At 72.9% G+C, this 56,181-nt stretch carries 56 protein-coding genes (2 of these 56 only partly in view); 22 read left to right on the top strand and 34 right to left on the bottom strand.

The window, feature by feature from the left end; all coding sequences use genetic code 11:
- Both AC1DYZ_RS01580 and AC1DYZ_RS01575 read left to right on the top strand, forming a co-directional pair.
- The coding region annotated (locus AC1DYZ_RS01580; RefSeq protein ID WP_477063474.1) for an AAA domain-containing protein crosses the window boundary (this coding region is incomplete at its 5' end): on the top strand, positions 1–1,316 show 1,316 of its 2,500 nt. The annotated region extends 1,184 nt beyond the left edge of the window.
- Complete coding sequence (locus AC1DYZ_RS01575; RefSeq protein WP_477063473.1) at positions 1,309–1,947, top strand: SAM-dependent methyltransferase; 639 nt, start codon at positions 1,309–1,311, stop codon at positions 1,945–1,947. The genes AC1DYZ_RS01580 and AC1DYZ_RS01575, both read left to right, overlap by 8 nt.
- A 43-nt stretch (positions 1,948–1,990) precedes the next feature.
- Here the strand turns inward: AC1DYZ_RS01575 and AC1DYZ_RS01570 are convergent, their stop codons facing one another.
- Positions 1,991–3,568, bottom strand: coding sequence for an HNH endonuclease signature motif containing protein (locus AC1DYZ_RS01570; protein ID WP_477063472.1), 1,578 nt, complete (start codon positions 3,566–3,568; stop codon positions 1,991–1,993).
- Positions 3,569–3,829: 261 nt separating this feature from the next.
- A complete protein-coding gene (locus tag AC1DYZ_RS01565) occupies positions 3,830–4,423 on the bottom strand; it encodes a sugar O-acetyltransferase (RefSeq protein WP_477063471.1) in 594 nt (197 codons plus the stop codon).
- A gap of 64 nt (positions 4,424–4,487) precedes the next feature.
- Between AC1DYZ_RS01565 and AC1DYZ_RS01560 the strand changes: the two genes are divergently transcribed.
- The 3 genes from AC1DYZ_RS01560 to AC1DYZ_RS01550 are packed head-to-tail and all read left to right on the top strand — an operon-like array spanning position 4,488 to position 10,729.
- Complete coding sequence (locus AC1DYZ_RS01560; protein WP_477063470.1) at positions 4,488–6,725, top strand: exo-beta-d-1,3/1,6-glucosidase; 2,238 nt, start codon at positions 4,488–4,490, stop codon at positions 6,723–6,725.
- Positions 6,726–6,773: 48 nt separating this feature from the next.
- Complete coding sequence (locus tag AC1DYZ_RS01555; protein ID WP_477063469.1) at positions 6,774–9,803, top strand: alpha-mannosidase; 3,030 nt, start codon at positions 6,774–6,776, stop codon at positions 9,801–9,803.
- The gene (locus tag AC1DYZ_RS01550) at positions 9,800–10,729 is read left to right on the top strand and encodes an aldo/keto reductase (RefSeq protein WP_477063468.1); all 930 of its coding nucleotides are present in this window, start codon (positions 9,800–9,802) and stop codon (positions 10,727–10,729) included. The genes AC1DYZ_RS01555 and AC1DYZ_RS01550 overlap by 4 nt, the downstream gene beginning before the upstream one ends.
- Here the strand turns inward: AC1DYZ_RS01550 and AC1DYZ_RS01545 are convergent.
- From AC1DYZ_RS01545 to AC1DYZ_RS01510, 8 genes are all read right to left on the bottom strand, one after another.
- Positions 10,714–11,589, bottom strand: a complete 876-nt coding sequence (locus AC1DYZ_RS01545) for a sucrase ferredoxin (RefSeq protein ID WP_477063467.1) — start codon at positions 11,587–11,589, stop codon at positions 10,714–10,716. The two genes, AC1DYZ_RS01550 and AC1DYZ_RS01545, sit on opposite strands and share 16 nt — an antisense overlap.
- Complete coding sequence (locus AC1DYZ_RS01540; protein WP_477063466.1) at positions 11,586–12,827, bottom strand: cupin domain-containing protein; 1,242 nt, start codon at positions 12,825–12,827, stop codon at positions 11,586–11,588. Before AC1DYZ_RS01540 ends, AC1DYZ_RS01545 begins: the two co-directional genes overlap by 4 nt.
- On the bottom strand, positions 12,827–13,072 hold the full coding sequence (locus tag AC1DYZ_RS01535; RefSeq protein ID WP_477063465.1) for a BatC protein: 246 nt from the start codon (positions 13,070–13,072) through the stop codon (positions 12,827–12,829). The genes AC1DYZ_RS01540 and AC1DYZ_RS01535 overlap by 1 nt, the downstream gene beginning before the upstream one ends.
- 90 nt (positions 13,073–13,162) lie before the next feature.
- The gene (locus AC1DYZ_RS01530) at positions 13,163–13,507 is read right to left on the bottom strand and encodes an iron chaperone (RefSeq protein ID WP_477063464.1); all 345 of its coding nucleotides are present in this window, start codon (positions 13,505–13,507) and stop codon (positions 13,163–13,165) included.
- Positions 13,508–13,517: 10 nt separating this feature from the next.
- Entirely contained in the window at positions 13,518–13,784 is a 267-nt protein-coding gene (locus AC1DYZ_RS01525) for a DUF1905 domain-containing protein (protein ID WP_477063463.1), read from the bottom strand.
- A gap of 18 nt (positions 13,785–13,802) precedes the next feature.
- Positions 13,803–14,981 (bottom strand): low temperature requirement protein A, encoded by a 1,179-nt coding sequence (locus tag AC1DYZ_RS01520; protein ID WP_477063462.1) that lies wholly within the window; start codon positions 14,979–14,981, stop codon positions 13,803–13,805.
- Entirely contained in the window at positions 14,978–15,808 is an 831-nt protein-coding gene (locus AC1DYZ_RS01515) for an alpha/beta fold hydrolase (protein WP_477063461.1), read from the bottom strand. The genes AC1DYZ_RS01520 and AC1DYZ_RS01515 overlap by 4 nt, the downstream gene beginning before the upstream one ends.
- Positions 15,809–15,868: 60 nt before the next feature.
- Positions 15,869–16,585, bottom strand: a complete 717-nt coding sequence (locus AC1DYZ_RS01510) for an alpha/beta fold hydrolase (RefSeq protein ID WP_477063460.1) — start codon at positions 16,583–16,585, stop codon at positions 15,869–15,871.
- 155 nt (positions 16,586–16,740) lie between these two features.
- Between AC1DYZ_RS01510 and AC1DYZ_RS01505 the strand changes: the two genes are divergently transcribed.
- Together AC1DYZ_RS01505 and AC1DYZ_RS01500 are read left to right on the top strand one after the other, a co-directional pair.
- Positions 16,741–17,694, top strand: coding sequence for a helix-turn-helix domain-containing protein (locus tag AC1DYZ_RS01505; RefSeq protein WP_477063459.1), 954 nt, complete (start codon positions 16,741–16,743; stop codon positions 17,692–17,694).
- 54 nt (positions 17,695–17,748) lie between these two features.
- Complete coding sequence (locus tag AC1DYZ_RS01500; RefSeq protein ID WP_477063458.1) at positions 17,749–18,849, top strand: AI-2E family transporter; 1,101 nt, start codon at positions 17,749–17,751, stop codon at positions 18,847–18,849.
- A gap of 2 nt (positions 18,850–18,851) precedes the next feature.
- Here AC1DYZ_RS01500 and AC1DYZ_RS01495 read toward each other — a convergent pair whose 3' ends face one another.
- The gene (locus AC1DYZ_RS01495; RefSeq protein WP_477063457.1) at positions 18,852–19,838 is read right to left on the bottom strand and encodes an AraC family transcriptional regulator; all 987 of its coding nucleotides are present in this window, start codon (positions 19,836–19,838) and stop codon (positions 18,852–18,854) included.
- A 113-nt stretch (positions 19,839–19,951) separates the two neighbouring features.
- Here AC1DYZ_RS01495 and AC1DYZ_RS01490 point away from each other — a divergent pair, with 113 nt between their 5' ends.
- Positions 19,952–20,767 (top strand): NAD(P)H-binding protein, encoded by an 816-nt coding sequence (locus AC1DYZ_RS01490; RefSeq protein WP_477063456.1) that lies wholly within the window; start codon positions 19,952–19,954, stop codon positions 20,765–20,767.
- A 9-nt stretch (positions 20,768–20,776) separates the two neighbouring features.
- Positions 20,777–21,637, top strand: coding sequence for a DNA-3-methyladenine glycosylase family protein (locus tag AC1DYZ_RS01485; RefSeq protein ID WP_477063455.1), 861 nt, complete (start codon positions 20,777–20,779; stop codon positions 21,635–21,637).
- Positions 21,638–21,640: 3 nt separating this feature from the next.
- Here AC1DYZ_RS01485 and AC1DYZ_RS01480 read toward each other — a convergent pair whose 3' ends face one another.
- The 5 genes from AC1DYZ_RS01480 to AC1DYZ_RS01460 are packed head-to-tail and all read right to left on the bottom strand — an operon-like array spanning position 21,641 to position 25,346.
- Positions 21,641–22,828, bottom strand: coding sequence for an MFS transporter (locus AC1DYZ_RS01480; RefSeq protein WP_477063454.1), 1,188 nt, complete (start codon positions 22,826–22,828; stop codon positions 21,641–21,643).
- A 31-nt stretch (positions 22,829–22,859) separates the two neighbouring features.
- Complete coding sequence (locus AC1DYZ_RS01475) at positions 22,860–23,927, bottom strand: GNAT family N-acetyltransferase (RefSeq protein ID WP_477063453.1); 1,068 nt, start codon at positions 23,925–23,927, stop codon at positions 22,860–22,862.
- Positions 23,928–23,972: 45 nt separating this feature from the next.
- Positions 23,973–24,428 carry an SRPBCC family protein gene (locus AC1DYZ_RS01470; RefSeq protein ID WP_477063452.1) on the bottom strand — a complete coding sequence of 152 codons (456 nt, stop codon included), beginning with the start codon at positions 24,426–24,428 and terminating at the stop codon, positions 23,973–23,975.
- Positions 24,425–24,760, bottom strand: a complete 336-nt coding sequence (locus AC1DYZ_RS01465; protein ID WP_477063451.1) for an ArsR/SmtB family transcription factor — start codon at positions 24,758–24,760, stop codon at positions 24,425–24,427. The genes AC1DYZ_RS01470 and AC1DYZ_RS01465 overlap by 4 nt, the downstream gene beginning before the upstream one ends.
- Positions 24,761–24,806: 46 nt before the next feature.
- Positions 24,807–25,346 carry an NUDIX hydrolase gene (locus AC1DYZ_RS01460; RefSeq protein WP_477063450.1) on the bottom strand — a complete coding sequence of 180 codons (540 nt, stop codon included), beginning with the start codon at positions 25,344–25,346 and terminating at the stop codon, positions 24,807–24,809.
- A 22-nt stretch (positions 25,347–25,368) separates the two neighbouring features.
- Between AC1DYZ_RS01460 and AC1DYZ_RS01455 the strand changes: the two genes are divergently transcribed.
- Both AC1DYZ_RS01455 and AC1DYZ_RS01450 read left to right on the top strand, forming a co-directional pair.
- The gene (locus AC1DYZ_RS01455) at positions 25,369–25,959 is read left to right on the top strand and encodes a GNAT family N-acetyltransferase (RefSeq protein WP_477063449.1); all 591 of its coding nucleotides are present in this window, start codon (positions 25,369–25,371) and stop codon (positions 25,957–25,959) included.
- Positions 25,956–26,930, top strand: coding sequence for a diacylglycerol/lipid kinase family protein (locus AC1DYZ_RS01450; protein WP_477063448.1), 975 nt, complete (start codon positions 25,956–25,958; stop codon positions 26,928–26,930). The genes AC1DYZ_RS01455 and AC1DYZ_RS01450 overlap by 4 nt, the downstream gene beginning before the upstream one ends.
- Here the strand turns inward: AC1DYZ_RS01450 and AC1DYZ_RS01445 are convergent.
- Genes AC1DYZ_RS01445 through AC1DYZ_RS01435 form a run of 3 tightly spaced genes read right to left on the bottom strand, consistent with a single transcriptional unit; the run spans position 26,921 to position 30,162 of the window.
- A complete protein-coding gene (locus AC1DYZ_RS01445; protein WP_477063447.1) occupies positions 26,921–27,745 on the bottom strand; it encodes an SDR family oxidoreductase in 825 nt (274 codons plus the stop codon). The two genes, AC1DYZ_RS01450 and AC1DYZ_RS01445, sit on opposite strands and share 10 nt — an antisense overlap.
- A 39-nt stretch (positions 27,746–27,784) precedes the next feature.
- A complete protein-coding gene (locus AC1DYZ_RS01440) occupies positions 27,785–28,705 on the bottom strand; it encodes a universal stress protein (protein WP_477063446.1) in 921 nt (306 codons plus the stop codon).
- Positions 28,702–30,162 carry an APC family permease gene (locus AC1DYZ_RS01435; protein ID WP_477063445.1) on the bottom strand — a complete coding sequence of 487 codons (1,461 nt, stop codon included), beginning with the start codon at positions 30,160–30,162 and terminating at the stop codon, positions 28,702–28,704. Before AC1DYZ_RS01435 ends, AC1DYZ_RS01440 begins: the two co-directional genes overlap by 4 nt.
- 184 nt (positions 30,163–30,346) lie before the next feature.
- On the opposite strand from AC1DYZ_RS01435, the gene AC1DYZ_RS01430 reads away from it, so the two are divergent.
- The 4 genes from AC1DYZ_RS01430 to AC1DYZ_RS01415 all read left to right on the top strand — a co-directional run bounded on the left by AC1DYZ_RS01430 (position 30,347) and on the right by AC1DYZ_RS01415 (position 32,709).
- Complete coding sequence (locus tag AC1DYZ_RS01430) at positions 30,347–30,763, top strand: DUF5684 domain-containing protein (protein ID WP_477063444.1); 417 nt, start codon at positions 30,347–30,349, stop codon at positions 30,761–30,763.
- A 68-nt stretch (positions 30,764–30,831) separates the two neighbouring features.
- Positions 30,832–31,221, top strand: a complete 390-nt coding sequence (locus AC1DYZ_RS01425) for a PPOX class F420-dependent oxidoreductase (RefSeq protein WP_477063443.1) — start codon at positions 30,832–30,834, stop codon at positions 31,219–31,221.
- Between the two features lie 10 nt (positions 31,222–31,231).
- Entirely contained in the window at positions 31,232–31,996 is a 765-nt protein-coding gene (locus AC1DYZ_RS01420; RefSeq protein ID WP_477063442.1) for a putative protein N(5)-glutamine methyltransferase, read from the top strand.
- Complete coding sequence (locus tag AC1DYZ_RS01415; protein ID WP_477063441.1) at positions 31,993–32,709, top strand: DNA alkylation repair protein; 717 nt, start codon at positions 31,993–31,995, stop codon at positions 32,707–32,709. Before AC1DYZ_RS01420 ends, AC1DYZ_RS01415 begins: the two co-directional genes overlap by 4 nt.
- On the opposite strand, the gene AC1DYZ_RS01410 is transcribed toward AC1DYZ_RS01415, so the two are convergent.
- On the bottom strand, positions 32,695–33,102 hold the full coding sequence (locus AC1DYZ_RS01410; protein WP_477063440.1) for a VOC family protein: 408 nt from the start codon (positions 33,100–33,102) through the stop codon (positions 32,695–32,697). The two genes, AC1DYZ_RS01415 and AC1DYZ_RS01410, sit on opposite strands and share 15 nt — an antisense overlap.
- A gap of 79 nt (positions 33,103–33,181) precedes the next feature.
- Between AC1DYZ_RS01410 and AC1DYZ_RS01405 the strand changes: the two genes are divergently transcribed.
- The 3 genes from AC1DYZ_RS01405 (at position 33,182) to AC1DYZ_RS01395 (ending at position 36,572) form a co-directional block, all read left to right on the top strand.
- Positions 33,182–34,117, top strand: coding sequence for a helix-turn-helix transcriptional regulator (locus tag AC1DYZ_RS01405; RefSeq protein ID WP_477063439.1), 936 nt, complete (start codon positions 33,182–33,184; stop codon positions 34,115–34,117).
- Between the two features lie 351 nt (positions 34,118–34,468).
- Positions 34,469–35,875 (top strand): HNH endonuclease signature motif containing protein, encoded by a 1,407-nt coding sequence (locus AC1DYZ_RS01400; protein ID WP_477063438.1) that lies wholly within the window; start codon positions 34,469–34,471, stop codon positions 35,873–35,875.
- 346 nt (positions 35,876–36,221) lie between these two features.
- Positions 36,222–36,572, top strand: coding sequence for an MmcQ/YjbR family DNA-binding protein (locus AC1DYZ_RS01395; RefSeq protein WP_477063437.1), 351 nt, complete (start codon positions 36,222–36,224; stop codon positions 36,570–36,572).
- Between the two features lie 236 nt (positions 36,573–36,808).
- Here the strand turns inward: AC1DYZ_RS01395 and AC1DYZ_RS01390 are convergent, their stop codons facing one another.
- Together AC1DYZ_RS01390 and AC1DYZ_RS01385 are read right to left on the bottom strand one after the other, a co-directional pair.
- On the bottom strand, positions 36,809–37,147 hold the full coding sequence (locus AC1DYZ_RS01390; RefSeq protein WP_477063436.1) for a YnfA family protein: 339 nt from the start codon (positions 37,145–37,147) through the stop codon (positions 36,809–36,811).
- 33 nt (positions 37,148–37,180) lie between these two features.
- Positions 37,181–38,299: an LLM class flavin-dependent oxidoreductase gene (locus tag AC1DYZ_RS01385; RefSeq protein WP_477063435.1), complete on the bottom strand. Its 1,119-nt coding sequence runs from the start codon at positions 38,297–38,299 to the stop codon at positions 37,181–37,183.
- A 186-nt stretch (positions 38,300–38,485) separates the two neighbouring features.
- On the opposite strand from AC1DYZ_RS01385, the gene AC1DYZ_RS01380 reads away from it, so the two are divergent.
- On the top strand, positions 38,486–39,781 hold the full coding sequence (locus AC1DYZ_RS01380; RefSeq protein ID WP_477063434.1) for an alpha-amylase family glycosyl hydrolase: 1,296 nt from the start codon (positions 38,486–38,488) through the stop codon (positions 39,779–39,781).
- 7 nt (positions 39,782–39,788) lie between these two features.
- Here AC1DYZ_RS01380 and AC1DYZ_RS01375 read toward each other — a convergent pair whose 3' ends face one another.
- The 7 genes from AC1DYZ_RS01375 to AC1DYZ_RS01345 form a co-directional block, all read right to left on the bottom strand.
- Positions 39,789–40,247 (bottom strand): hypothetical protein, encoded by a 459-nt coding sequence (locus tag AC1DYZ_RS01375; protein ID WP_477063433.1) that lies wholly within the window; start codon positions 40,245–40,247, stop codon positions 39,789–39,791.
- Positions 40,248–40,347: 100 nt separating this feature from the next.
- On the bottom strand, positions 40,348–42,384 hold the full coding sequence (locus AC1DYZ_RS01370; RefSeq protein ID WP_477063432.1) for a glycosyl hydrolase family 28-related protein: 2,037 nt from the start codon (positions 42,382–42,384) through the stop codon (positions 40,348–40,350).
- Positions 42,385–42,607: 223 nt separating this feature from the next.
- Entirely contained in the window at positions 42,608–44,086 is a 1,479-nt protein-coding gene (locus tag AC1DYZ_RS01365) for a glycosyltransferase family 39 protein (protein ID WP_477063431.1), read from the bottom strand.
- Positions 44,087–44,107: 21 nt separating this feature from the next.
- The gene (locus AC1DYZ_RS01360; protein WP_477063430.1) at positions 44,108–45,580 is read right to left on the bottom strand and encodes an outer membrane protein assembly factor BamB family protein; all 1,473 of its coding nucleotides are present in this window, start codon (positions 45,578–45,580) and stop codon (positions 44,108–44,110) included.
- Between the two features lie 37 nt (positions 45,581–45,617).
- Positions 45,618–47,069 carry an outer membrane protein assembly factor BamB family protein gene (locus tag AC1DYZ_RS01355; RefSeq protein WP_477063429.1) on the bottom strand — a complete coding sequence of 484 codons (1,452 nt, stop codon included), beginning with the start codon at positions 47,067–47,069 and terminating at the stop codon, positions 45,618–45,620.
- A 64-nt stretch (positions 47,070–47,133) separates the two neighbouring features.
- Entirely contained in the window at positions 47,134–48,345 is a 1,212-nt protein-coding gene (locus AC1DYZ_RS01350; RefSeq protein WP_477063428.1) for an RNA polymerase sigma factor, read from the bottom strand.
- A complete protein-coding gene (locus AC1DYZ_RS01345; protein ID WP_477063427.1) occupies positions 48,342–48,680 on the bottom strand; it encodes a YciI family protein in 339 nt (112 codons plus the stop codon). The genes AC1DYZ_RS01350 and AC1DYZ_RS01345 overlap by 4 nt, the downstream gene beginning before the upstream one ends.
- A 122-nt stretch (positions 48,681–48,802) precedes the next feature.
- Between AC1DYZ_RS01345 and AC1DYZ_RS01340 the strand changes: the two genes are divergently transcribed.
- The gene (locus tag AC1DYZ_RS01340) at positions 48,803–49,579 is read left to right on the top strand and encodes an alpha/beta fold hydrolase (protein ID WP_477063426.1); all 777 of its coding nucleotides are present in this window, start codon (positions 48,803–48,805) and stop codon (positions 49,577–49,579) included.
- Here AC1DYZ_RS01340 and AC1DYZ_RS01335 read toward each other — a convergent pair whose 3' ends face one another.
- A complete protein-coding gene (locus AC1DYZ_RS01335; protein ID WP_477063425.1) occupies positions 49,580–50,119 on the bottom strand; it encodes an AMIN-like domain-containing (lipo)protein in 540 nt (179 codons plus the stop codon). It abuts the gene before it with no gap.
- A 224-nt stretch (positions 50,120–50,343) separates the two neighbouring features.
- Between AC1DYZ_RS01335 and AC1DYZ_RS01330 the strand changes: the two genes are divergently transcribed.
- Positions 50,344–50,577, top strand: coding sequence for a hypothetical protein (locus AC1DYZ_RS01330; protein ID WP_456823648.1), 234 nt, complete (start codon positions 50,344–50,346; stop codon positions 50,575–50,577).
- 50 nt (positions 50,578–50,627) lie between these two features.
- Positions 50,628–51,305, top strand: coding sequence for a rhomboid-like protein (locus tag AC1DYZ_RS01325; protein ID WP_477063424.1), 678 nt, complete (start codon positions 50,628–50,630; stop codon positions 51,303–51,305).
- Here the strand turns inward: AC1DYZ_RS01325 and AC1DYZ_RS01320 are convergent, their stop codons facing one another.
- The 4 genes in view from AC1DYZ_RS01320 to AC1DYZ_RS01305 are tightly spaced (at most 8 nt apart) and all read right to left on the bottom strand, a layout consistent with a single transcriptional unit that may run on beyond the window.
- On the bottom strand, positions 51,306–52,016 hold the full coding sequence (locus tag AC1DYZ_RS01320; RefSeq protein ID WP_477063423.1) for an FHA domain-containing protein: 711 nt from the start codon (positions 52,014–52,016) through the stop codon (positions 51,306–51,308).
- Complete coding sequence (locus AC1DYZ_RS01315) at positions 52,013–53,290, bottom strand: vWA domain-containing protein (RefSeq protein ID WP_477063422.1); 1,278 nt, start codon at positions 53,288–53,290, stop codon at positions 52,013–52,015. The genes AC1DYZ_RS01320 and AC1DYZ_RS01315 overlap by 4 nt, the downstream gene beginning before the upstream one ends.
- A gap of 8 nt (positions 53,291–53,298) precedes the next feature.
- A complete protein-coding gene (locus tag AC1DYZ_RS01310) occupies positions 53,299–54,330 on the bottom strand; it encodes a PP2C family protein-serine/threonine phosphatase (protein ID WP_477063421.1) in 1,032 nt (343 codons plus the stop codon).
- Positions 54,315–56,181: the 3' portion of a serine/threonine-protein kinase gene (locus tag AC1DYZ_RS01305; protein WP_477063420.1), read on the bottom strand. The gene runs 416 nt beyond the window's last position; 1,867 of the gene's 2,283 nt are visible here — the last part of the coding sequence; the start codon falls outside the window, past its right edge — the gene reads right to left on this strand; the stop codon is at positions 54,315–54,317. The genes AC1DYZ_RS01310 and AC1DYZ_RS01305 overlap by 16 nt, the downstream gene beginning before the upstream one ends.

The raw sequence follows: 56,181 nt of genomic DNA, 5'->3' as shown, positions 1-56,181 counted from the left end.
ACCGCATGCAGCTGCCGCCGACGAGGTACTTCCACGCCGGCGGACCCGCTGCGACGTCCGACGACGAACCGCTGGACGACGACGCCCCCGTCGGCTCCGTCCTCGACTCCGACAGCTTCCTGGGCGTCGGGTCCGTGCGTCTGCCGTCGACCATGCTCACCTGGCACTACCGCAGCCAGTACGAGGCGCTCATCCAGTTCAGCAACGCCGCGTTTTACGGGGGCCGGCTCACCACCATCCCTGACCGGACCCTCACCCACGTGCGCGCCCGTCCCCTGGAGCTGACGGTCGGGTCGACACCTGCGGCCGACGACGTCACGGCCGCCGTCGACGGCCTGCTCGAGCGCAGCATCAGCGCCATGCGCGTGCTCGACGGCGTCTACGTCCAGCGCACCAACCCGCAGGAAGCTGTCTGGATCGCGCACCTGGTCCGGGAGCTGCTGGCCCGCGAGACCGGCCAGACCCTCGGTATCGTGGCGTTCTCGGAGGCGCAGCAGTCGGAGATCGAGCGGGCGCTGGAGCGCCTGGCGCGCGACGACCCCGAGTTCGACCGGCGCTACGACGCCGAGGTGGCGCGCGAGGAGGACGGCCAGGTGGTCGGGCTGTTCGTGAAGAACCTGGAGAACGTCCAGGGCGACGAGCGCGACATCATCCTCATGAGCGTCTGCTACGCCGCCGGCCCCGACGGACGCATGCGCATGAACTTCGGCCCGATCAACAACGCGGGCGGCGAGAAGCGGCTCAACGTCATCTTCAGCCGCGCCCGCAGGCACATGGTGCTGGTCAGCAGCATCGACCATACGGCAATCACCAACGTCTACAACGACGGCGCCAACACGCTGCGCGGCTTCCTGCACTACGCCGACGCGGTGTCCAATGGCGACGCGGCCGCGGCGGACGGCGTGCTGGCGGGGCTGCGGGAGCGGACGGGGCGTTCCGCCACCCCGGACTCGAGCCCGATCGTGGAGCAGATTGCCGACGCCCTGCGCGCCGCAGGTGTCGAGGTCGTCGCCGGCGTCGGGCAGTCGGCGTTCCGCTGCGACCTCGCACTCCGCCCGCCGGGCTCACCGGTGCACACCGTCGGGGTGCTGGTCGACCAGTCCGCGCGGCTGGGGTCGCTGTCGCTCGACGAGCGCCGCATCACCCAGCCGACGGCCCTGCGCTCTGGCGGCTGGCGGGTGCTGCAGGTGCTCGGCGCCGAGTGGGAGTCGGACCCCGACGGGGTGGTGCGCAGGCTGGTCGCCGCGGTCGAGTCGCCGGATCAGCAACGAGGCTTGCCGTCCCCGGAGGCGGCGGCCGAGGGCGACCATGACTGAGCACACCCACCCCCACACCCACGGCGCGAACTACTGGGACGAGCACTACGCCACGGTCGACCCGTCCTGGGGCACGCGCCCGAACGCGGTGCTCGTCGACGTCGTCACCGCCCTGCTCCCGACCCCCGGCCGCGCGCTCGACCTCGGCTGCGGGCACGGCGGCGACGTGCTCTGGCTCGCGTCGCTCGGCTGGCAGGTCACGGGCGTCGACGCGTCATCCGTCGCGCTGGCCCGCGTCGAGCAGGCTGCCTCTGACGCCGGCCTGTCCGACCGCGTCACCCTCGAGCAGCACGAGCTGTCGGCGTCGATGCCGTCCGGGTCGTTCGACCTGGTGACCGCGAGCTACCTCCACGGCCCCGCGTCATTCCCGCGCGCGCGTGTGCTGCATAGCGCGGCCCAGCTCGTAGCGCCCGGCGGCCTGCTGCTCGTGGTCGAGCACGCGTCGGTTTCCCCGTGGGCGTGGGACAAAGACGCGACCTTCCCGACGCCGGCGGAGTCGCTGGCCTCGTTCGACCTCGGCGAGGGCTGGGACGTGGAGCGACTGGACGCGCCGCAGCGCACAGCGACCGGACCTGAGGGCCAGGTCGCGGAGGTCACCGACAACGTGATCGCGATCCGCCGATCTCGCTGACCTCCGAACGGTCGCCGAGGTCGGGCATGGGGCATCTGCCGGGTCAGAAGGGTGGGTCGCCGAGTGGCCGTGGTGGTGGTCGGTGTTCGAGCGCGCTTGGGGTGACGTAGACCGGCACGGGGTGTCGGGCATAGGTCAGCCCGTGCCGGTCGGTCCAGGTGGAGACTCCGGTGGCCGGGTTGTAGGTGACGTTCCACCAGCCTTCGGTCTTGGCTTGGTGGTGGTGTTTGCACAAGGCGTGCAGGTTCGCTTCGCAGGTTTGTGGGTCGTGCCCGTGGAGGCCGGTCTGAGGGTCGCGCCCGTGGAGGTCGGCGTGTGGTGCGCCCGGGGAGGGTGGCCGGTGGTGGTCGTAGGGGATGCGGTGGTCGATCTCGCAGCGGGTGGCGGGTTGGCGGCAGCCGGGGAACGTGCAGGTCACGTCCCGAGCCTGGATGGTGCGGGTCAGGTCCGCGCCGGGCCGGTACGCGTCGGTCCCCACGGAGCACACCTGCCCGGTGTTCGGGTCGGTGAGCACTCTGCGCCAGGTGGCGTCTTGGGCGAGCTCGCGGGCGACCTGCGCCGGGATCGGCCCGTACGAGCCCAGGAACCCGGGGGCGTCGTCCAGCCCGAGCAGGGTGGTCGCGGCGACGGAGAGTTGCAGGGCAACGCGTTGCCCGTGCCGGGTCGGCAGGGGGGTGCCGTCGGGGGTGGTCTGGCGGTCCAGGATGCCGGTGAACACGTCGCTGAACGCGTCCGCCCGCCGCTGGTCCACGGTGCGGCCATCGCCGTCGAGGGCGGCGTGCCCGGCCAGGGCGTCGATCGCGGTGAATGCCGCGGTGGCCTCGGCGGCGGGCAGGTAAGCGATCAGGCGGGCCATCGCATCCGGGGCGAGCACCAGCTCGACCCCGCGCCGGTCCCGTTCGGCGACCCGGCGCTTCTCCGCGATGCCGGGGTTCAGCGCGATCAGGGTGGCGCGTACGTGTCGGGTCAGCTGTGGGGCGGTCATCTCGCCCGCGCGTTGGATCGCGTCGTCGACGACTGCGGTGACGTCGCTGGTGGGTAGGTCCGCGCCTGCCTTGGAGACCTCGTCCAGGATCACGTCGACCTTGCGTGCCTCCACGGCGCCGGCCGCCCACGCGTCACCGAGGGCGGGGTGCTGGTCCGCGCCCCAGGCGCGCAGGAACAGGTTCTCCGCGGACCGCTTCGTGCACACCAGAGCGCACGCCAGCTCATCGGGGACGTGCCGCAACGCATCCGGCGTGCGCGCCCCCAGCTCGCGGGCGAACGACCCCTGCAGGGCCTGCAGCATGGTGATCGCCTGCTGGGTGGCCGCCACCGCGTTGACCAACGCCGCCCCGGAGACCTCCGCCACGGGTACCGAGCTCAGCATCGCCACCAGCTCCGCAACGTCGACACCGGGTATCGGGAACTGCTCCACCGCAGCCAGATCGATCAGTCGGGCGCCTGGCTCCGGGACGGGCGCGGCAAGGGGGCGAGCACCATGACCCGAGTCCGCCCACGCCAGCGTGGGACCGGCGGGCGTCGCGGCCACCACCGGAGCCGGCCCGGGAGCGGTGCCGGTGCGGTCGGATTGGTTCGCGCTGTGGTCAACGCGCGGGCGCTCGGCCAGCACTGCCGTCATCGTCGCCACCTCCCGCCGTACACCGTCCGCCCGATCCGGGACGATCGACCACTGACATTCGCCTCTGACCTGCACCAACGCAACGGTTCAGCGAGAAAAGGGGGCATGCCCTGCAATGCGAGGGCGAGGCGAGGAACCCAGCGAACCGAAGTACGGGTTGCGCCCGTCGACCCGACCTCGACCTCACGTCCGGCGACGGCACTCGCGGGCGGGTAGTCAGCCGTGGGCGAGGAGTGCGCAGGCTGCGACCAGGAGCAAGGCCTACTCCTCCCGCGGCTCGTCGACCGACCGCAGCACCCGGCACGGCACCCCGACGGCCACGACTCGCGGCGGGACGTCCTGCGTGACCACGCTGCCGGCACCGATGACGCTCCCGGCGCCGATGGTCACACCGGGCAGGATCACCACGTTCGACCCGATCCAGACGTCGTCCTCGATCCGCACGGGAAGGGAGAACTGCCACCCGCCGACACGCTCCTCGGGCACGGTCGGGTGGCCGGCGGTCGAGATGGTGACGTTCGGCGCGATCATGACGCGGTCGCCGATCACGATGTCGGCGTCGTCGACGAGCACCAGGTTGAAGTTCGCGTAGAACCCGTCGCCGACGTGCACGTGCGAGCCGTACGAGACGTGGAACGGCGGCTCGATCCACGCCCCCGCACCGACGGAGCCGAGCAGCTGCTGCAAGAGAGCGGTCCGTCGGGCCGCCTCCCCGGGCCGCGAGTGGTTGAAGTCGTAGGCCAGCTCCTTGCCGGCCACCCGCTCGGCCTCCAGCGCCTCGAGCCCGGGCCCGTAGTCGACGTACAGCGAACCGTCGTTCATCGCCGCTCGTACGACGTCGTACTCGTGGGCCACCGGGTGCTCCTCTAGGGTTGCGCGCAGACATTCGAATCGATCCGAGAATCCCACAGGACGCCACATGACTGCGCCGTACCAGGACCCAGCCCTCCCCGTCGCGCAGCGCGTCGCCGACCTTGTCGGGCGCATGACGCTCGAGGAGAAGGTCGGCCAGATGATGCAGCTCAACGCCAAGGACGGCGTCGAGGATCTCGTGTTCAACCTGCACGTCGGGTCGATCCTGCACACCTCGCCGGAGCGGGTCCGGCAGGCGCACGAGCTCACCGCGCAGACCCGGCTGCGGATCCCGCTGCTCATCGCCGAGGACTGCATCCACGGGCACTCGTTCTGGGAGGGCGCGACGATCTTCCCGACGCAGCTCGGCATGGCGGCCACCTGGGACGCCGACCTGCTGGAGCGCGCGGCCCGCGCGACCGCCGTCGAGGTGGCCGCGACCGGGATCCACTGGACGTTCTCGCCGGTGCTCTGCATCGCCCGCGACCTGCGCTGGGGCCGCGTGAGCGAGACGTTCGGCGAGGACCCGTTCCTCATCGGCGAGCTGTCGTCGGCCATGGTCCGCGGCTACCAGGGTGACGGCCTGTCCGACCCGACCGCGATCCTGGCCACCGCCAAGCACTTCGCCGGCTACTCCGAGACGCAGGGCGGTCGCGACGCAAGCGAGGCCGACCTGAGCCGCCGCAAGCTGCGCTCGTGGTTCCTGCCGCCGTTCGAGCGCGTCGCCCGCGAGGGCTGCCGCACGTTCATGCTCGGCTACCAGTCGATGGACGGCGTGCCGATCACCGTCAACGACTGGCTGCTCAACGAGGTGCTGCGCGGCGAGTGGGGCTATACCGGCACGCTCATCACGGACTGGGACAACGTCGGCCGCATGGTCTGGGAGCAGCACATCCAGCCCGACTACGCGCACGCGTCGGCCGCGGCGATCCGTGCCGGTAATGACATGGTCATGACGACCCCGGGGTTCTTCGAGGGCGCGCAGGAGGCCGTGCGCAGCGGGATGCTCGACGAGGCAGCGCTCGACGCGGCCGTCGGCCGCATCCTCACGCTGAAGTTCGAGCTCGGGCTGTTCGAGGACGCCCGGCACCCCTCTGTGGATCGCCAGCAGGAGGTCATCGGGTCGACGGAGCACGTCGAGCTCAACCTCGAGGTCGCCCGCCGTTCGCTGGTCCTGCTGACGAACGACGGCACGCTCCCCCTGAACGACAGCCCGAAGACGATCGCGGTCATCGGCCCCAACGCCGACGACCAGCACACGCAGCTCGGCGACTGGGCCGGCGCCTCGGGCCAGGCGGACTGGCTTCCCGACGGACACCCGCGCGAGATGACGCAGACGGTCCTGGACGGCTTCCGCGCACAGGCACCCGAAGGCTGGACCGTCACCCACGCGCGCGGCGCGGACATCCTCACGCTGGGCGCCGACCCCGAGGGCGAGTTCTTCCCCGACGGCCAGCCGCGCCCGCAGGTCGTCATCCCGGTCGCGCCGGACGCCGACCTCATCGCGGAGGCCGTCAGAGCGGCAGAGGCAGCAGACGTCGTCGTCGCGGTCGTCGGCGACCGCATCGAGCTCGTCGGCGAGGGACGCTCCACGGCCACGCTCGAGCTCGTCGGCGGGCAGGTCGCGCTGCTCGACGCCCTCGCGCAGACCGGCAAGCCGCTGGTCGTCGTCGTCATCGCGAGCAAGCCCCACGTCCTGCCGACGAGCGCCATGAACGCCGCGGCGATCATCTGGGCCGCGAACCCGGGCATGCGCGGCGGCCGCGCGATCGCCGAGCTGGTGCTGGGCCAGACCGAGCCGTCGGGGCGCCTGCCGATCACCTTCGCCGAGCACGTCGGCCAGCTGCCGATCTACTACAACCAGCTCCCGGCGCAGCACGGGACGCGGTACGCGGACCTCACGCAGCGCGTGCCGTTCGCGTTCGGCGAGGGCCTCTCCTACACGACCGTCACGTACGAGGACTTGCGGGTGGTCGAGCCGGTGCTCGGCGCCGGCGACACGGTCCGCGCGCAGGTCACGCTCCACAACACCGGCGACCGGCCGTCCCTCGAGACCATCCAGGTCTACGTGCGAGACACCGTCACCACGGTCACCTGGGCCGAGAAGGAGCTCAAGACGTACAAGCAGGTGCTCGTGAACCCCGGCGAGCGCGTGACGGTCGGCCTCCAGCTCCCGGTCGCGGACTGCACGATCGTCGACGCCGCCGGCCAGCGCATCGTCGAGCCCGGCCAGTTCGAGCTGCTGGTCGGCCCGTCGTCGCGCGACGAGGCGCTCCTGCGCGCGGGGTTCGTCGTCACGGGATGATCGACGCGACGGGCGGCTGACACCCACCCGTCCCGAAGAAGGAGCGCCATGCACGGCAACCCCCTGCTCGCCGAGGCTCGGATCGACAGGTTCGTGGCCGACCGGATCGCCCCGGCCGTCTACCGCGACCGCGTCCCGCTCGAGCTGACCGCGTGGACCGCACCCGGGGAGCCGGTGCCGTTCGCCGAGGCGGTCGGCCAGGACTTCGCGTCCGTGGCGCCGGGTCTCGCGTGGGGCGCGCCGTGGAGCACCACCTGGCTCCACGTGACCGGCCGGCTGCCCGACGGTTGGCCGCTCGAGGGCACGGCCGTCGAGCTGGTGATCGACCTGGGGTTCTCCCAGTCGAGCCCGGGATTCCAGGCCGAGGGGCTGGTCTGGCGACCGGACGGGACGACGATCAAGGGTGTCGCGCCGCTCAACCAGGCAGTGCCGTGGCCGGGCGGCGCGGACGTCGACGTGTTCGTCGAGGCGGCCGGCAACCCGAACATCGCGAGCAACTTCGGGTTCGTGCCTACCCCGTACGGCGACCTCGCCACGGCGGGCACCGACCCGCTCTACGTGCTGGGGCGCGTCGACGTCGCGCTGCGGGACGTCGCCGTCTGGGAGCTCCTGCAGGACCTGACCGCCCTGGTGGGCCTGATGAAGGCGCTGCCCGTGGACTCGACCCGGCGGGCGAGCATCCGCGTCGGCCTCGAGAACCTGCTCGACACGGTCGACCCCGACGACGTCGCGGGCTCCGCGGGCGCCGCCCGCGAGTCGCTGCGGCCGCTGCTCGACGCTCCCGCCTCGGCCAGTGCCCATCACGCCTACGCGGTTGGCCACGCGCACATCGACTCGGCGTGGCTGTGGCCGCTGCGGGAGACCGTGCGCAAGTGCGCCCGGACCTTCTCCAGCGTGATCGCGCTGATGGACGCCGACCCGGACTTCGTGTTCGCGTGCTCGTCGGCGCAGCAGTACGCCTGGATGAAGGAGTACTACCCCGCGCTGTTCGCGCGGATCCGGGAGAAGGTCGCGGCCGGGCAGTTCGTGCCGGTCGGCGGGATGTGGGTCGAGTCGGACACGAACATGCCGGGCGGCGAGGCGATGGCCCGGCAGATGGTGGCGGGCAAGCGGTTCTTCCTCGAGGAGCTCGGCGTCGAGACCCAGGACGTGTGGCTCCCCGACTCCTTCGGCTACTCCGGCGCCCTGCCGCAGATCGTGCGGTCGGCGGGCTCGCGCTGGTTCCTCTCGCAGAAGCTCTCGTGGAACGACACCGACCGGATGCCGCACCACACCTTCACGTGGGAGGGCATCGACGGCTCCCGCGTGCTCACGCACTTCCCTCCGGTCGACACGTACAACTCCGACCTGTCCGCGCGCGAGCTGCTGCACACCGAGGCGAACTTCGCGGAGAAGGGTGTCGCCGGCTCCTCGATCGTCCCGTTCGGCTGGGGCGACGGCGGCGGCGGCCCGACGCGGGAGATGCTCGCCTCGGCGCGCCGGTTCGCCTCGCTCGAGGGGGCGCCTACGGTCGAGCTGGGCAGCCCGAACACCTTCTTCGCCCGGACCGAGGACGAGCTCACGGAGCCGTCGGTGTGGACCGGGGAGATGTACCTCGAGTTCCACCGCGGCACGTACACGTCACAGGCGCGCACCAAGCAGGGCAACCGCCGCAGCGAGCACCTGCTGCGCGAGGCGGAGCTGTGGGCCGCGACCGCCGCCGTGCAGCGCGGGTCCGACTACCCCTACGACCGGCTCGAGCGGCTGTGGCGGACCACGCTGCTGCACCAGTTCCACGACATCCTGCCCGGCAGCTCGATCGGCTGGGTGCACCGGCAGGCGGAGCAGACCTACGCCGCGATCAGGGAAGAGCTGGAGGACGTGATCGCCGCCGCCGTGGCCGAGCTCGTCGGCGACGGTGACCTCTCCGTGCTGCTCAACGCCGCGCCGCACCCGCGGTCCGGCGTCGCGGCGCTCGGGGCCGGTCCGGTCGAGGCGGCCGACGGCGATGCCGTGACCCTCGTACGAGGCGAGGACGGCACCCTCCGGCTCCGCAACGGGCTGATCGACGTGCACCTGACCGCGGGCGGCCAGATCGACTCGCTGCGCGACCTGACCGCTGACCGCGAGGTGATCCCGGTCGGCGCCCTCGCGAACCTGCTCCAGCTGCACCGCGACACCCCGGCGCGATGGGACGCGTGGGACATCGACAGGGAGTACCGCCGGGTGGGCACCGACCTGCTCGACGCGGACAGCCTCGAGGTCGTGTCCGAGACCCTCGACGCCGTCATGGTGCGCACGACGCGTTCGTTCGGTGCGTCGCGCCTGGTCCAGGACGTCACGGTGCGCCGCGGCAGCGCTGCGATCGAGATCGTCACGGAGGTCGACTGGCACGAGCGGCAGAAGCTGCTCAAGCTCGCCTTTCCCGTCGACGTGCTGGCGGACCGGTCGGCGGCGGAGACCCAGTTCGGGCACGTGTTCCGGCCGACCCACGCCAACACGTCGTGGGACGCGGCCCGGTTCGAGATCTGCGCGCACCGCTGGGTGCACGTGGGCGAGCCGGGCTACGGCGTCGCGATCGCGAACGACGCCACCTACGGGCACGACGTCGCCCGCCGCCCGAACGGCGCCGGCACGACCGTGCGGCTGTCGTTGCTGCGGGCGCCGCTCTTCCCCGACCCGGAGGCCGACCAGGGCCACCACCGGCTCACGACGGTCCTGCACGCGGGTGCGACGATCGCGGACGCCGTCGAGGACGGCTACCGCACCAACCTGGCCGAGCGCGTGGTGCGGGGTGCCCGCCCTGCGGACCCGCTGGTCACCGTCTCGAACCCGGCCGTGGTGGTCGAGTCCGTCAAGCTGGCCGAGGACCGCAGCGGCGACGTCATCGTGCGCCTGTACGAGTCGCTGGGCGGGCGTGCGCGTGCGACGCTCGTGCCTGGCTTCCCGGTGTCGGGAGCCCGAGCGGTCGACCTGCTGGAGCGCGACGTCGACGCCCCCGGGGTCACGGCGACCGACGAGGCCGTCGAGCTCGCGCTGCGCCCTTTCCAGCTGGTCACGCTGCGCCTGCCGCTCGCCGTCGAGAGGAACCCGCTGTGAAGACCTTCACCCTGGCCGGCACCGACATCGTCGTCCCCAACGTCGTGCTCGGGCTCATGCGCATCACGGAGAAGACCGACGACGAGATCCGCGAGCTGGTCGCGGCCGGCCGCGACGCCGGGATCACGATGATCGACCACGCCGACATCTACGGCGGCGCGATGCACGTGTGCGAGCGCCGGTTCGCGGAGGCCATGCGGCTCACTCCCGCCGACCGCGCGGAGATCGTCATCCAGAGCAAGTGCGGCATCGTGCCGCCCGACGGGTTCGACTTCTCCTACGAGCACATCATCGAGTCGGTGAACGGCTCGCTCGACGCCCTCGACACGGACTACCTCGACATCCTGCTGCTGCACCGCCCCGACGCCCTGGTGGAGCCGGAGGAGGTGGCGCGCGCGTTCGACGAGCTCCAGGCCGCCGGGAAGGTGCGCGCGTTCGGCGTCTCCAACCACACGCCCGGCCAGATCGAGCTGCTGAAGAAGTTCGTGCGCCAGCCGCTGGTGGCCAACCAGCTGCAGCTGTCGATCACGCACTCGTCGATCGTCGCCCGCGGCGTCGCGGCGAACATGCAGGCCGAGGACCAGTCGATCGACCGCGACGGCGGCATCCTCGACTACTGCCGCCTGCACGACATCACCGTCCAGGCGTGGTCCCCGTTCCAGGCGGGGTTCTTCACCGGGGTCTTCCTCGACTCCCCGGAGTACCCGGATCTCAACGCGGTGATCGAGCGCTTGGCGACGAAGTACGACGTCCCGACGATCGCCATCGCCACCGCGTGGATCACCCGGCACCCCGCACAGATGCAGGTCGTCCTCGGCACCACGAGCCCGGACCGCGTGACGGGCGCGGCACAGGGCTCGGACATCCCGCTCACGCGCGCCGAGTGGTACGAGCTGTTCCGCGCCGCGGGCTACATCGTCCCGTAGACGATCTCGCCGAGGGCCCACTGCTTCACGGGCAGCGCCTGGGTCGCGGCGCACGTGGAGAGCAGGGGTGCCGACGAGGTCTCGACGAGCGTCACCGTCACCGGACCGTCGACGCCGGCGAGCACCACCGACCAGCCGTCATCGGTGCGGTCCTCCCGCAGCGGCGGGTAGGCCTCCAGCAGGTCGGACGTCCGCGCGAAGTGCTGCGCCGCCTGCACGGGGTGCGAGTACGAGCTGCGGCCGCGCAGCAGCTCCGGCACGACACGGCCGTCCAGGTACGCGTCGGCCACCGCGACCGCGTCGCCGTCGTCGACCCACCCGTAGTAGAGCCCGTGCGGCAGCAGCACCATCGTGCCGGCGAAGCGGTCGCCACCCAGGTGAGAGCACTCCCAGGTCTCCTCCGGGTACGCCTGCGCCAGGCGCGCGGCCACGGAACGCCCGCGCACCGCGCAGCACCGGTCGTGCCGGCCGTGCGCGCACACCGCGAAGACGGGCCGGTCCGACGGCACCCCCGCGGACCCGTCGAGGGGGACGTCGAGCAGCTCCTCGACCCGGTCGACCCGGCCCCAGCGGACGCTCTCCCGGCCGGGTCGCGAGTCGACGAGCGCCCACCGCGTGCCGTCCTGAGCGGACCGACGCCCGGGCCGGCGGATGGCGAGCGGTCGGATCCCCTCGCCCTCTACCCGGTGCACCAGCGCGCGGCCGAGCGCGGCGTCGAACGGCGGGTCGAGCAGCGCGTGCCGCCCCCAGCCCGCCTGGTTCTCGACGAGGAACCAGCGATCGCCGTGCGACCCGGTGCCGACCAGCGAGTCCTGGCGGGCGCGGGCACCGTCGCTGCAGGGCACCCATCCGTCGGTCACTCCGACGTCACCACCACGCCCTCGCGCAGCAGCCGGCGGACGACGACGAGCGCGCTCGCCAGGTCCAGCCCGGGCAACGACCCGACGGCGACCGGACGCCCGGTGCGCAGCGCGTGCAGGGCGGGCGCGGCCTCCGCTGGCAGCGACAGCACGGTGCCGCGGGCGGTGAGCCGGACCTTGTCACCCGCCTCGTCGATGCGGCCGCCGAACGCGTCGCGCCAGCGGACGGCGGTGTGCTCGGACAGCGCGGTGATCGCGTCCAGCGTGGCGAGCGGCGCCACGGGCTCCGGCCTGGTGTCCCGACCGAACCGGGCGCCGAGCCGTCGTGCGGCCAGCTCCGCGGGGTCGGCCGTCGCGGTCAGCGCACGGACGAGGTCGGCCACGGTCTCCTCGACGATCGGCCGCAGCTGCTCGGGGTCGCCCACGTCGATCCCGAACGGCAGCGACGCCCGCAGCGCCGGCGAGTCGCCGACCAGGCCGAGCAACGTGTCGACCACGTCGGCCCGCGTGTACGCGGCCATGCCGATGGTGAGGTGGATGGACGTCGCGCCCAGCGCGGTCGCGGAGTGGATCCAGCCGCGCGGCAGGTACAGGGCGTCACCGGGCCGCAGCACGCGGTCGATCACCGGCTCGCCCGCACCCGCCGCCGCGACGGCCGCGCGGTGGTCGGTCCACACCTGGTCCTTGAGCGGGTCGGGGTGCACGGGCGCGTGGATGACCCACCGCTTCTCGCCGGAGACCTGCAGCACGAACACGTCATGGGTGTCGTAGTGCGGCGAGAACCCCTGCGACGACGGCGGTGTGACGTACGCGTTGACCTGCGCCGGGTGCCCGATCTCGTCGACCAGCCGCCGCGTGAAGTCGACCAGCGGCGGCCATATCCGGTGCAGGCCCTGCAGCACGATCGTGGCGCCGGACGCGAACTCGGCGAGCACCTTGTCGCTCGACACCTGGTCGGAGACCTCGGCGCCGAACCCGCCGGACGCCGTGAACCGCCCCGGCGCGAGGACGTCACCCTCGTGGGCGAGCCGGATGAACGGCGTCCGCAGACCGCGCCGACCGATCAGCTCGTCAACGGCCGCGGGCGAGAACAGGTCCGTGTAGTCGTCGTTCGCCGGCGACAGCAGCGGCGCGCGGCCCCAGTGCTCGCGCGCGAACTGCTCGTCGGGAACGCTGATGCAGCGCGAGAGCGCGGACCGGAGGACCGGCCCGCGCTCCGTCAGGGTGCGTGAAGGCACTACGCCGAGCMGTCCGCCCCGCCGTCGTGGCCGCCCGCGTTCGCGCCGCCGTCGGCCGGGCCCTCGCCCGCCGAGCCGTCCGCTCCGCCGTCGTGCCCGCCGGCGTTCKCGCCGCCGTCCGCGGGTCCTTCGCCCGCCGAGCCGTCGGCCCCGCCGTCGTGCCCGCCGGGGTTCGCGCCGCCGTCGGCCACGCCTTCCCCTGCGGGTGCCGGCTCGCTCGTGATGTCGTCGTCGTTGATGCTCATGGGCACTCCCTCGTCGCGCTGCCGTGCAGCGGCGTCGCCGCCTTCGCGAGCGTATCCACGCCACGCGCTCCGCGCTGGCCGAATCGACGGCTATGCGTGGCGGCTGGCCAGTGCTCGCGCGACCCGCTCGACGAGCTCGGCCGGGAGCGGGTCGCGGTAGAAGAGCTTCACCGTGTCCTTCTGCGACCGGTACGGGCCGATCTCGGCCTCGAGGTCCGGGTCGAGGCGCCCGACGGGGTAGAGCCCGACGTGGTGCTTCCACCCCGCGAAGTGCAGCGCGTACCGGTCATTGAGCATGAACGCCGGCATCCCGTAGCGGATCCGCTCCTCGGCCCCCGGCAGCGCCCGACGCAGCGCCGCGGCCACCGCGGCCAGGATCGGGCGGACGTCGTCGGGAAACGAGGCGACGTACTCGTCGACGGTGCTCGCGGCCATCGTGACCTCCTCAGGTCGTCCGGCCGAGCAGGTGCACCTCGACCAGCTCGCCGGCCTCGCTCTTGCCGATCGTCGTGCAGAGCGCCTTGCGCAGCGGGAGCCAGTGCGGTCCGGTGCCCGACGGCATCAGCGTCGCCGCGAACTCGTGGCCGTCGAGCGTCCCGGTGACCTTGACGGCCTTCCGGGTGCCGAGCAGCTCGGCGGAGTCCAGCTCCAGGTACGTCGCGAAGGCGCCGTCCTTGCGGATGGGCACGGTGAAGGTGGCGTCGAGGTCCATGCGGCCATCATCGCGGTCTCATCGGCGCTCGTCGCGGTCCTCCGGCCGCTGCAGTGCGAGCCAGACCACCACGAGCACCAGCAGCCAGACCAGCGCGCCGACCGACAGCGACGACCCGACGAACAGCAGCACCACGGGGACGACGACGCTCGGGATGCCGCGCACGAGGAGCCACGCGCGGCCCTGGCCGACGAGCAGGGCGGTGACCACGCCGATCGCGCAGTAGGTGGCGACCGCCGCGCAGAGCAGGGTCCGGGCGTCGAAGGCGAGGGCGCCGTGCGTGTGGGCGACCGCGATGCCGAGCGCCGCGGCCAGCGCGGCGAGCGCGCCGGTGAGCAGGGCGTGCAGCAGCATGACGATCCGCGGCGCGACGAGGTGCGGCTTGAGCTGCGGGATACCGGCTGTGCCGTGCAGCAGACCGGCGGCCCAGACCGAGGCCAGGAGGGCGAAGGCGCCGAGCGCGACGACGGCCGTGCTGCGGTCCCAGTCCTCGGTGTCCGCGGCCGCGTCGATGATCTGGATGAGCCCCTCGCCCAGCACGATGATGACGAACAGCCCGAGCCGCTCCGCGAGGTGCTCCTCCTCGATGGGCGTCCCCTCGATGGTGACGAGCCCCGCCGCCGGCCCGCCMCGGCGGCGCGAGGCATTCACGCGCTCGAGGCGCTGCTCGGCCTCCTGCATCACGCGCTCGCCCGACGAGGTGAGCAGCACCACCAGGTCGATGACGATGCCGACGCCCCACAGCCAGTACCGGTACGGCGCGGCGACCCACAGCGAGATCAGCCAGGGGAGCGCGCCGAGGCCGAACTGCGCGAGCGGCCAGTCGACGATCACCTTGCCGCGCGCGACGACGGCACCGGCGTACCAGCGCAGGGCGACGTACGCGACGACGAACGAGACCGCACGCGAGCCGTGGATGCCGGGCACCGAGGCCGCCATGACGGCCAGCCCCAGCATGGCGACGATCAGGACGTAGGTCTTGGCACTGTCGCCGGCGATGTTCCCGTAGACCGCGAAGCCCGCCCACGAGATCCAGAACGCCAGGAAGAGGACCGCGTAGAGGCCGAGCGTCGTCGACCCCATGTCCTCGTGCAGCAGGTGGGCCAGCTGGCCGATGCCCGCGACGACGACGAGGTCGAAGAACAGCTCCTTCCACGAGGCGTGCCGCTCGATGGCTGCGACGGGCTCGGATGTCATGCGCGGGACAGCAACCAGTCGAGGACTGCGGGCGCGGCGCCCAGCACCGACACGTGCCCCTCGCCGGGCCGCAGCCACAGCTCGGCCGACGGGATCCGCGACGCCAGCCAGCGACCGTGGGCGGCCGGCACCACCCGGTCGTCCTCTCCGTGCAGCACGAGCACGGGCACGGTGATGTCGGCCGGGTCGAAGCCCCAGGGCGCGACGCAGGCGAGGTCGTCGTCGACCATCCCGCCGACGCCGTCCGCGAGCGCCTCGCCCGCGATCCGCGCGAGCCAGCCCCACGGCCCCGCGAGCGTCTCGTGGTCCGCCGCGGTGAACATCTCCGGGTCGTACTCGCTGCTGGTCAGCTCGCGCTCCAGGGCCTCCCGTCCGACGACCGCGGCGCGCAGCTCGGCGGTCCCGGTCGGGTTGATGCCTGCGAACCAGTCGAGGCCGTCGGCGCCGTACGGGGCCGTCCCGGCCCCCTCGACCGCGGCGATCACCCGGTCGCCCAGCAGGGCCGCGCAGGCCAGCGCGTGCGAGCCGCCGCCGGAGTGGCCCAGCACGGCGAACCGGTCGATGCCGAGCGCGTCGGCGATGGCGGCGACGTCGAGAGCCGCCGACGCCACGTCCCGGCCGGGGTGCGGGGTCGAGCCGCCGTAGCCGGGGCGGTCGTAGGAGACCCAGCGGATCTCTCGGCTCATGGGGAGCAGCGGCTCCGGCGGCGTGCCGACGTTCGGGCTCCCGTGGTGCCAGAACACGGTCAGCCGGGGCTCGTCGGCCGGGACGTCGTACGCCCGCAGGGTCCGGCCGTCGGGGAGCGGGACCAGAGTCGGGGTGGTCACCCCACGAGCCTAGAGACCCGGTGTTGCGCGCGACCAGGGCGTGATCCGGCTCGCCGCTGGTCAGCCGACCGCGTCGATCGCCTGCCGGATGAGCGCGGTGACCTCGTCCGGGTGGCTGATCATCGCGACGTGCGAGCTGTCGATCTCGACCACCGTCGCTCCGGCTCGGGCGGCCATGACCCGCTCGGCGGCGGGCGGGATGACCCGGTCTTCCGACGCGACCAGGTACCAGGACGGGACGGTCTTCCAGGCGGGCGGACCGGACGGCTCGACCAGGGTGGCCAGCGCGGCGGGGCGCTGGCCGGCCGCCATCGCMGCGGCGAGCTCGGCGGGAAGGTCCTGGCAGAACGTCTGGGGGAAGATCTCGACCTTGAGATACGCGTCGCCGTTGCCCTCGCCGGCGTCCGGGAACGGGCGGATGTCCACCACCTGCGTGAGGTCCGGCGGGGGGCCGTCGCTTCCGAGGGCGGTGGCGGCGGCCGCGTTCTCCCCCTCCTCGAGCGCGAACGCCGCGATGTAGACGAGCGCCTTGACGTTGTCGGCGCCGACGGCCGCGTTCGTGATGACCGCGCCGCCGTAGGAGTGGCCGACGAGCACGACGTCGCCCTCGATGGTCGACAGGAACGACCGGACGTACGCGGCGTCGCCGGAGACGCTGCGCAGCGGGTTGGCGGGGGCGTAGGAGGTGTAGCCCGCCGCGGCCAGGCGGGTGATGACACCGCCCCAGCCGGAGGCGTCGGCAAATGCTCCGTGGATCGGGACGACGGTGGGGCTCATGGTCGGTTCCCTTCGGGCGACGGCACTGTGGACCCAGTCTCGGGAGCGCCGGCGACGCCGGGATGGCCGCTGCGTGCACGGTTCTGGCCCCTTTGCGCACGATCTGTCGTCATATGACGGATGACGCGGGCCGGCGACGCGTCTAGCGTTCCGTCATGAGCCTGGTCCTGCGCTCGGACGACCTGCCGCCCGACGACCGCATCGAGCTCATCCGTGACGCCATCTGGGCGGGCGTGCTGCCGGTCGAGATCGAGTACGACCGTCCCGGCCCGCAGATCGAGGTGCTCTGTCGGGTCGCCGACGCCGGCCCGGTGAATCTGTCGTCCGCCCGGTCGACGCCCTCCATGCTCCGCCGGACCCCCGGGCTCGCCCGGCAGGACCACGAGCCGACGGTGTTCCTCGCAGTCCAGGTCTCGGGCACGACGATGGTGGCGCAGGGAGCGAACCAGGCCGTGCTCCGGGCGGGCGACATGGTGGTCTACGACAGCACGCGCCCGTACACGGTGCTCAACGCCGACCGCACCGAGCTGCACTACTTCCAGGTCCCCCGCAGCGCCCTCGCCCTGCCGCAGTCGTCGATCGACGCCGTCGCCGGTCTGCGGATCGGCCCGGACAACAACGCGCTCGCGGCCGTGGTCGCGCCGTTCTTCGACCGGCTGGGAAGCACCGACGTCCTCGATCGGCCGCACGCCGCGGACATGGTCGTCGGCCCGAGCATCGACCTCTTGCGCGCGCTCATCACCCTGCGACTCGCCGACGAAGAACGCGCGCGCGTGTCTCTCGCGGACTCCTTGGTGCTCCGCGTCCAGGAGTACGTCCGGACCCACCTCGCCGACCGCGACCTGTCGGCCACCACGATCGCCGCCGCGCACCACGTGTCGGTCCGCCACCTGTACGCGTCGCTCGCCCGCGCCGGGGTCGCGCTGCAGGCCACGATCCGGKACCAGCGCCTCGAGCAGTGCCGACGAGACCTGCGCGACCCCCGCTGTGCGCACCTCACCGCGGGGGCGGTCGGAGCTCGCTGGGGGTTCGCCGACGCCTCCCACTTCGGCCGCCTGTTCCGCGACGCGTACGGCACGACGCCGCGAGACTGGCGCTCCGCCGGCTGAGGCCCGCGCTATCTTGCGTGCACGGAACCCTCGTCGAAGGAGCACGTGCGCAGGATGGCCTCGCCCCAGGGACTCGCGCCCTCCACCCGCACGCTCCTGTTCTTCTCCGCCGCGATCATCACGCTCGCCGGGCTGCACGCCGCCCGGGACGTGCTCGCGCCCCTGTTCCTGGCGGCGGTGCTCGTCATCATCGTGCACCCCATCCGGCACCCGCTGGAGCGCCGGGGCTGGCACCGCGCGGCCGCCACCACGATGGTCATCGTCGTCGTCTACCTGATCCTGCTCGCGCTGATCGCCATGCTGGTGTTCGCCGGCATCCAGTTCGGCKGGCTGGTCCAGGACTACCTGACGGAGCTGCAGTCGTCGATCACCGACGCCACCGCGTGGCTCGCGTCCATCGGCGTGGACCAGGACGCGGTCAACTCCATCACGGACGCCCTGCAGCCGTCGCAGCTGCTGGGGGTCGCGACGAAGTTCGGCGGGGCCGTGGTCGGCGTCCTGACGACGCTGTTCGTCGTCGTGACCTACGTGATCTTCATGTCCGTCGACGCGGCCCGGTACGACGGCGCGCACGTGCAGTTCGGCGACACGCAGGCCGGCGTGCTGGGGCGGGCCACCACGTTCAACATCGGCGTCCGCCGCTACTTCGTCGTCAGCGCGTCCTTCGGTGCGGTCGTCGCGGTCGTCGACGGGCTCGCGCTCTGGGCGCTCGGTGTCCCCGCGCCGGCCGTGTGGGCGATCCTCGCGTTCGTCACCAACTTCATCCCGAACATCGGGTTCGTCATCGGCGTCATCCCGCCCACGCTGCTCGCCTTCGTGGTGGGCGGCTGGCCGCTGGCGCTCGCGGTGATCGCGATCTACAGCGCCGTCAACGTGACGCTGCAGGTGCTGATCCAGCCGAAGTTCGTGGCCGACGCCGTGAACATCACGCTGACCCTGAGCTTCGTGTCGGTCCTGTTCTGGACGTTCATCATCGGGCCCCTCGGCGCGATCCTCGCCGTGCCGCTCACGCTCCTGACCCGCGCGGTCCTGCTGCAGGGCGGCCCGCAGACCGCCTGGTACTCGTGGCTGTCCGGCGAGGACCTGCCGAAGGCGGCGCCGCCGCCTGCCATCGAGCCGGCACCGGAGCCCGAGCCCCAGACCGTCGCCGACTGACCTCAGGCAGCCGGCCCCCGCCGCGTCCGCCAGTCCACCTCGACCGCCTGCCGAACCGACCCCGGAGCGACGCCGAACGCCCGCTTGAACGCGCGCGAGAACGCGGCCTCCGACTGATAGCCGTACCGGTGCGCGACGGCCGACAGGGGTTCTGCGCTGCGGCTCAGGTGCGCGCGGGCCTGCTGCAGCCGCCAGTCGGCGACGTACCGCATGACCGAGTCGCCGACCAGGTCCGTGAACCGCGCGGAGAAGGCCGACCGCGACATGCCGACCTCGCGGGCCAGCGAGTCGACTCCCCAGTCGGCGCCCGGCGACCGGTGGATGGCCATGAGCGCGCGGCCCACCTGCTCGTCGCGCAGCGCGGCCAGCCAGCCCTGCCGGGCCTCCGGCGCCGAGTCCAGCCATGCCCGGATGGTCTGCACGACGAGCACGTCGGCCAGCCGGGTCATCACCATCTCGCCGCCGGCCTTCTTCGTCGCGGCCTCCCGGGTGACCAGGCGCAGCGTGCTGTGCAGCCAGCTGGCGTCGCCGTCGTCCCAGGCGTCGACGTGCAGCACGTCCGGCAGCTGCGCGATGAGCCGGCGAGCGCTCTCGTGGTCCGGCTCGACGACCCCGCAGGTCACCTGCGCGGGCTCGCCGCCACCGCCGTACCGCATGAGCTCCAGGCGGTCGCTGACCAGCTCGACCGGGATGTCGAACAACGGGTCCGCGGGCGTTCCCGGCTCGCTGCTCAGCCGGTGCGGCGTGCTGTGCGGCAGCAGCGTGAGGCTGCCTGGCTGCAGGAGCCGCGGCGCCTGACCCTCGATCTCCAGCCAGCAGCGGCCGGCGGTCACCACGTGGAACATCATCAGGCCGTCCAGCGCGGGCAGGTCGATGGCCCACGGCGCCGTGAGGTCGCACTGGCAGTACAGCGAGCCGGTGACCTGCAGCAGGTGCAGGGCCTCGCCGAGCTGGTCGCTCGGGGCGGGGAACGTGCGGGCATCGGGCACGGTCCCATCGTCTGCCTCAGGTGTTCGCACGTCCAGCGACCGTGGACGAATGGTCATGATTCCCGGACTCTCGATCGTTGTCCGTCCACCGGATGCTCCGCAGGCTGGATCCCATGAACACACCTACCTATCTCGTCATCGGAGCCACCGGCAAGACCGGTCGCCGCGTCACCGACCGCCTCCTCGGAGGCGGCCACACCGTCCGGGCGGTGTCCGGGAGCACGACCCCACGGTTCGACTGGGAGGACCCGTCGACCTGGCCGGCGGCGCTGGAGGGCGTCGACCGCGCCTACGTCACCTACATGCCGGATCTCGCGGCACCCGGTGCCGTCGAGGCCATCACCGCGTTCTCGTCGGCCGCCGCGCAAGCCGGGGTCCGCCGGATCGTCCTGCTGTCCGGTCGCGGGGAGCGCAGCGCCGAGGCGTCCGAGCGGGTCGTCGCGGCCTCCGGGCTCGAGCACACGGTGATCAGGTCCAGCTGGTTCACCGAGAACTTCACGGAGGGGCACCTGCTCGACTCGGTGCTGGAGGGCGTGATCGCGATGCCGGCGGGTGCCGTGCGCGAGCCGTTCGTCTCGGTCGACGACATCGCCGACATCGCGGTGGCGGCCCTCACCTCGGACGCCCACGTCGGGCGGCTCTACGAGGTCACCGGCCCGCGCCTCCTCTCGTTCGCGGAGGCGGCCGACATCCTCACCGTCGTGACCGGGCGGGACGTCGTCTACGTCCCGGTGACGTCCGACGAGTTCCGCTCGGCCCTCACCGAGATCGCCGGTCCGGAGTACGCCGCGATGCTCACCGATCTCTGCGACGAGGTGTTCGACGGGCGCAACGAGTCGGTCGGGCACGGCGTCGAGGAGGCCCTGGGCCGCGCGCCGCGGGACTTCGCCGACGTGATCGGCGCCGCGGATGTCGGTGTCCCGGCCTAGCGTTCGAGCATGGCCGTCGTCGAGATCCCCGTCCGTGGCCGGTTCGACCTCGCCCAGAGCATCGGGTTCGGGTTCGGGCAGCGCGACTCCGCCGACGGGTCGGTGATGCGGCTGGCGTTCTGCCTCGACGGGTATCGCACGCAGGTCGGGGCGGCGGTCACGCAGCCGTCACCCGACCTGCTGCGGTGCGAGGTGCAGGGGGACGCCGAGCCGGCCCTCGTCGCGGCGCAGGTCGCCCGGGTTCTCTCGGTGGACGTCGACGGCACGGGGTACGACGAGCTGGGCCGTCGTGATCCGCTGGTCGGCGCGGCGCAGTCCCGACTCCCGGGGCTGCGCCCGCCGCTGTTCTACTCCGCCTACGAGGCCCTGCTCTGGTCGGTGCTCTCCGCCCGGCGGCCGTGGCGGCAGATGGCCACCGTCCGGACCGCGCTGGCCCGCGCGCACGGCCKGGTGTTCGACGTCGCCGGCGCCGAGCAGGCGGCCGTGCCGCTGCCCGCCGACCTCCTCGCGATCACCGACTTCCCGGGCATCCCCGACGCCAAGTTCCCCCGGCTCCACGGCATCGCCCGGGCCGCGCTCGACGGCGCGCTCGACACCGCGACGCTGCGCGCCCTGGACCCAGCCGCGGCGGCGATCGAGCTGCAGCGCCTCGACGGGATCGGGCCGTTCTACTCGGAGCTGGTCACCGTCCGCGCCCTCGGGCACACCGATGTGCTCCCGGTGAACGAGCCCATGGTGCGGTCCGTGGTGGCCCATGCCCTCGGGGAGGACGAGCCGCTCGAGCCCGCGCGCCTGGCCGAGGTCGCGGAGGCCTGGCGGCCCTGGCGGACGTGGGTGGCGGTGGCCATGCGCGCCGGGGCGGCGGGCTGAGGGTCACGGCGTGTCCGGGAACGCGCGTCGGGCCACCACGATGACGAGGAGGCTGGCGAGAACCAGCCCGCCGCCGACGTACGGCAGCGCACCGAGGCCGGGCCCGACGAGCACCAGCGCCCCGAGGGCCGCGCCGCCGCCGATGCCGATGTTCGCGGTCGAGTTCACCAGCRCGCCGATGAGGTCGGGCGAGGCCCCGCGGGTGCGGATAGCGGCGGCCTGGAACACGGAGGCCATGGCCCCGAACCCGACGGACCAGACGGCGGCGGCGACGAGGACGGCGACCGTCGACGGGAAGCCCAGCCCGAGTCCCAGCAGCCCCAGTGCCATGAGCAGGTGCGTGACGACGGTGCCGCGGCGCGGGTGCCGGTCGAGCGTGGCGGCCGCGTATCCGGTGCCGAGCAGGCCGGCGATCCCCAGGCCCAGCAGGACCGGGCCGACAGACGCCTCGCTGAGCCCGCTCGCCAGCAAAATGACCGACACGTAGGTGCGGACGACGTACTGGGCGAGGTAGGTCACGGTGTTCGCGGTCGACACGATCGCGAGTCGCCGGCGCCGGTCGCGCTGGGTCTCGTCGGCCGGCGGCGCGTCGTCGGCACGGACGGGCGGCAGCAGCGCCGCGACGAGCACGGTGGCCACCGCGCAGAAGCCGGCCAGCACGAGGAACGTGGTGCGCCATCCGACCGCCGTGCCGAGCATCGTGGCCAGAGGCACGCCGACCACGGGGCCGGCCGACGCCCCGCCGGTGACCAGGGCGAGCGCCCGACCGGTGAACTGCGGCGCGACGAGCCGCGAGGCGTACCCGATGCTGACGGAGAAGAACAAGGCGTGCGAGATCCCGCCGACCGCGCGCCCGATGGCCACGACCCCGAAGGCGGGTGCCAGGCCGACCAGGACGTTGCTCGCGGTGTAGGCGACCAGGGTGCCCAGCAGGAGGCCCTTGCGAGGCAGTCGCCGTGTGCCCAGCGTCAGCGGGAGTGCGAGCGCCGCGACCATGAACGCGTAGACCGTGACCAGCAGGCCGGCGACCGACGCGGTGACCTCGAGGTCGGCGCTCAGCTGCGGCAGCAGACCGACGGGGACCAGCTCGGTCGTGAGGGCGACGAACGTCGCGAGCATCAGGGCGGTGATGCCGCCAGCGGCCGCGCGCACCGACCCGGGGTTCCAGGTCGACGCGTCGGTCCGGGTCACGACCGCATGCTTGCACGGACCGTCGACACGCTCAGAGCGGCCGCTGCCACTCGGCGTCGACGCTCGCCTGCCGGAACCCGAGCGCCACGTTGATGGCCAGCATCTGCGCGTTCTCCTGCGCGTTCCACGTGTGGATCCGTGCGGCGTCCGGTCGGACGTCACGCAGCGCGTCGAGGACGGCGATCTTCGCCAGCATGCCGAGCCCGCGCCCGCGGTGCTCCCGCAGGACGATGGTGTCGCCCTGGAACACGACCGCGGGCTTGTCCAGCGGGTACTCGACCCCCGAGTAGCCCGCGAGCGTGCCGGTGGGCACGTGCTCGACAACGGCCGTGAGGATGCCCTGCCCGCGACGACGCAGGTCGGCGGCGCGGGTCCGGACGCGGTCGGCGTCCCACGGGTCCTCGGCCAGCTCGAGGCCGCCGTGCGGGATGTCGGTGCTCATCCGGGTCTTGAGGACGGCCAGCTGGTCGAGCCACTCCTCGTCGTATCCGTCCTGCATCAGGTGGACGCGGTAGTCGGGCCCGGGGTCACGGCGCAGGGGGTCGAGCACCGCGCGAGGCACGGGGAGGTCGAGCACCGAGTGCCGGACCACCTGCTGGAGGGTGAAGCCGCGGGCCAGCGCGAACCGGGTGGCGTCGTCGTCCATCGGGATGCGACCGTCGCCGGTCGGCGACTCCAGGGCGCCCGGCCCGGCGGGCGGCTCGACCGCGAACGCCGAGTCCGAGTGCACGACCCGACGGCCCGCCGCGCGGGCGATCTGCAGGCCGGCGTCGAAGAGCGCCGTTCCGATGCCCTGCCGGCGCCGGTCGGGGCGCACCCCGACGTACACGACGGCGACGTGCTGGTTCCCGACCTGCGGCAGCCCGACCATCGCGCACCCGACGACGTCGGCGGGGTCCGACGAGCCGCGGGGGACGGCGACGAGCCGATGGATCTTGCGGTGCGGCTCCTGCAGGGTCGCGCGGACGGTCGGGACGTCGAGCGAGAAGTCGGTGCCGTGGGTCGGCAGGTCGATCGCCTCGCTGACCCGGGCCACACCCTCGACCGTCCAGGCGTCGGGGTGGTCCGGGTCGGCGGGGACGTGCACGAGGTCGATCACCGGGACAGCCTCGCGGCGCCCCCGGCGGGGGGCAACGTCAATCCGTCACGCGCGGACGAGGTACGCCTCGATGCGGTCGAACGCCCCGACCCACGCGTACTCGGTGAAGAAGTCGCGCACCTCGACGCTCGGGAACCCGCTCTGCAGGACGGTCACCAGGGTGCCCCCGTCGACGGCCTCGAACGTGACCTCGACCTGCGTCGTCATGGTCAGGCCGTCCGGGCTGCTGCCGGACGACTCGGTGACCAGCCGGTGCGGGCGGTCGATGACGAGGAACGTCTGCGTCTCGCGGAACAGGTTGTCGGCGTCCTTGCCCCACACCGCGGTCTGCTGCCCTCCGACGCGCAGGTGGACCTCGATCTCCACGATCCCCGGCGTCGTGTCGAGGATCGAGAACCAGGTCTTCTGCTTCTCCGCGTCCGTGTAGGCGTCGAACACCTCCTCCGGCGTGGCGGGGAGCATGCGGGTCATGCGCATCTCGAGCGTGTCGGTGCTGGTCATGAGTCGAGTCCTTTCTGGAGGGTGAAGTAGGCCTCGAGACCGTCGAGCCGACGCTCCCAGAGCCGCTGGTAGAAGGAGATCCACGCCATGGCGTCGTCCAGTCGCTCTTCCCCGAGTCGGCACTGCCGGGAGCGGCCGACCTTCTCGGTTCTGACCAGGCCGGCGTCCTCGAGGACCTGCACGTGCTTCTTCATGCCGGTGAGGCTCATCCCGTGCGGCTCGGCGAGCTCGCCGATGGTCGCCGGGCCCTCACCGAGACGGGTGAGGATGTCGCGCCGGGTCGCGTCGGCCAGGGCCGAGTAGATCCGGTCGAGAGTCTCATGCTGAACCATGTGGTTCACCATACAACACTGAACCGAATGGTGCAATAACGTCGGGTCAGCGGGAGCGGACCTCGTCGAGCACGGTCCGCATCCTCGCCGCGAAGTCCTCGGGCGTGCCGGGCGGGAGGGCGTCGACGTCGAACCACTCGACCCGCTCGCTCTCGTCGCTGACCAGGGGCACCGAGGACGCAGGTGCGTAGGCGACGAACCCGACGTCCCAGTGCACGCGGCAGCGGCCGAAGGCGGCCGCGAGCTCGTGGCGGTGCACGTCGGCGGGCAGCGTGCTCTCGAGCCGCAGGTCGGCGATACCGCCCTCCTCGCGCGCCTCGCGCAGGGCGGCGTCGGCCAGCGACGTGTCGCCCGGCTCCAGGTGCCCGCCCAGCTGCACCCAGAACTGGCCCTTGCGGTGGAAGCAGAGCAGCACGCGGGAGTGGTCGGGCGACAGGACGAAGCAGCTGGCGGTGAGGTGCTCGGCCGCCAGGGACCGGTCGACGGCGGCGGCGCCCTGGTCGGCGACGAAGGCCCGGTACTCGTCGAGGAGCCGAGCTTGGACCGGGCTGCGTGGCGACCAGGAGTCCAGCGCGTCGGAGATCACGGCGGCAGCGTACGGTGCCGTTGTGACGCTCGAACGCCGCACAGACCGCCTGCTCCTGCGCCGTTGGCGGGAGGCCGATCGGGAGCCCTTCGCGGAGCTCAACGCGGACCCCGAGGTGATGGAGTTCTTCCCGGCCACGCTCAGCCGGGCCGAGAGCGACGCGATGGTCACGCGCATCGAGCACCGGATGCGCGACAACGGCTGGGGGCTGTGGGCGCTGGAGGTCACCGTCGGCGAGCACGCCGGTCGGTTCGCCGGCTTCACGGGCCTGGCGCGGCCGACCTGGAACCCGGCGTTCACCGAGGTCGGCTGGCGGTTGCCCCGCTGGGCGTGGGGTCACGGGTATGCGACGGAGGCCGCGCGGGAGGCTCTGCGGGTCGGCTTCGAGGATCTCCGGCTCGACGAGATCGTCTCGTTCACGACCCCGACCAACCAGCGATCGCGGGCCGTGATGGAGCGGCTCGGCATGACCCGGGATCCCGCGGACGACTTCGACTACCCGACGATCGCGGAAGGCCATCCCCTGCGACGCAGCGTGCTGTATCGCCTGCAGAGGAACGACTGGCTCCTGAGTGGCCGGTCGTCGGACCGGGGCACATACTCGCCGACGTGACGAACCTCAGCGAGACGCCCGCCGAACAGCGGCTGAACCACGCCCCGCTGACCTCGGCGGTGATCGTCAACCCCAATCGGGTCGAGGGTCTCGACGAGCTCCGCGCGCAGATCACGGACCAGCTGGCCGACGCGGGCTGGCCCGAGCCGTCGTGGCTCGAGACGACTGCCGAAGACAACGGCACAGGCCAGGCGCGGCAGGCTGTCGCCGACGGGGCCGACGTCGTGTTCGTCGCCGGCGGCGACGGCACCGTCCGCGCCTGCATCGAGGGCCTGTCCGGCAGCGAGTCCGCGCTCGCGATCCTGCCCGGCGGCACCGGCAACCTGCTGGCGACGAACCTGGGCGTCCCGACCGACTCCGTCGAGGGCGTGCGCCTGGCCTTGGAGCGCGGCCGCAAGGCGGTCGACCTCGGATATGTCGGCGAGCAGGCGTTCGCGGTGATGGCCGGCATGGGCATCGACGCGGCGATGGTCGACGACGCCCCGACGAAGCTCAAGGCCGTGCTCGGCCCGGTCGCCTACGTCTACTCGGCGCTCCAGCACCTGAACGACGCGGCGATGAAGGTCGAGGTCCAGGTCGACGACTATCCCGTCCTGCGCCGACGTGCCCGCAGCGTGCTCGTCGGGAACGTGGGACGCCTGCAGGGCGGGGTCAACCTGCTGCCGGACGCCGCGCCCGACGACGGTCAGATGGACGTCGCGGTGCTCGCGCCCCGGAATCTCGGCCACTGGGTACGGCTGGCGTTCGGCGTCCTGCGCCCGGGCCGCCACCGCGTGCCCAACATGGAGGTGCTGCGGGGGTCGCGGATCACCGTGACCAGCGACCGCCCGCAGCCGCGCCAGCTGGACGGCGACGTCATCGACCCGTCCGACACCCTCGAGGTGACCGTCCGGGCCGACGCGCTGTGGGTCTGCGTCTACCAGCCGGACGAGTCGGACGACCTGACCGAGGGCGCCTCGACTCAGCCCTGAGCCAGCTGCGCCACGTCGTCCCACTGCTCCCAGGTGGCGATGCGCGAGGCGTAGTCGGCCTTCGCGGTGCCCAGCGGCGAGGCGCCGAAGAACACGCGCAGCGGCGGCTGCTCCGCGTCGACCACACGCAGGATCGCTGCCGCCGATGACGTCGGGTCGCCGGGTGTGCCGATGCGCTTCAGCCGGGCCTCGGCCATGGCGGCCCGGGCCTCGTCGTACGCGGCCATCGGTGTCGCGTGGCGGGCCGACGAGCCACCCCAGTCCGTCGAGAACCCGCCGGGCTCGACGAGCGTGACGTGGATGCCGAAGCCGGCGACCTCCTGGGCGAGAGCCTGGCTGAACCCCTCGAGCGCCCACTTCGACGCGTGGTACGCGCCGATGTTGGGGAACGCGGAGATCCCGCCGATCGACGACACCTGGATGATGTGCCCGCTGCCCTGCGCCCGCAGGAACGGCAGCGCCGCCTGCGTCACCCAGAACGCGCCGAAGAGGTTCGTCTCCATCTGGTCGCGCAGCCCGGCCTCGGAGATCTCCTCCGTGAAGCCGAACTGGCCGTAGCCGGCGTTGTTGACGACGACGTCGAGGCGCCCGAAGTAGTCGTGCGCCTGCGCGACTGCCGCGAAGTCGGCGGCGCGGTCGGTGACGTCGAGTGCGATCGGCAGGACGGCGTCGCCGAACCGCTCGACGAGCCCGTCGAGCGAGGAGACGTTGCGCGCGGTCGCGGCCACCCGGTCGCCGCGCTCGAGGGCCGCCGTCGCCCACTCCAGGCCGAAGCCGCGGGACGTGCCGGTGAGGAACCAGGTCATCTGAGTCATACCGATGACGCTAGGACCTCGAGCGCGCTCGAACGCAACTCAGAGCTCGTCGTGCGGGACGACTAGGACCGGGACCGGCGAGTGCCGGATGATCTTCGTCGCGTTGGTGCCGAGGAACACGCGCTGCAGGGCTCCGGCGCTCGACGACCCGAGGATGAGCAGCTCGTTGGGCGTCCAGTCGACGGAGGTCAGCGCGTCCCACCAGCTCGAGCCGGAGGCAACCGCCAGCGCGACGTCGTCGTCCAGCGCGTCGCCCAGCCGGGCGCGCAGGGCGGCCTGCGCCTCGACCATCTGCGCCCGCCACTGCTCGGTCACCTCCGACTCGATGTCGGTGCCGATCTCGGGCGGGTACATCGTCGCGGACCGGACCCCGAACGAGCAGACCCGCAGTTGGACGTCGATCTCGCGCGTGAGCCGGGCCGCCCACCGGACGGCCGAGCCGGCGGGGTCGGAGCCGCTGAACGAGCACGTGAGCCGATGAGCGGCGACGCCCGTCGGGCCGGGGGCGCAGCGGTACGACTTCGGGGCGATGGCCAGCGGCACGGGCGACGAGTGCAGCAGGTAGTCGGCGGTCGACCCGACGACCACCCGGCCGTCGAGCCCGTCCGGCGACGAGCCGAGCACGAGCGCGGTCGCATCCCGCGACTCGGCCAGCGCCGCGAGCGCCCTGGCGGTCGAGCGCTCGCGCAGGCGGACGAACTCGATGGTCAGGCCCTCGGCGCGGTCCTCGAGGAACGCCAGCGCGGCGGCCTCCGCCTCCTCGGCCCGCGCTCGGATCCACTCCTGCATCTCACCGTCGACCTTGGCCATCGAGGGCACGGTCCAGCCGGGCGGCACGACCGTCGCGATGACCAGCACGTTCGCCCCCGTCGCCTCCGGCAGTGTGCGGGCGAGCGTGACGCCCAGGTCGATCGCCCCGTGCGAGTCTCCGAACGGGTTGGCGCCGACGACGATCGTCACCGCAGGTCCTCGTCCTGAAGCAGGCCCGCCTCGACGGCCCGTTCCAGCAACGAGTGCTTTCGGCCCCAGAGGAAGTAGAACGACAGCACGACGGCGAGCCAGAGGAAGAACCAGGCGTACGTGTACCACTGCAGGCCGGACAGGATGTAGAGGCAGGCGGCGATGGCGAGCACGGGCGTCACCGGGTAGCCGGGGACCTTGAACCCGCGGGCCAGGTCGGGCTGCCTCCGGCGCAGGAGGATGACGCCGACGGACACCACGATGAACGCGATGAGAGTGCCGATGGAGACCAGGTCCCACAGGTAGTCGAGGGGGATGAACGCGGCGAGCAGGCCGACGACGATCGCGACGATGACCGTGTTGTTGACCGGGGTGTGGGTGCGGGGGTTGACCCGGGCGAACGCCCTCGGCAGGAGCCCGTCGCGGCCGATCGCGAACAGGATGCGCGTCTGCCCGTACATCGTCACCAGGGTCACCGAGAAGATCGAGATCACCGCGCCGGCGGACAGGATGGTGCCCGGCCAGCTCGCGCCGACCACGTCCTGCAGGATCTTGGCCAGCCCTGCCTCGCCCTGCTCCTTGTCGGCGAAGGCCTGCCACGGCTGGGTGCCCAGCGCCGAGACGGCGACGAGCACGTAGATCGTGGTGACGATGCCGAGGGCGCCCAGGATCGCGCGCGGCATCGTCTTCTGCGGGTCGCGGACCTCGTCACCGGCCGTGGACACGGCGTCGAGGCCGATGAACGTGAAGAAGATCGTGCCGGCGGCCGCCGTGATCCCCGCGACGCCCTTGGGCGCGAAGTCGGCGAAGTTGTCGGAGTGAAAGCCCGTGAACGCGATCGCCACGAACATGAGCAGCACGGCCAGCTTGATCACGACCATCGTCGCGTTGACCTTGGCGGACTCGGACGCGCCACGGATCAGCAGCAACGCGCACATCGAGACGAGGAAGAGGGCCGGCAGGTTGATGATGCCGGGCTCGGCGTCCCACGGCGCCGCGGACAGGACGTTCGGGATCTGCCAGCCGAAGAGGTTGTGCAGCAGCTGGTTGAGGTAGTCGCTCCAGCCCACCGCGACGGCCGCCGTCGAGACGCCGTACTCGAGCAGCAGGCACGCCGCGACGCCCATCGCGACCACCTCGCCCAGGGTCGCGTACGCGTACGAGTAGGTGGACCCGGACACGGGCACGGCCGACGCCATCTCGGCGTACGACAGCGCGGACAGGCCGGCCGCGAGCCCGGCCAGCAGGAACGAGATGATCACCGCCGGACCGGCGTCGGGAACCGCCTCGTGCATCACGAAGAAGACGCCCGTGCCCACGGTCGAGCCGACGCCGAACATCATGAGCGTGAACGTGCCGAGCGACCGTTCGAGGCCCTCGCTGGACCTGACGGTCGCCGCCGTGATCGGCTTCCTGCGCCAGAGCTGGGCCTTCAGGGACACCTGCGGAACCGTCATGGGCGGGCCTCTCCGAGAGGGCCCATTCCCCCCGGGCCGTCGCCGTGTCTCACGGCCACGGTAGGAGCAGGCCGACCGCGGGGCAATCGGGCACAGGCGGCACACGGGGGACATTCAGAAACTGCTGGTGAGATGTCGCCCCAAACCCGGGACGGTGCCGCGTGCCGATCGCTACATTCCGCGCATGATCACAACACTCGCCACCGAGGTGGCCACCACGACGTCCACGACGAGCGCCGCACCGGGTCTGGCGGGTGGCCTCATCGGCTACCTGCTGTTCGCGTTCGCGCTGGTCGGGATCTTCAAGAAGGCCGACGAGCCCGTGTGGCAGGCCTTCGTCCCGATCTGGAACTACATCGTCCTCATCAAGGTCGCCGGTCGGCCGCTCTGGTGGATCATCCTGTTCCTGATCCCCATCGTGAACATCGTGATCCTGGTTCTCGTCCTGCACGGCCTGTCGACCTCGTTCGGTCACGGCGCAGGGTTCACCGTGGGCCTGTTCTTCCTCAGCATCATCTTCCTGTACATCCTCGGCTACGACTCCAAGCCCTACCGGGGCGTCGCGGGCGGGGAGCCGATCGGCGGCTACGCCATCGCCTGACCTCGTCCGTCCTGAGGCGGCCGTACCCCACGGGGTGCGGCCGCCTCGTGCGTGGGTGACCATCGCGCATGACGACTTTCGATGCCCTCGCCGACGAGGGGTTCATCTCCCTGACCACGTTCCGCAAGTCGGGGGTCGGGGTCCCGACGACCGTATGGGTGGCTCGCGACGGCGACGCCCTGCTCGTCACCACGCCGCGCGGCAGCGGCAAGGTGAAGCGGTTGCGGAACGACGACCGCGTCGAGATGACGTCGTCCAGCCGGTTCGGCAAGGTCGACGACGATGCCCCGACGGTCTCCGGGACGGCCGAGGTGCTCGACGACGACGACGCCCGGCGCCGGACCAACGAGGTCATGCAGGCGAAGTACGGCCTCGAGTACCGCGTGATGATGGGCCTCGAGAAGCTGGGCAGGAAGGGCGACGACAACCGGGTGATCCTGCGCATCACGCGCGGGTAGCGTGCCGGGCGTGACGAGCCACGCCGAGATCACCGCGACGCTGCGGGCCGCCGGGTGCGTCTTCRCGGAGGACGAGGCGACGATCCTGCTCGACGCCGCGGGCGATCTCGACGCCTTGGTCGCGCGTCGCGTCGCCGGCGAGCCCCTGGAGGTCGTTGTCGGCTGGGCGGAGTTCTGCGGGCTGCGCATCGAGATCGACCCCGGGGTGTTCGTGCCGCGACGCCGGACCGAGCTGCTGGTGCGGGAGGCGGCGCGGCTGGCGCCACCCGAGCGCGCGGTCGTCGTGGACCTCTGCTGCGGCTCCGGCGCGCTGGGCGTCGCGCTCGCGACCATGGTGCCGTCGGTGTCGCTGTACGCCGCCGACGTCGAGCCGGCGGCGGTCCGGTGCGCGCGCCGGAACGTGGCCACCGTCGGCGGTCAGGTGTTCGAGGGCGACCTCGACGCGCCGTTGCCGGACGCGCTGGTCGGGCGCGTGGACCTGCTGCTGGCGAACGTGCCGTACGTGCCGTCCGAGGCGATAGGCACGATGCCGCCCGAGGCGCGGCTGTACGAGCCGCTGGTCACGCTCGACGGCGGTGCGGACGGGCTCGACGTGCTGTTGCGCGTCGCTTCCGTGGCGCCGCGGTGGCTGGCGCCTGGGGGGCGCCTGCTGGTCGAGACGAGCGAGGCTCAGGTGCCGGCCGCGTCGGCCGCGTTCGAGGCCGTCGGGCTGGCGGCGCGCGTGGTGAGCGACGAGGAGTCGGGCGGCACGGTCCTCGTCGGGACCCTGCGATGAGCACCCCTGTCGACCAGCTCGTGGCCCTCGCTGATGCGGAGCGAGCGGTGGGCATGGCGCGGTTCTTCAAGACCGGGCCCGGGGAGTACGGAGAGGGGGACGTGTTCCTCGGGCTGTCGGTGCCCCAGGTGGTCTCGGTGGCGCGGACGTCGCTCGGGCTGCCTGTCGGCGATCTGGAGGCCCTGCTCGAGGACGGGCGGCACGAGGTCCGGCTGCTCGCGCTCAAGGTGATGGCGATCGAGTGCGCGGTTCGGCGTTCGTCGGAAGAGCGTCGCGCCGCGCTGCTCGACCTCTACCTGCGACGCACCGACCGTGTGAACAACTGGGACCTTGTCGACGCCAGCGCGCCGGACGTCCTCGGGCGCGCTGTCCTGGGCGGCGTCCCGGCCGCTGTCCTGTACCGGCTCGCCGAGTCGGCGTCGCTGTGGGAGCAGCGGATCTCCATCGTCGCGACCCTGCCTCTGGTCCGTGCCGGCTCCCTCGACCACACGTTCGCCCTGGCCGCGCTGTTGGAGGGCGACCGGCACGACCTCATGCACAAGGCGGTCGGGTGGCTGCTGCGAGAGGCGGGCAAGAAGGACGAGGCCCGGCTGTGCGCGTTTCTCGACGAGCACGCCGCGACCCTGCCGCGGACCGCGCTGCGGTACTCGCTGGAGCGGCTGCCTTCTCCGCAGCGTGCGCACTACATGGCGGCGCGGTCAGCCCTGCGCTGAGGCCCCCTCCAGCCAGTTCGGGTTGGTCATGATGCCGACGACGTTGCCGAACGGGTCGATCGCGGACGCGGTGACGAACCCGCTGCCGCGTTCGCGCGGACCGTCCTGCTCCGTGGCACCGAGTGCGAGGAGCCGCTGCCAGGTGCCCTCGAGATCGTCGACGTGCCAGTAGACGATCGCGCCCGACGGGCCGCCGGACGCCGGGGCGAAGCGGTGGTCGACGATGCCGAGCTCGTCGTGGTGGTCTCCGAGGCGGAACTCGACGTAGCCGTCGCGGACGAAATACGGCTCGAGGCCGAGCAGGTCCGTGTACCAGGTGCGGGCGGCGGCGAGGTCGTCGGCGAAGATCGAGACGTTGGCCAGGCCGCGGAATGTGCTCTCTGTGGCGGTCATGCCTCCACTCTCAGGCGTGAAGTGCTCACCTTCTGAGCACTTTTCCTGCGATTCTTCGATTGTGCGCGCGGACCGGCTGGTGGCCACCCTCCTGCTGATGCAGTCGCGCGGGCGCGTCACGGCCGCGGAGGTGGCAGCCGAGCTCGAGGTGTCGGTCGCGACGGCCCGGCGGGACCTGTCAGCGCTGTCCGTGGCGGGGATCCCGGTCTACCCGCAACCCGGGCGCGGCGGCGGGTGGTCGCTCGTCGGCGGCGCGCGGACCGACCTCACCGGCTTGACGGCCTCCGAGGCACAGGCGCTGTTCCTGCTGGTCGGGCCCGCCGCCGGGCGATCCTTCGAGGCGACGTCGGCCCTTCGGAAGCTCGTCCGAGCGCTGCCCGCGACCTTCCGCGCCGACGCCGAGGCGGCCGGCCGCGCGGTCGTGGTCGACCCCGCCGGCTGGGGCGCGGCCTCCCGCACGCCGCCGCCGTGGGTGGACGAGCTGCAGGGTGCGGTGGTCCGTCGCCGGCAGGCTCGGCTGACGTACGACGGGCGGTCTCGTGGCGTGTCCACCCGGACCGTGAACCCGTGGGCCCTCGTCGACAAGGACGCCGTCTGGTACCTCGTTGCCGGGACCCCGTCCGGGCGTCGGACGTTCCGGCTCGACCGGATCGTCTCGCTCACCGTGCTGGAGAGCGCGGCCGCACGGCCCGACGACCTCGACGTCGCCGAGGTCTGGTCGTCCGTCGTCGACGACGTCGAGCAGCGCCGTTCCCGCGTGTCCGCGACCGTGCTGGCGCCGCCGTTCCTCGTGCCTGTCCTGCGTGCCCAGTTCGGGCGGCACGTCGCGGTTTTGGGGGCCGACGACGACGGCCGTGCGCGACTTCAGGTCGCCTCGCACACCGCCCGGTCCGTCGCGGAGCACCTGGCCGGGCTCGGTGCGGCAGTCGAGGTGCTCGAGCCCGCGTCCGTGCGCGCCGAGCTGGCGACGCTCGGCGCCGAGCTTGTCGCGCGGTACGCGCCGCCTTCTTCGTAGCCGGACATGGCCCGACGTTCGGTCGTGCGCGCTGATCGGGGCTGAGCCGTCGCCACGTTCCTGCTGGTCAAAGGCGGATGTCAGTGGTTGGTCGTACAGTTGTTCTATGTCCGGATCGCATGGCTCACGCGGCGGGAGGTGGCGGCGGTGACGGCGGTACTCGACGATCTCGTGGTCGATGACGTAGCCGTGAACGGGCCAATCGGCGGCACCACGGGGATGGCGCCGGCTCTGGCTTCGTCATCTTCGGACTCGATCCCCGCCCCACCACTGTCGTCCGCGCTGATGCGGGCGGACTCCGGGCACGGCGGGCGCCCGGGTGCCGCACCGAAGGCTCAGCTCGGTGCGCGGGTGATCGACCTGGCTGCAGTGGAGCAGTTCCCGCTGCCCGGCGTCGAGGTCGCGGACCTGGTGGCGATGCTGGCCTCGGTGCCGGTCGCGGACGTGTCCGGCGCGGCCCTGGTCAACGCGGTCGCGGCCACGCAGCAGGCGATCACCATGCTGCAAGCCCTGCAGGGCTCGTTCGCCCGCGAGCTCGGTGCGCGCACCCCGGATGCGTTGCGGCACGTCCCCGATGAGCTGGCCTGCGCGCTGGTGTGCACGAAGCGGTCCGCGGAGCTCGTGTTCCTGCGCGCCTGGGGCGCAGGACAGCACCCCGCCCTCGAGGACGCGTGGGCGGCCGGTGCCCTGGAGGCACGCAAGGTCGACGTGATCCTGGACGAGCTGAGCAAGGCCGGCGCAGACGTACCCACCATCGACCGGGAGCGCGTGGTCGACGACGCGATCCAGCGCGCGGGTGAGATGACCACCCCACAGCTGACCCGACACGTACGCGCCACCCTGATCGCGCTGAACCCAGGCGTCGCCGAGAAACGACGAGTCGCCGAACGCGACCGGCGCGGGGTCGAGCTGGTGCTCGCCCCGGACGCGATGGCCAGGCTGATCGCCTACCTACCCGCCACCGAGGCGACCGCGGCATTCACCGCGATCGACGCCCTGGCCGGGCACGCCGCCCTCGACGGAGACACCCGGACGGTCGATCAACGCCGCGCGGACGCGTTCAGCGACGTGTTCACCTCGATCTTGGACCGGCAGAGCACCCCCGACGGCACCCCGCTGCCGACCCGGCACGGGCAACGCGTCGCCCTCCAACTCTCCGTCGCCGCGACCACCCTGCTCGGCCGGGACGACGCCCCCGGGTTCCTCGGCTCCTACGGGCCGATCCCGGCGCAGGTCGCCCGCGAGCTCGCCCAAGACGCCACCTGGCGCAGGGTGCTCACCGACCCGGGCACCGGGCAGGTCTGCTCCGTCGGCACCACCGCCTACCGGCCGGGCGCGGACCTGACCCGCACCATCCAGGCCCGGGACGTGACCTGCACCTTCCCCGGCTGCCGGCAACCCGCCACCCGCTGCGAGATCGACCACCGCATCCCCTACGACCACGACCGACCACCCACCCCGGGCGCGGGCGCACCACACGCCGACGTCCACGGGCGCGACCCTCAGGCCGGTCTCGACGGGCACGACCTACAGACCTGCGAGGCGAACCTGCACGCCTTGTGCAAGCACCACCACCAAGCCAAGACCGAAGGCTGGTGGAACGTCACCTACGACCAGGCGACTGGGGTCTCGACGTGGACCGACCGGCACGGGCTGACCTACGCACGCCACCCCGTCCCGGTCTACGTCAGCGCCCGGGCGCTCGAGCACCGACCGCCACCACCGCCACGCGCGGACCTCGGCGACCCACCCTTCTGACCCACGTGCCCTGACCTTGGCGGCCCACCCTTCAGACCCACGTGCCCTGACCTCGACGGCCCACCCTTCAGACCCACGTGCCGTGACCTCGACGACCCACCCTTCTGAGCTGACCCACGTGCCCTGACCTCGGCGACTCAGCCTTCCGACCTAGCCCCGCGACGCGATCGACGACTGCCTCCGCGAAGAGGCGAGCTGGCTGCGCCTCGACGACCGCGCTCGACGCTCTACACGCACCCGCCTGACGATCGATGCACGGCCCGCGGCAACCCCTACTTTCGCGGCCCGCAGATCGACGCCTGCCCCTTTGGGCAGGGATGTCGGCGCTTCCCGCCAGGATGGGGCGATGGAGGAGGATGACGCGCGGCGATCGGCGCTTGCGCTGCCTGAGGTGTCGGAGCGGCAGAGCTGGGGTCGGCCGGCGTGGTTCCACCGCAACCTGGTCGCACGGATGTGGGACGACGACCGGCTCACGGTCCGGGTCGAGGACGACGGGGAGAGGCTCGCGCTGGTCGAGCTGGAGCCTGCGCTGTATTCGACGACGGATCATCACGCCGGCACGAACCTGGTGCTCATCACGCTCGACGCCGTGGACGCCGAGACGTTGCGGGCTCACCTGGCGGAGTCGTGGTGGTGGGCGGCTTCCCCGGCGCTGCGTCGGAGGCACCCGCAACTCGGGCCACCGGAAGGGCCCTGATCGAAGCGACCGACCCACTGGCTCGCGGACTGCGGCCGCCCAGGCGCGGAGCTCGGCCAGGGTCGGCCTGTCGCCGGCGAGGCCGTCGGGCGCGCGGCCGCGGCACCGGCGTCCCAGGCCTCGACCCCGGGCAGCCGAGTGGTGCGACCTCAGGCAGCGAAGCGAGGAACCGCCGCGGATTCCCGCGCTTGGGAGCGGATCGGCACAACTGCGCAGGCGCGCTTAGGTGGGGGCCGTCAGGCGGCGGGGCGTGGGCCATACATGATCAGCGCGACGCCCAGCAGGCAGACGAGGGCGCCGGCGATGTCCCAGCGGTCGGGCTTGAAGTCGTCGGCGACCATGCCCCAGACCAGCGAACCGACGACGAAGACCCCGCCGTACGCGGCGAGGATCCGGCCGAAGTGGGCGTCGGGCTGCAGGGTGGCGACGAATCCGTACAGCCCCAGAGCGACGACGCCGGCGCCGATCCAGGCCCAGCCGCGGTGCTCGCGCACGCCCTGCCAGATGAGCCAGGCGCCGCCGATCTCGAGGAACGCCGCAGCGACGAACAGCACGGTCGACCGGGCGACGGTCATCGGTCCTCCTGGCATCTCGGGTGTGGCCCGAAACTACCCGGTGACCAGGTCCGGGGTGCGCGCGGAGGCGCGGGCCGCGAACCGCGGCAGCACCTCCTCGCCCACGCGGTACGCCTCCTCGACGTGCGGCCAGCCCGAGAGGATGAACTCGTCGAACCCGACGTCGGCGAGCTCGAGCAGGCGGTCGGCGATCTCGTCGTGGCTTCCGACCAGCGCGGTGCCCGCACCCTCGCGCAGCAGGCCGATGCCGGCCCAGAGGTTGGGCCCCACCTGCTGCTCGCGGGCCTCGAGCCCGAGCCCCCGGGTGAGGGCGGTCATCCGCGCCTGCCCGACGGACTCCATGGTGCCGAACCGCGCCTGCGCGGCCGCGCGTGCGTCGGGGTCCATGCCGACGAGCAGGCGGTCCGCCTCGGCCCACGCCTCGTCGGCGGTGTCGCGCGAGATGACGTGCAGACGGACACCGAAGCGGGGCGTGCGTCCGAGCAGGGCGGCGGCGGCGCGGACCCGCGTGAGGCGTTCGACCAGCGCGGGCACGGGCTCGCCCCAGGCCAGGTAGACGTCGGCGTACCGGGCGGCGACGGCCTCGGCCGCCGGCGATGCGCCGCCGAAATAGACAGGCGGTCGCGGCGCCTCGAGCGACGGGAACCCGCCGCCGACCACGTCGTAGTGCGCGCCGTGGTGCTCGATGGGCGACGGCCCCCACAGCGAGCGGAACACGGAGAGGAACTCGCCGGTCCGGGAGTACCGCTCGTCGTGGCTGAGGGTGTCGCCGTACGCGAGCTGCTCGACCGGGTCGCCACCGGTGACGATGTTCACGGCGAGCCGACCACCGGAGAGCCGCTGGAAGGTCGCGGCCTGCTGCGCGGCGAGCGTCGGCAGCACGAACCCGGGCCGGAACGCCACGAGGAACCTCAGGCGCTCGGTGAGCGGCAGCAGCGCGGCGGTGGTGATCCACGCGTCCTCGCAGGCCGCGCCGGTCGGGGTGAGCACGGCGTCGAAGCCGGACTGCTCCGCGGCGCGCGCGATCTGCCCGAGGTAGGCCAGCGACGCGGGCCTGGTCAGCACCCGCTTGGCGACGCCCGCCGCGGCGACCACGTTCGCGACGTGCCGGCCGTCGCCGTTGGTGGGCAGGAACCAGTGGAAGGAGCTCATGTCAGCCTGTCTCGGGGTCGGCAGGTGGGGCTACCGGAGTCTGCGAACCGCGGTGCCGCGGAGCAAGGCGGGGACGGCGTCGTCTCACCGGCCGGACGCCGGCCGGTGCGTGAACTCTGACGGCAGGAGCCGATGGGACCTGGGGCGCCTAGGGTCGGAGCAGGAACCGAGGGGACGAGGCGCGGCATGAGTGGCACAGAGCCGGACTGGGTGCGGCACGCGATCTGGTGGCACGTCTACCCGCTCGGTGCGGTCGGCGCGTTCCCTGCGCAGGGCAACCCGCCGGGTCCCGACGAGCATCGCCTCCGGCGCTTGGTCGCGTGGCTCGACCATGTCGTCGCGCTCGGTGCCTCCGGCATCGTGCTCGGGCCCATCTTCGCGTCGAGCACGCACGGCTACGACACGATCGACTACCTGCGCATCGACCCCCGCCTGGGCGACGACGGCGACTTCGACGAGCTCGTCGCCCAGGCGCACGGCCGCGGCCTGAAGGTGCTGCTCGACGGGGTGTTCAACCACGTCGGCCGGGACTCGGCGATCGCGCGCCGGTCGGTGGACGCGCTCGAGGGACGCTCGGACGACGAGGTGTGGTTGCTGCGGGACGCCGACGGCGGGTTCGTCGGCTTCGAGGGCCACGACGCGCTCGTCACGCTCGACCACGCGCACCCGAGCGTCGTCGACTACGTGGCCCGGGTGATGACCCACTGGCTGGACCGCGGCGCGGACGGCTGGCGGCTGGACGCCGCGTACGCGGTGCCGACGGCCTTCTGGGCGCAGGTGCTCCCGCGCGTGCGCGCCGGGCACCCGGACGCGTGGTTCGTCGCGGAGGTCATCCACGGCGACTACCCGGCGTTCGTCCAGGAGTCGACCGTCGACTCCGTGACGCAATACGAGCTGTGGAAGGCCGTCTGGAGCTCGCTGAACGACGCCAACCTGTGGGAGCTGGCCTGGTCGCTCACGCGGCACGACGAGTTCCTGGACTCGTTCGCGCCGCTCACGTTCGTCGGCAACCACGACGTCACGCGGATCGCGAGCATGGTCGAGGACGCCCGGCACCGCCCCCACGCCGTCGTGGTGCTGTGCACGGTGGGCGGCACTCCGGCCGTCTACGCGGGGGACGAGCTCGGCTTCACGGGCGTGAAGGAGGAGCGCGAGGGCGGCGACGACGCCGTCCGGCCCGAGCTCGCCGTTGACGGGCCGGGCATCGTCGAGAACGCCGTCCTGCGGCTTCACCAGGACCTCATCGGCCTGCGCCGCCGGCACGCGTGGCTCCATCGCGCGCGCACGTCGCAGGTCACGCTGACGAACACGAGCTTCGTCTACGAGGTCCGCGACGGGGACGACGCACTGATGGTCGCGCTGAACCTGGATGACGCGCCGCTGGCGATGCCGGGCGGGACCGTGGTGGCCTGCGACGACGCGACGAGGAACGACCAGGGGGCCGTGGCGCCGCACGGGTGGGCCGTGGTCGAGCCCGGCTGAGCCGGCGTCAGCTCGGGATCTCCAGCCAGAAGCCGCCCTCGCCCCAGGTCACGCGCAGCCCGCCGTCCTCGGGCAGCTCGGTGGAGGCGCAGCCGGACGTGCGCAGGTCATCGGGAGTGCCGTTGACCCAGCAGACCAGGGTGAGTCCCGTGGGCACATCGAGCGTGAAGCGCCCGCCGGACCCGACGGGGGCGAGCACGCCGCCGGCCCGCTCGACCCGGTCTGCGTCGAGCGGCTGGCTGAGGTAGCGGAGCTCGTCGTCGCCGGTCGGGACGTCCGGCCAGACGCCGGCGGCAACGGTCCCCGGCAGGGCGGCGATCCACCCCTGCTCCAGGGGCCGGTCGGGCAGGCCGGTGTCGTCGACCGCGACGAGCTGCCCGCGCACGCCCGGGGCGTCGGGTGCGCAGCCGCTGGTCACCACGGCGAGGGCGACCAGGCCGCCGACGAGGAGTGCGCGCGACGTCATCCGCGCAGGCTAGGCCGAGCAGTGCGGCAGGGAAGGGCGGCGCACCGGGACCCGACCGGTACGCCACCCTCCCCCTCACCGCACCCCCGGCGGTGGCCTGCTACCAGGTGGACGGCGCGGGCGGCACGACGACCGGCGGGCGGTCGTCGCAGGTGATCGTGTTGGGCAGCTCCCACGGCGCGAACCACGGGCCCGTGGTTCCGCCGCCGTCATTGCCGCCGAGGTCGATCGACGACCACTCGGACCCGGTGGGCGGGAAGTTGAACGACCCGCAGTTGTTGATGCCGACGGCACCGACGTTGCGCGCGTCCACGTTCTCGAAGGTGGCCGACCCGGCGGCCCGGGCGCTGAGCACCGAGGTCCCGGTGCCGTCCACGCGGATGTCCTTGAAGTGGACGTTGGTGACCTTGTAGAGGTCCTTCACCGGCCAGTCGGCGACGACCATGATCGCGTTGTAGGTGTTGTCGAGGAAGTGGTCGCCGACCACCTGGATGTCCGCATCGATGTTCTTCTCCAGCGCGAAGAACCAGATCGCGCCGAGCCCGATGTTCCAGTTGAGCTCGAACGTCCCGGCGCGCACGGTCGTGTTGTCGGTGATCCAGAGGTGCCCGGCGAACGGCTGGGCGCCGAACCGCGAGCCCACCTGGATGCCGGAGCCCTCGCGCAGCGGGTCGGCGATCAGGTTGCCGATGACCGTGTTGTCGGTGCCGCCGTAGATGGCGACGCCGTTGGCGAGCGTCGGCGTCTGGACCGTGTTGTGGTCGAACGTGTTGCCGGAGTTGGTGGTCGTCTCCGCCCACATCGCCAGCCCGTCGTCGCCCGTGTTCCGCACGACGTTGTTCGTCGCGGCGGAGTTCGTGACCCCGGTGTGGAAGTTCAGGCCGTCGGCGATCTGGTCGACGATGACGCTGTTCTTCACGACGAGGTTGTTCATCGGGCCGTCGACCCACACGCCGACCTTGGTGTGCTGGATGTAGAGGCCGTCGACGGTCGAGTCGCTCAGCGCTCCGCCGATGCCGTTCACCTGGTCGGTGTCGATGCGCTCACGCACGTCGCCCTGTATGGCGAACCCGGACAGGTGCACGTTCCGCGAGCCGCCCGCGGCCGCGTCCTTCCCGTAGAAGCCGACGCCCGTGTGCACGGAGCCATCGGGCGCGGGCGTCGCCAGCGCGACCTCGCGGCCCTTGATGATCGTGTACCAGGACCCCGCGCCCTCGATCGTCACGTCGTCGACGACGATGTGCCGGTTCACCTGGAAGACGCCCGGCGGCACGTAGACCGGCAGGTGCTTGGCCTTGCCGTACGCGATGGCCTTGTCGAACGCGTCGGCCGAGTCCTTCTTGCCGAACGGGTCGGCACCGAACAGCAGCACGTTGGCGGCCTTGAGCCGGACGTGCGGCAGGCCGACCACCTCGGAGTCGAGCAGGTCGATGGCGGTCCACGCGGCGGTGGTGCCGACCGGCGCCGTCAGGCGCACCTTGGCCCCGGCGGCGTACGTCCGGCCCAGCAGCACGCGCTGCTCGTCGTAGAAGTGCATCGGCCGGAACGGCGTCGCGATCGTCGGGGTGGGCGTCGTCGCCGCGGGCACGCAGCCGCACTCGGTGATCCACCAGTCGGGGTGCAGAAGCCCGGCGTTCGGGTCGTTGCTGAAGGGGTACTGGTTGTAGAGCCACGAGTACTGCGACGTCAGCGTCAGGGTCCGCAAGCCGGCGCCGTCGACGGTGACGTCGAGCGGCGCCGTGATGCCACCGCCGGTCGCCGAGTCGGGGATCGAGTACCGGACGGTGAGGGCGTTGGTGGCCTTCGGCAGCGTGAACTCCACGTACTGCCCGGGCGCGAGCTTCACCGCCGAGCGGCCCGACGCCTCCGCGGGCAGCGTGTACGCGGTCCGGTCGGGGCCGATGACCGTGCCGTTGGTCGCGGCCTTCTCGGCCTCCTGCTCGAGGAAGCCGACCGTCGCGCCGCGGCCGGCGACCAGGGACGGATCGAGCGCCGCGCGGGTGACGGGGCTGGGGGTCGGGGGCGGCGTCGGTGTGCGGCCGTGAGCCGAGGCCGCACCGCCGGTGCCGACGACCGCGAGCGCGAGCACGAGGGCGATGGAGCGGTGCGGTGCAGACCGCATGACTGTGTTCCTCACGGGAGCGCCTCCTTGCGCAGCCGGGACGGCACCGTGGTGGCGAACAGGGGCACGGCGCCGTGTGGACGGGACACACCGTACGGAACAGACAAACATGACGACAAGAGCAGATGGGATAAAGCAAGAACTTACGCGACCAAACGCAAGACCCGACTATTCACCGACGTGATGAACCCGTGCGCACGGCAGGAAGCGGGAGCAACTCCCCGGACGGAGCAACAGGTCACGCATCGAGGTGGGTGACCTCGGCCCAGACCTCGGCCCACGAACCCCGCGGCCCGTCACAGACCTGGACGAGCCCGCCCTGTTCCTCGTTGTCGACGTCGACGCCGTTGTCGACCACTGCCACCGGACGGCACCCGACCGCCCACCCCGGCGGGCTGTCGTACCCGATCAGCACCACCGGCCCGACGACCTCGGCGGGCGGTCCCCACGCCGCGTACCCGTTGTGGCCGCTGGCCACAGGCACGTCGGAGCCGTACCACTCGAGCGCGCCGGCCTCGCCGTAGTTCCTGGTGACGACGAGCGCCGCGTCGTTCTCGGCGACGGCCTCGTGGACGGTCGCGACGAGCGACGGCCAGCCGATCATCTCCAGCTGGTCCTCGTTGAGGTCCGCGTAGACCGACCCGCCGAGTACGTTCTCGGGCAGCAGCGGCAACCCGGTGGGCCAGGCAACGAGCGCGCTCAGACCGAGGATGACGCCGGCCTTGACCATCCCCCGGGTGCTTCGTCGCGCCTCGAGACCGCAGGCCCCCGCTGCGAGGAGGACGGGCACGGCGCCGACGACGTAGTACGCCTTGCCGCCGGTGAGCAGGAACACGACGACGAGGACCAGGAACGCCCAGCCCAGCGGGCGCGCCCGGACCAGCGACGGCACCCGCAGCAGCCGGACGAGGCCGTAGATCCACAGCGCCGCGGCGACCGGGGAGAACTGCACGAGCAGCAGGCCGACGAACTCGAGCCGCGGACCGATGCCGGAGTACTCGTCGCGGATGTCGGCAGCCAGCGTCAGCTGCGGCCAGCCGTGCGTCGCCTGCCACACGAGGTTGGGCAGCCAGATCAGCAGCGCGATCCCGGCCGCCGCCCACGCCCACGGGGACCGCAGGTGGTGCCGGACCTCGCTCGTCAGCGCGATGCCGACGACGATCCCCGCCAGCAGGAACGCCACGAGGTTCTTGTCCAGGAGTGCGAGCCCTGCGAGCAGCCCGACCACCAGCCACCCGCGGGGCGCGTCACGGGTCACGGTGCGCAGCACCACGTAGACGATGGCCACCCAGAACAAGGTGTCGATCGTGGTGGTCGACAGGATGTGGCCCAGTGTCACCACGACCGCGCCGGTCCCGGTCGCGACGACCGTCAGCAGCTGCGCGCCGGTCCCGCCGCCGAGCTCGCGCGCGGTGAGCGCCGCGAGCACGACCACGCCGGCGGCCGCGAGCGCGCTGGGCAGGTGCAGAGCAACGAGCGAGCCGGGCGCGACCAGGTCGGCGAGGTGCGCGACCAGCGGGGTCACCGGCGGCTGGTCGGGGTACCCCCACGCGAGCCGGCGGCCCGCCGCCACGAAGTAGAGCTCGTCGCGGTGGGGTCCGTACCGCCCGGACAGGGCGACGAGCACCGCGAGCAGCACGCCCGCGGCCGCGAGCACCCAGGGCCAGGCCACAGCCGGGAGCGCACCGCGACGCCGGCCGACGTCGGCGACGACCACGAGAGGGAGCGTAGCGAAGCGCTACTCCAGGACCGAGACCTCCTCGGTCGCGCTCGACCACCCCAGGAGCAGGCCCTGGTACATCTGCACGTCCGTGACGCCCGGCGGGTAGGGGATGCGGTCCACCTCGGCGCCCGTCTCGAAGTCGTAGGCGATGAGCCGTCCGCCGTCGGCCGCGTCGGACGACGACGTCGACGGCGCCAGGACGTGGCGGCCGTCGGTGGCGAGCGCGCCGCCGAGCCCGAGGGTCGCGCGCGTCTCCCAGACGGTCCTGCCGGTGCGGCCGTCGAGCGCGACCAGCGAGCTCGAGGTGCTGAGATAGACCCGGCCACGGACCACGAGCGCCTCGTAGCCGGGCGTGATGTCGGCGCTCCACCGCACGCGCCCGGTGTCCCGGTCCCACGCCCGCAGCGCGCCCCGGACCGTGAGCAGCAGGCCGGGCACGCTGCCATCGTCGACGCTGGTCATCAGCAGGTGCCCGTCGAGCACACGGTCGCCGGCGGGGTCCCCGTCCGCGGACAGGAGCGTCGTCGTCTCCGCGTCGCCAGTGCCGGCGTACCTGCTGAGAGCGAGCCCGCCGGTCACGGGGTCGACGCCCATGCTCCCGTCCCTGCCTCCCGCATCGAGCCTGTCCCGGACCAGGGTGCCCGTCGGGGAGAGGAGCGTGAACCCGCCACCGTTGCCGAAGGCGAGGACGTCACGGGCGGCGAAGAAGCTCCAGGAGTGCTCGGTCATGGCATCGGCGACAGCCGTCGGATCCTCGACCAGCGGCTCCGCGTAGCGCCAGCGCTCCCCGCCGGTGGTCGGGTCGTACGCGACGACCTCGACGCCCCTCTCGGCGTCGCGGTGGCCGACGACCAGCAGGCCCGCGAGCACGGCGAGCTGCGCGCCGTCGTCGGTGGGCCAGTCAGCCAGGACGTTCCCGTCACGGGTGTCGAGGACCGTCACCCGCGTGGTCGTCGGCGCGACCAGATTCTGCGTGCCGCCTCTGGTGATGCGCAGGAACCCGTCGGTGACCAGGCAGGCGGCGAAGGCCGACTCCTGCGGCGGCGGCGCGCCCGCCAGGCACGTCCCGCCGTAGACGGTGCTCGCCGGCTTCGCGCGCTCGGCATCCGGTCCCAGCAGCGGCGTGGACCACACCACCTTCCCGGTCCGCTTGTCGACGGCCGTGAAGGACTGCGACCCGTCCGCGGCGACGACGAGGCTCGCCGACGCCTCCCCCGTGTCGATGCCGTCCCACAACGAGGTTGCCTCGTCCTGCGAGAGGCTCCGGACCACCCGCAGCGAGTCCCCGAGCGGCGGCGCCACGCCCGGCAGGCGGGCGAGCCGAGCGACCGCGGCGGCGTCCCGCTGGTCGATCACCCACTGCGTCCCGCCCAGCGCCAGCACGGCCAYCGCGGCCACGCCGACCGCCCACCAGCGCCACCGGCTCCGCCCGGGGGCGGGGTGCGGCTCGTCGTCGGCGGCATCGTCCAGGAGTCCGACCTCCTGCATACCCCGACCGTGCGTCATTGCAGGACCCCAGCGGCCGTCAGCCCAGGACCACGAGGCGGCCGTCGTCGCCCCAGCCAAGCAGCAGGTGCCCCACGGCCACGCTCGAGCGCAGGCCGTCGGGGAACGGGACGCGCCACGCGGCGTGCCCGTCGTCGAGAGCCAGGGCGACCAGCTCGCTGCGCGGACCCCCGACCACCGGCTGGTCGGCGACGACGAGGTGCTCACCGTCCGTCGCCAGGAAGCCGGGCACGTTGCCCTCGGTCGTCTCGCCCCGCCAGACCACCTCCCCTGTGCGCCCGTCGAGCGCGACGACACCGTTCTGCGTGCTCAGGTACACGCGGCCGCCCAGCACGAGGGCGTTGACGGAGGCGACGACGTCGGCCTTCCACCGCGCGTCGCCCGTGTCGGCATCCCAGGCGCGCAAGGACACGTCGGAGGTGAGCACCAGGCCGGGCACGCTGCCGTCGTCGACGGTGAGCGGGAGCAGGCCGCCGGGCAGCTCGACGTGCTCGCCGGCCTGCTGAACGAGGGTGGAGCGCAGGGCGCCGGACCCGCTGTTGGACAGCAGGGCGAGCCGCCMCGCGACGGCGTCGACGACGACGTCGGCATCCCCGGGCTGGCTGGCGCGCAGCACCTCGCCCGACGACGACAGCACCGCCGCCGTCCAGCCCGGCACGGCGACCCCCACCACGCCGCCGGCCGCGAACAGCCGGGTCGAGCCGGCGAAGGACCGTCGGTCGGGTCCGGGCGTCGGCGGGGCGTACGTCCAGCGGACGTCGCCCGTGAGCAGGTCGCGCGCGGTGATCCCGGCGTCGGGGACGCTCACCACGGCGAGCCCGGCGAGCACCGCCAGCGCGGTCGCCCCCGGCGCGGGCTCGTCCGCGACGACGTGCCCGTCGTCCGTGTCGAGGACGACCACGCGCGTGGCCGTCGCCGCCTTGCGGGTCTCGACGCCCTCGTCGCCGTACTGCACGAAGCCGTCGCTCACCAGGCAGGCGGCCTGCACGGGCGGTCCGTCGACGCCGGGGACCGGGACGCAGGTCCCCGCGGCGCTGCGGTCGAGGGACCTCGCCCGGGCCCCGTCCGGTCCGACGAGCGGCGTCGAGAACCTCTCCTCCCCGGTGCGCTGGTCGAGGCCGACGAACGCCTGCGAGCCGTCGTCGGCCACGGCCAGCCCGACCATGGCGGTGCCGGCGTCGACCCCCTGCAGCAGGACCGCCTGCGCCGCCGGGTCGGGACGCCACAGCACGCCGACGTCGGCGTCGACGGGCCGCACGACGCCCGGCGTGGCAGCGAGGCGCTCCTGGGCCGCCCGCTCGCGGGCGTCGAGGGCGGTCTGGGTGACGACGAGGGCGGCGACGAGTGCGGCGGCACCGCCCGCGGTCACCCACCACCGGCCGCGATGACGGGCAGACCGGTCCGCGACGTCGGGCGGGGCCTCCACCGTCTCGTCGAGCTCGACGTGCTGCATCGCGCTGCCGGCGCTCATGGGACCGGCCCCACCTGCTCCATGTGACGCCGCGGTCCCATCCAGCGACGGTACTCGCGCGGTCTCAGTCCAGCAGCCTGTGCTCCAGGAACGACCGCTCGGCCTGGTTGGTGGTCCGCGCGAGCGCCTCGCGGTAGGCGTCGGCGGCCTCGTCCGTGCGGCCGAGGCGACGGAGCAGGTCTGCTCGGACGGCCGGGACCAGCGGGTGGTCGGGGACGTCCGCGAGTGCGTTGAGCCCTTCCTGCGGCCCGCGCGCCATCCCGACGGCGACCGCCCGGTTGACCCGCACGACGGGCGACGGCAGCACCGCGACGAGCTCGTCGTAGAGGCCGAGGATCCGCGGCCAGTCGGTGTCGACGGCTGTCGGCGCGGTCGCGTGGCACGCCGCGATCAGCGCCTGCAGCTGGTACGGCCCGACCTGCTCGCGCCGCAGCGCCCGCCGCAGCTCGGCCAGACCCGCCTCGACGAGCGCCGCGTCCCAGGCCGACCGGTCCTGCTCCTCGAGCAGGACGAGGATGCCGTCGCCGTCGGCCCGGGCCGCGGCGCGCGAGTGCTGGAGCAGCATGAGGGCACGCAGGCCGGCGGCCTCGGGGTCGTCCGGCACCAGGTCGGTGAGGAGCCGTGCGAGGTCGAGGGCCTCGTGGCAGAGGTCGACGCGGACCAGGTGCGGCCCGGCCGTCGCGGCGTAGCCCTCGGTGAACAGCAGGTAGACGACGGCCAGCACCCCGGGCGTGCGCTCGGGCAGCTGGGCGGCCGACGGCACGCGGTACGGGATGCCCGCGACGGCGATCTTGTGCTTGGTGCGGACCAGCCGCTTGGCCATCGTCGGCTCGGGCACCCCGAACAGCCGCGCGATCTCGGCCGTCGTCAGCCCGCAGAGGGTCCGCAGCGCCAGCTCGACCCGCGACGACAGTGCGAGGGCCGGGTGGCAGCACGTGAACAGCAGGCGGAGGCGTTCGTCGGCGATCCCGCTGTCGAGGGCGTCGAGGTCGGGCTCGTCACGGGGCTCGTCGACGAGCGCCCGCAGCTTCTCGGCGCCGACGCGCTCGCGCCGGATGCGGTCGATCGCCCGGTGGCGCGCCGTGGTGGTCAACCACGCGCGCGGCACGTCCGGGATGCCGTCGCGCCGCCACGTGCGCAGCGCCGCGGCGAACGCATCCTGCGTGCACTCCTCCGCGAGGTCCCAGTCGCCCGTGAGCCGGATGAGGGTGGCGACGAGGCGCCCCCAGTCCCGCGCGAACGTGTCCGCCAGGACCCGCTCGACCTCGTCGGTCACGAGACGCGCACCGGCCTGACCTCCACCTGCCCGATCGCCGCCGCGGGGTGCGCCGCGGCGATCGCGACCGCCTCGTCGAGGTCCGCGCAGTCGACGAGGGCGAGCCCGCCCACCTGCTCGCGACCCTCGGCGAACGGGCCGTCGGTCAGCAGGACCTCACCGTCCCGCAGGCGCACGGTCGTCGCGGTCGCGCTCTCGTGCAGGCCGACGTGGGCCCGCAGGACCCCGCGCCGCTCCAGGTCCGTGATCCAGGCGTCGAACGTGCCGAACGCGCCCTCCCGCAGGCGGGCCTGGGCGGTCTCCTCGTCGGCGCTGATGAGCAGCAGGTACTCCATGGCAGGTCTCCCTCGGTGGTCGGTGTTCTCCCCCAGGACGAACGGGGCGCGCCACCCAGGACAGTGTCCATCGACGACCATCTCCTTCGTCCTGGGGTGACACCTGCGACCGAAGGAGAACCATGCAGACCCTGACCTCACCCGACGGCACCCCGATCGCCTACGAGCGCGCCGGCCACGGCCCCGCGATCGTCTTCGCCACCGGCGCCTTCAACGACCACACCACCTGCGCCGAGCTGGCCGACCTCCTGGCCGCCGACCACACCGTCGTCACCTACGACCGGCGCGCCCGCGGGCAGAGCGGGGACACCGCGCCGTACGCGATCGAGCGGGAGATCGAGGACCTCGCCGCGCTCGTCGACCTCGTCGACGGGAGCGCCGCGGTGTTCGGCTTCTCCTCGGGCGGGAACCTCGCGCTCGCCGCGGTGGCCGCGGGCGTCCCGATCACGCACCTCGCCCTGTACGAGGCCCCGTTCGCCCTCGGCACCCTGCCCGCGCGACCGGCCGGCCTGCCCGAGCGGCTCGAAGCGCTGCTGGCCCAGGGCCGGCCGGACGACGCCGTCGCGCTCTTCCAGACCGAGGGCGTCGGCATCCCCGCCGCCATGGTCCAGCAGTTCCGCGCCTCGCCGGGCTGGCCCTCGCTGGTCGCGATCGCGCAGAGCACCGTCTACGACGCGACGATCACGTCGACTCTCGGCGTCCCGACCCCGGCCATGGCCGCGGTCGCGGTACCCACCGCGGTGATCACCGGGGCCGAGACGTGGCCCGGGCTGCCGGAGTCCGCGGCCGCGCTGGCCGCGCTGCTCCCGCACGCCCGGCACGTCGTCGTGCCCGGCGGCGCCAACCACGGCATCCCTGCCGAGGCCACCGCGACGGTCGTGCGCGAGCTGCTCGCCTGATCACCACCGGTGCGCGACGTCCACCACCAGGCGGGACGAGGTGCCCGGGCCGTCGAGGGCGAACACCCGGAACGGCAGCCGCGCGCGCACGCCCAGCCCGACGCTCGTGTACCCCTCGAAGGTGCCGGCGAACACGACCTGGCGGAAGGTGCGGTACCCCGAGACGTTCCGCAGCTCGTTCTTGTTCGCCGGGGAGTAGGTCGGCGTGCCGGCTGCGTTGTAGGCCGGGTCGTTGACCGTGATCTCCAGCGCCGCGCCGCCGCGCGTCGGGATGACGAACCCGGAACCGTCCGCCGTCACGTGCGTCACGTAGCGCACGGTGTAGCCGCCGACGTCGCCCGCCACGTCGATCACGAGCCGGTCGTAGCACGCGTGCTGCCCGGTCCGGACGTTGACCACGGGCGCCTGAGACAGCCCGGACGCCGACTTCTCCAGCGAACCCCACACCAGGCCGCAGTAGGGCGCCGCCGTCGCACCCGACGCCGGGACCAGCAGGAACGCACCCAACAGGAGCACGATCGACACGAATGCTCGCCTCATCGCACGACCTCCTCGTCGCGCGGGCATCTCGGTGATGTCCGATCCTCCAGGGTAGGGCTGCGACGGCGTGACATAACGGGTGAATTCCGGCGCGACGAAGCGGAGCGGAGGTGTATGCGCCGAGCGTCGGGCCGCTCCTTCCACGGAGAGCGTGCGCGTGTCGCCCCGACTCTGTTGGTGGCGGCGCGCACGATGGAGACGGACAGGGCGAAGGAGCCGAGCAGATGACCGTCACCGACCAGCTGCACCAGCTGAACATCGAGGTCGAGGCGCAGGTGCGGCGCGAGCTCGAGGGCGCCCCGTGGTTCCGGATCGCGGCTGCCACCAGCCGGGCGCACCACGAGTACGACGAGGCGGTACGCCGGCACGACGAGGCGGGCGCGCGGCTCGCCCGGGACCGCCACGCCGTCCTCGAGCGGATGCTCGCGGACGCGGCCGCCCGCGCACACCGCCGCTGACCACGCCGTCGGCGGGTCGCCGTCCGGACGGCGACGGTAGCGTGACCGCCATGACCGACGGGCTGCCTGCGCCGGACCGGCGCACCGCCCGCCAGCTGGCCGGGGTGGTCCTGCGCGACGCCGGTCGCACGGTCGCCCGCGCGGATCTCGCCATCGCCTACTGCGCCGCCGTGACGGTCGTGACGCTGGCGGTCCTGCTGCAGCCCGACGAGCGCCAGGCGGAGATCCTGGCCAGGGTCAGCGGCAACCTCAACAACCTCCGGGTCGAGCCGCTGCTGTCGATGCTCGGCAGCGCGTTCGTCGTCGAGAGCGTGGGTGGCCTGCTGCTCGTCGTGCCGCTCCTCGTCGTCCTCGCCTACCTGCAGCGGTTCGTCGGGCGGCTGGCCTCGCTGGTGGTCGGGTTGGCCGGCCACGTCGGGGCGGGGCTGATCGTCGCCGCCGGCCTGGCCACCGGCATCTTCCACGGGTTCGTCGACGAGAGCGTCGCCGAGGCCACCGACGTCGGCGTGAGCTACGTCATGGCCGCCGCCATGGGGTTCCTGGTGCTCGCCGTGCCGCCGCGCTGGCGCTGGTGGTACCTCGGCGCGACCGCGATCTTCTGGCTGCTCCCCGGCGCGATCAACCGCACCTTCACGGACGCCGGCCACGCGAGCGCACTGGCCATCGGGCTCCTGCTCGCCCTCGTCGCGGCCCGCGCCGTCGCCGCCGACCGTCGCGTGCGGGCCTGACTACACCTCGCCCGGCAGCGCCGTCCGGACCACGATGCGCGTCCACGCCCCGAGGTAGAGCCGGTCGCCGTCCTCGATCTCGCGCCGCTGACCGGGCGGGATCGGCGTGGTCGGCAGCGGGTCGCCCGCGCGGCTCACGTAGGTGCCGTTGGACGACTGCAGGTCCTCGACCCACCAGCGCTGGCCGTCGGTGTTGAGCTGGCAGTGCCGCCGCGAGACACCCGAGTCGGAGCCGCAGTCGACCGCGGGGTGGATGTTGCGCGACTCGGAGGGGCGGCCGACCAGCACGCTGCGCTCGCGCAGCGGGACCAGGCCGGGCAGCCCGGCCGACGGCATCGGCTCCTCCGGCTGCTGCGCCTCGTACCAGTCCGGGTCCACCCAGATCTCCGCGACCCAGGCGTCCTGGCCGTCGGGGGCCGGGGTGGGCAGCTGCGGCGAGGGGTCGGGTGCGGGGGTCGCGACGACGGGGGCGGGGTCGGGGTCCGCCGCGGCCGGCAGGGAGCCCGTCGTGAAGTCGTAGCCGCACGTCTCGCAGAAGAGCGCGAGGGACGACGCCGGGGCGCCGCAGTGCGGGCAGGTGGTCGTCGTCGCCGCGACCGCGGGGGTGGGTGCGGACGCGGGAGGAGCGGAGCTCTCGATCGGCGAGCCGCAGATGTCGCAGTAGTCGGTCGACGTGGACTGGTGGCCGTTGGGGCAGACGACGGTGCTCACCGGCGGACCCGGGTGGTCTTGGTCGACGCGGTGTCGAGCGCCATCTCGTCCAGCTTGTCGGCGTTGCGCTTGAGCCGCACGGTGCCCTTCTCCTCGTCGTCGACGTCGACCACCCGGCGCAGCTTGGAGGTGGCCTCCTCGTTGCCGGTCTCGGCGGCCAGCTGCACGGCGCGGCCCAGCTTGACGGTCGCCGTCGCCTCGTCGCCCGCGGCCTTCGCCGCCAGGCCCTCCTGGATCACCGACGCGAGCTCGGCCTGGCCGGTGTAGTGCGCCACCTCGGGGTTGATCCGCGCGGTGAGCGAGCTGTCGTCGGACCAGCGGGCCTTGACCAGCCCCGAGGCCTGGACCTCTCCCCCGACCGCGATCTGCACGCGCGCCGCCAGCTGCTCCGAGCCGACCGGCTTCGACGCCACCCTGATGGCCACGTGGTAGTCGCGCGACTCGTCGCCCCACGCCCCGGTCGGGTACGCGCCCGTGAGGGCGTTCACCTCGGTGCGGCGCGCAGTGAGGTCCTCGACGGTCGGCGCCACCCGACGGACGAAGAGCACCTGCGCGCCCTGCGGCGCCCACACGCGCAGCTCGGCGTCGGCGACGCCCTTGGACATCGACGTCTGCACCAGCGCGCGGAAGTCCTCGGCGATGTCGKCCGGCTCGCGGATGAGGTCGACCGTGCCCAGCAGCGCGCTCGCGATCGAGCGCAGCTCCGCCACCTCCCAGCTCGAGCCGACGCCCCGCGCGTCGCACTGGAAGTGGCCGGTGACCGCGCTGATCGCCTGCGCCAGCTCGAGCTTCGGCTCCGACTCGTTGCGGCCGTCGGTGAGCAGGATCGCGTGCCGCTGCGCCGCCTGGGGCACCTCGGCGAAGATCGCGTCGGCCAGCCGGAGCCAGGTGCTCATCGCGGTGCCGCCCGACGGGCGCATGAACGAGATCGCCCGCTTCGCCTCGGCGCGCGCGCCCGGCTCCATCTGCACGATCGCGACGGGCGCGTTGGGGTACGGGAAGGCGCGGTTGGCCACGTGGCTGCCGCCGATGACCGCGAACCACGTGCCGTCGACGATCTGGTCGACCGCCACCTGGGCCGCGTACTTGGCAGCCTCGATGTTGGGACCGCTCATGGAGCCGGACGTGTCGATGATGACGATCTCCGCGACGCCCCCGCCGCTGGTGGCCGCGGTGCCCGCACCCGAGCTCGTCACCGTGACGATGGCGTGCACGTCCGTGGCACCCTCGGAGAGGAACTCGTTCTGGAACACCTCGGTGCGGAAGTCGGCCACTATGGCTCCTAGATCGTCTCTGACGTGTGGACAGTATCGAAGCCCGCGTCGACGCGGGCGAGCGCAGCGGTGATGTTGTCGTGCCCGCCCTGCTCGTTGGCCCACCGCACCAGCTCTCCGGCGATCGCGTCGGGCGCCGGCCCGCGCCCGGCCGCGGTGCGGTGCAGCAGGTCGGCGATGTCCGCGGCCTCGGAGCAGTAGTTCCACAGCCCGTCGGAGCACACGAGCACCCAGCCGGGTCCCTGCGCGCGGGTGGTCGCGGTGCTGGGCACGACGGTCTCGGCGTCGGCGCCCAGCCACCGGGTGATCGCGTGGCCCTCGGGCGAGGCCTCGGCCCGGGCCCGCGGGACGCCTCGGGCGATCAGCTCGTTCGCGGCGGAGTCGTCGACGCTGACCTGCAGCGCTGCACCTTCGTCGGGCACCCAGTACACACGCGAGTCCCCCAGCCACCCGGCGACGACCGTCGGGCCGTCGACGACCGCGGCGACGAACGTGCACGACGGCGGCTCGGCGCGCTCGGCCATGTCGCCGATGGCGTCGGCGATGGCCCGGTCGGCGGCCGCGGCCGCGGTGTCGAGCAGCGCCGACCAGGTGCCCACGGTGCTGCCCGCGGCACCCCCGGCGAGCACGTCCCGGGCGGCGCGAGCGGCCGCCAGGCTCGCGAGGTCGGAGTCGGCGACCGTCGAGACGCCGTCGCAGACGACGAGCACCGCGGTCGTGCCCGCGACCGCGAGCGCCATCGCGTCCTCGTTGCGAGCGTGCCGACGACCGCGGTCGCAGACACCGCCGACGAGCGCGGACGGGAGCTCGCTCCAGTGGTCGCGCTCGTTGACCGCGGGCTCTCCGCACAGCTCGCAGTAGCCGTCGTCGGCGATCGTCCCGCCGCACGCTCGGCAGACCGGGGCGACGACGGGCTCGGGCTCGGCCGCCACGACGGGAGGCGCCACCACCGGGGCCAGCGACGCGCCACACTGCTCGCAGAACGCCGCGCCGTCCCCCGCGACCGTGCCGCAGGACGCGCAGGTCACCACGTGGTCCACCGGCGCACGCCGTTCGCCTTGTCCACGAGCTCGATCCGCTCGTCGTGGCTGTCGGCCAGCGTCGCGGACTCCCGCAGCGCCGCCTCGAGCGCGTCGCGCAGCCCGGCCTCCTGCGCGGGCACACCGTCCAGCTGGACGTTCTTCGACGGGCCGTCCTTGAGCACCGTGGTGAGCGCGTTGCCCAGCACGTCGACCCGCAGCGCCGAGCGCGCACGAGCGTCGATGGCCACGCCGTGCACGCTGGCCAGGGCGGCGGACAGCGCGCCCAGGTCCTGGGCGGAGCCCGCCAGCAGGTGGGCGCGCATCATCCGGGCCTCGACGTACGAGCTGCGCGTCGCGGTGACCAGGTCGAGCGCCGCGAGAGCGCCGTCCGTGTCGCCCCGCGCGCTGCGGATCCGGGCCAGGCCGAACGCGGCGGGCGCGGTGTAGTTCGCGTCCGAGCGCGCGCAGATGACGTACAGCGACTCGGCGATGTCCGGCTCGCCGCTGAGCTCGCACGACGTGGCGAGCGCGAGCTTGGGCGCCAGCTCGCCGGGCACCTGCCCGTAGACCGCGTTGAACGACGCGCGCGCCGCCACCGGCTCCCCCGCGGCCAGCTGCGACAGGCCGCCCAACCAGGCCGCCCGCCACTCCCACGGGCCGTCGGCGAGGATCTGCGCGATCGTCCCGTCGAGCACGTCCCGGCGCCCGGCCTCGATCGCCGCGGTCCCCCGCCGCAGCCGGACCTCGACCGAGTCCTCGGGGGCCTCGGCCAGGGCGGCGATGCGCTGGACCGGGTCGTTGACGTTGACGCCCGCGAGCCAGCTGGCCGCCGGGTCGCTCGGGTCGACCTTCAGCGCCGGCAGCTGGTCCCAGGCCAGCGGGTGGCCGGCCTCGTCGGACGTGGGCGCCTCGAACAGCACCGACGCCGCCGAGTGCAGCGCAGGGCTGCCCGGGCCGCGGTCCGTCGCGACGACCTCGCGCAGCACGCCGAGCGTCTGGGCCCGCAGCTCGTCGACCGTGGCGAACCGGTCGGACGGGTCGACGGCGCACGCCTTGGCCAGCAACCGGTAGAACGAGTCGTAGGTCTGGAAGACCGGGGTGTCGGCCACCGGCGGCAGCGACGCGGCGTACGTGGTGGTGTTGCCGCGGAAGTCGAGCACCAGCGTGGCCAGCGTCCGCCCGATCGTGTAGATGTCGGAGGCCACCGACGGCCCGACCACGGGCACCTCGGGCGCCTGGTAGCCGACCGTGCCGAAGATCGCCGAGTCGAGGTCGTCGACCCGCCGCACGCCACCCAGGTCGATGAGCTTGACCGCGTCGCCCTGCTGGATGACGTTGTCCGGCTTGAAGTCGCAGAACAGCAGGCCGACGTCGTGCAGGTAGGCGAACGCGGGGAGGATCTCCAGGACGAACGCGAGCGCCTGGTCCACGGGCAGCGGCGTGACGACCCCCGCGGCCTCGCGGCGGTCCTGCAGGATCTGCTTGAGAGACCGCCCGCCGACGAACTCCATCACGGTGTAGCCGGCGCCCTCGTGCATGGCGAAGTTGTAGATCTCGACGATGAGCGGGTGCTCGACCTCGGCGAGGAACTGCCGCTCGGAGATCGCCGCCGCGTAGGCGTCGGGGTCGCCGGAGTTGAGCAGGCCCTTGAGCACCACCCACCGGCCGGACACGTTGCGGTCGCGCGCAAGGTAGATCCAGCCGAGGCCGCCGTGCGCGAGGCAGCCGACCACCTCGTACTGTCCGCCGACCACGTCGCCGGGGTTGAGCGCGGGCGTGAAGTCGAAGTGGGTGCCGCACTTGGGGCAGAACCCAGCCGTCCTGCCGGGCACGCCGTCGCGCGAGCGGCCCACCTCGGCGCCGCACTTG

It is taken from the genome of Cellulomonas sp. P1_C4, assembly GCF_056406355.1.
The sequence above is the reverse complement of the archived record's forward strand: the minus strand, read 5'-3'. Positions and strand labels throughout refer to the sequence as shown.

Coding starts and splice junctions, on each gene's coding strand:
- AC1DYZ_RS01575 (WP_477063473.1), top strand. CDS start 1,309: ATGACTGAGCACACCCACCCCCACACCCACGGCGCGAACTACTGGGAC.
- AC1DYZ_RS01570 (WP_477063472.1), bottom strand. CDS start 3,568: ATGACGGCAGTGCTGGCCGAGCGCCCGCGCGTTGACCACAGCGCGAAC.
- AC1DYZ_RS01560 (WP_477063470.1), top strand. CDS start 4,488: ATGACTGCGCCGTACCAGGACCCAGCCCTCCCCGTCGCGCAGCGCGTC.
- AC1DYZ_RS01555 (WP_477063469.1), top strand. CDS start 6,774: ATGCACGGCAACCCCCTGCTCGCCGAGGCTCGGATCGACAGGTTCGTG.
- AC1DYZ_RS01530 (WP_477063464.1), bottom strand. CDS start 13,507: ATGGCCGCGAGCACCGTCGACGAGTACGTCGCCTCGTTTCCCGACGAC.
- AC1DYZ_RS01525 (WP_477063463.1), bottom strand. CDS start 13,784: ATGGACCTCGACGCCACCTTCACCGTGCCCATCCGCAAGGACGGCGCC.
- AC1DYZ_RS01490 (WP_477063456.1), top strand. CDS start 19,952: ATGAACACACCTACCTATCTCGTCATCGGAGCCACCGGCAAGACCGGT.
- AC1DYZ_RS01470 (WP_477063452.1), bottom strand. CDS start 24,428: ATGACCAGCACCGACACGCTCGAGATGCGCATGACCCGCATGCTCCCC.
- AC1DYZ_RS01465 (WP_477063451.1), bottom strand. CDS start 24,760: ATGGTTCAGCATGAGACTCTCGACCGGATCTACTCGGCCCTGGCCGAC.
- AC1DYZ_RS01445 (WP_477063447.1), bottom strand. CDS start 27,745: ATGACTCAGATGACCTGGTTCCTCACCGGCACGTCCCGCGGCTTCGGC.
- AC1DYZ_RS01435 (WP_477063445.1), bottom strand. CDS start 30,162: ATGACGGTTCCGCAGGTGTCCCTGAAGGCCCAGCTCTGGCGCAGGAAG.
- AC1DYZ_RS01430 (WP_477063444.1), top strand. CDS start 30,347: ATGATCACAACACTCGCCACCGAGGTGGCCACCACGACGTCCACGACG.
- AC1DYZ_RS01425 (WP_477063443.1), top strand. CDS start 30,832: ATGACGACTTTCGATGCCCTCGCCGACGAGGGGTTCATCTCCCTGACC.
- AC1DYZ_RS01415 (WP_477063441.1), top strand. CDS start 31,993: ATGAGCACCCCTGTCGACCAGCTCGTGGCCCTCGCTGATGCGGAGCGA.
- AC1DYZ_RS01410 (WP_477063440.1), bottom strand. CDS start 33,102: ATGACCGCCACAGAGAGCACATTCCGCGGCCTGGCCAACGTCTCGATC.
- AC1DYZ_RS01395 (WP_477063437.1), top strand. CDS start 36,222: ATGGAGGAGGATGACGCGCGGCGATCGGCGCTTGCGCTGCCTGAGGTG.
- AC1DYZ_RS01390 (WP_477063436.1), bottom strand. CDS start 37,147: ATGACCGTCGCCCGGTCGACCGTGCTGTTCGTCGCTGCGGCGTTCCTC.
- AC1DYZ_RS01385 (WP_477063435.1), bottom strand. CDS start 38,299: ATGAGCTCCTTCCACTGGTTCCTGCCCACCAACGGCGACGGCCGGCAC.
- AC1DYZ_RS01380 (WP_477063434.1), top strand. CDS start 38,486: ATGAGTGGCACAGAGCCGGACTGGGTGCGGCACGCGATCTGGTGGCAC.
- AC1DYZ_RS01375 (WP_477063433.1), bottom strand. CDS start 40,247: ATGACGTCGCGCGCACTCCTCGTCGGCGGCCTGGTCGCCCTCGCCGTG.
- AC1DYZ_RS01345 (WP_477063427.1), bottom strand. CDS start 48,680: ATGGAGTACCTGCTGCTCATCAGCGCCGACGAGGAGACCGCCCAGGCC.
- AC1DYZ_RS01340 (WP_477063426.1), top strand. CDS start 48,803: ATGCAGACCCTGACCTCACCCGACGGCACCCCGATCGCCTACGAGCGC.
- AC1DYZ_RS01335 (WP_477063425.1), bottom strand. CDS start 50,119: ATGAGGCGAGCATTCGTGTCGATCGTGCTCCTGTTGGGTGCGTTCCTG.
- AC1DYZ_RS01330 (WP_456823648.1), top strand. CDS start 50,344: ATGACCGTCACCGACCAGCTGCACCAGCTGAACATCGAGGTCGAGGCG.
- AC1DYZ_RS01325 (WP_477063424.1), top strand. CDS start 50,628: ATGACCGACGGGCTGCCTGCGCCGGACCGGCGCACCGCCCGCCAGCTG.